The organism is Bacillus sp. NMCN1 (genome assembly GCF_002998085.1).
Classification (GTDB): Bacteria; Bacillota; Bacilli; order Bacillales; family Bacillaceae; genus Bacillus.
Genome location: NZ_PVQL01000001.1, coordinates 1554951 through 1612621 on the forward strand (window position 1 = coordinate 1554951; position 57671 = coordinate 1612621).

57 protein-coding genes, 1 riboswitch and 2 other annotated features (2 of these 60 cut by a window edge) are annotated in these 57671 nt (G+C 42.7%); of the genes, 6 read left to right on the forward strand and 51 right to left on the reverse strand.

Annotated elements, in window-relative coordinates; genetic code table 11:
• The 3 genes from ruvB to C6W21_RS08275 form a co-directional block, all read right to left on the reverse strand.
• Window positions 1-864, reverse strand: partial view of a Holliday junction branch migration DNA helicase RuvB gene (ruvB, locus tag C6W21_RS08265; RefSeq protein ID WP_106049956.1) — the 5' portion only. 141 nt of this gene lie to the left of the window's left edge; the window shows 864 of its 1005 coding nt (coding positions 1-864); its start codon is at window positions 862-864; its stop codon lies off the left edge, out of view.
• Window positions 865-875: 11 nt separating this feature from the next.
• Complete coding sequence (gene ruvA, locus C6W21_RS08270) at window positions 876-1481, reverse strand: Holliday junction branch migration protein RuvA (protein WP_106049957.1); 606 nt, start codon at window positions 1479-1481, stop codon at window positions 876-878.
• A 148-nt stretch (window positions 1482-1629) separates the two neighbouring features.
• Window positions 1630-2130, reverse strand: coding sequence for an intercompartmental signaling factor BofC (locus C6W21_RS08275; RefSeq protein WP_189318173.1), 501 nt, complete (start codon window positions 2128-2130; stop codon window positions 1630-1632).
• A gap of 239 nt (window positions 2131-2369) precedes the next feature.
• Between C6W21_RS08275 and C6W21_RS08280 the strand changes: the two genes are divergently transcribed.
• Window positions 2370-3014: a serine/threonine protein kinase gene (locus C6W21_RS08280; protein ID WP_106049959.1), complete on the forward strand. Its 645-nt coding sequence runs from the start codon at window positions 2370-2372 to the stop codon at window positions 3012-3014.
• 32 nt (window positions 3015-3046) lie between these two features.
• Here the strand turns inward: C6W21_RS08280 and C6W21_RS08285 are convergent, their stop codons facing one another.
• Window positions 3047-3229: a hypothetical protein gene (locus tag C6W21_RS08285; RefSeq protein WP_003216799.1), complete on the reverse strand. Its 183-nt coding sequence runs from the start codon at window positions 3227-3229 to the stop codon at window positions 3047-3049.
• A 191-nt stretch (window positions 3230-3420) separates the two neighbouring features.
• Between C6W21_RS08285 and C6W21_RS19015 the strand changes: the two genes are divergently transcribed.
• Window positions 3421-3567, forward strand: coding sequence for a hypothetical protein (locus tag C6W21_RS19015; RefSeq protein WP_189318156.1), 147 nt, complete (start codon window positions 3421-3423; stop codon window positions 3565-3567).
• Between the two features lie 35 nt (window positions 3568-3602).
• On the opposite strand, the gene thiC is transcribed toward C6W21_RS19015, so the two are convergent.
• The 6 genes from thiC to nadB form a co-directional block, all read right to left on the reverse strand.
• On the reverse strand, window positions 3603-5363 hold the full coding sequence (thiC, locus tag C6W21_RS08290; RefSeq protein WP_106049960.1) for a phosphomethylpyrimidine synthase ThiC: 1761 nt from the start codon (window positions 5361-5363) through the stop codon (window positions 3603-3605).
• 120 nt (window positions 5364-5483) lie between these two features.
• A riboswitch (TPP riboswitch) is annotated at window positions 5484-5592 on the reverse strand.
• Between the two features lie 362 nt (window positions 5593-5954).
• On the reverse strand, window positions 5955-6572 hold the full coding sequence (locus C6W21_RS08295; RefSeq protein WP_060596878.1) for a YhcN/YlaJ family sporulation lipoprotein: 618 nt from the start codon (window positions 6570-6572) through the stop codon (window positions 5955-5957).
• A 323-nt stretch (window positions 6573-6895) separates the two neighbouring features.
• On the reverse strand, window positions 6896-8137 hold the full coding sequence (gene safA, locus C6W21_RS08300; protein ID WP_106049961.1) for a SafA/ExsA family spore coat assembly protein: 1242 nt from the start codon (window positions 8135-8137) through the stop codon (window positions 6896-6898).
• 131 nt (window positions 8138-8268) lie between these two features.
• The gene (gene nadA, locus C6W21_RS08305) at window positions 8269-9378 is read right to left on the reverse strand and encodes a quinolinate synthase NadA (protein ID WP_106049962.1); all 1110 of its coding nucleotides are present in this window, start codon (window positions 9376-9378) and stop codon (window positions 8269-8271) included.
• Window positions 9365-10228 carry a carboxylating nicotinate-nucleotide diphosphorylase gene (gene nadC / locus C6W21_RS08310; protein ID WP_106049963.1) on the reverse strand — a complete coding sequence of 288 codons (864 nt, stop codon included), beginning with the start codon at window positions 10226-10228 and terminating at the stop codon, window positions 9365-9367. Before nadC ends, nadA begins: the two co-directional genes overlap by 14 nt.
• Window positions 10210-11781 (reverse strand): L-aspartate oxidase, encoded by a 1572-nt coding sequence (gene nadB / locus C6W21_RS08315; protein WP_106049964.1) that lies wholly within the window; start codon window positions 11779-11781, stop codon window positions 10210-10212. Before nadB ends, nadC begins: the two co-directional genes overlap by 19 nt.
• Window positions 11782-11878: 97 nt before the next feature.
• Between nadB and C6W21_RS08320 the strand changes: the two genes are divergently transcribed.
• Together C6W21_RS08320 and C6W21_RS08325 are read left to right on the forward strand one after the other, a co-directional pair.
• A complete protein-coding gene (locus C6W21_RS08320) occupies window positions 11879-13021 on the forward strand; it encodes an IscS subfamily cysteine desulfurase (RefSeq protein WP_189318157.1) in 1143 nt (380 codons plus the stop codon).
• A gap of 3 nt (window positions 13022-13024) precedes the next feature.
• Window positions 13025-13564 (forward strand): transcription repressor NadR, encoded by a 540-nt coding sequence (locus C6W21_RS08325; RefSeq protein WP_106049966.1) that lies wholly within the window; start codon window positions 13025-13027, stop codon window positions 13562-13564.
• A 24-nt stretch (window positions 13565-13588) separates the two neighbouring features.
• Here the strand turns inward: C6W21_RS08325 and pheA are convergent, their stop codons facing one another.
• From pheA to C6W21_RS08425, 20 genes are all read right to left on the reverse strand, one after another.
• On the reverse strand, window positions 13589-14467 hold the full coding sequence (pheA, locus tag C6W21_RS08330) for a prephenate dehydratase (RefSeq protein WP_034661622.1): 879 nt from the start codon (window positions 14465-14467) through the stop codon (window positions 13589-13591).
• Window positions 14468-14485: 18 nt separating this feature from the next.
• Window positions 14486-14929, reverse strand: coding sequence for an ACT domain-containing protein (locus tag C6W21_RS08335; protein WP_003216269.1), 444 nt, complete (start codon window positions 14927-14929; stop codon window positions 14486-14488).
• 55 nt (window positions 14930-14984) lie between these two features.
• The gene (obgE, locus tag C6W21_RS08340) at window positions 14985-16271 is read right to left on the reverse strand and encodes a GTPase ObgE (protein WP_106049967.1); all 1287 of its coding nucleotides are present in this window, start codon (window positions 16269-16271) and stop codon (window positions 14985-14987) included.
• 21 nt (window positions 16272-16292) lie between these two features.
• Entirely contained in the window at window positions 16293-16886 is a 594-nt protein-coding gene (locus tag C6W21_RS08345) for a sporulation initiation phosphotransferase B (protein WP_106049968.1), read from the reverse strand.
• 256 nt (window positions 16887-17142) lie between these two features.
• The gene (rpmA, locus tag C6W21_RS08350; RefSeq protein WP_003152662.1) at window positions 17143-17427 is read right to left on the reverse strand and encodes a 50S ribosomal protein L27; all 285 of its coding nucleotides are present in this window, start codon (window positions 17425-17427) and stop codon (window positions 17143-17145) included.
• A gap of 12 nt (window positions 17428-17439) precedes the next feature.
• Entirely contained in the window at window positions 17440-17778 is a 339-nt protein-coding gene (locus C6W21_RS08355; RefSeq protein ID WP_106049969.1) for a ribosomal-processing cysteine protease Prp, read from the reverse strand.
• A 14-nt stretch (window positions 17779-17792) separates the two neighbouring features.
• The gene (gene rplU / locus C6W21_RS08360; RefSeq protein ID WP_003216781.1) at window positions 17793-18101 is read right to left on the reverse strand and encodes a 50S ribosomal protein L21; all 309 of its coding nucleotides are present in this window, start codon (window positions 18099-18101) and stop codon (window positions 17793-17795) included.
• Between the two features lie 12 nt (window positions 18102-18113).
• Window positions 18114-18186, reverse strand: a sequence feature (ribosomal protein L21 leader region).
• Window positions 18187-18252: 66 nt separating this feature from the next.
• Window positions 18253-19122 carry a M50 family metallopeptidase gene (locus C6W21_RS08365; protein WP_106049970.1) on the reverse strand — a complete coding sequence of 290 codons (870 nt, stop codon included), beginning with the start codon at window positions 19120-19122 and terminating at the stop codon, window positions 18253-18255.
• The gene (locus C6W21_RS08370; RefSeq protein WP_106049971.1) at window positions 19115-19906 is read right to left on the reverse strand and encodes a M23 family metallopeptidase; all 792 of its coding nucleotides are present in this window, start codon (window positions 19904-19906) and stop codon (window positions 19115-19117) included. The genes C6W21_RS08365 and C6W21_RS08370 overlap by 8 nt, the downstream gene beginning before the upstream one ends.
• A 113-nt stretch (window positions 19907-20019) precedes the next feature.
• Entirely contained in the window at window positions 20020-20823 is an 804-nt protein-coding gene (gene minD / locus C6W21_RS08375; RefSeq protein WP_003216504.1) for a septum site-determining protein MinD, read from the reverse strand.
• Window positions 20824-20825: 2 nt separating this feature from the next.
• Window positions 20826-21509: a septum site-determining protein MinC gene (gene minC / locus C6W21_RS08380; RefSeq protein ID WP_034661644.1), complete on the reverse strand. Its 684-nt coding sequence runs from the start codon at window positions 21507-21509 to the stop codon at window positions 20826-20828.
• Between the two features lie 54 nt (window positions 21510-21563).
• Window positions 21564-22082 carry a rod shape-determining protein MreD gene (mreD, locus tag C6W21_RS08385; RefSeq protein WP_034661648.1) on the reverse strand — a complete coding sequence of 173 codons (519 nt, stop codon included), beginning with the start codon at window positions 22080-22082 and terminating at the stop codon, window positions 21564-21566.
• A complete protein-coding gene (gene mreC / locus C6W21_RS08390; RefSeq protein ID WP_003216396.1) occupies window positions 22079-22978 on the reverse strand; it encodes a rod shape-determining protein MreC in 900 nt (299 codons plus the stop codon). Before mreC ends, mreD begins: the two co-directional genes overlap by 4 nt.
• 27 nt (window positions 22979-23005) lie before the next feature.
• Window positions 23006-24025: a rod shape-determining protein gene (locus tag C6W21_RS08395; RefSeq protein ID WP_106049972.1), complete on the reverse strand. Its 1020-nt coding sequence runs from the start codon at window positions 24023-24025 to the stop codon at window positions 23006-23008.
• A 90-nt stretch (window positions 24026-24115) separates the two neighbouring features.
• Window positions 24116-24790 carry a RadC family protein gene (gene radC / locus C6W21_RS08400; RefSeq protein ID WP_034620589.1) on the reverse strand — a complete coding sequence of 225 codons (675 nt, stop codon included), beginning with the start codon at window positions 24788-24790 and terminating at the stop codon, window positions 24116-24118.
• Window positions 24791-24838: 48 nt separating this feature from the next.
• A complete protein-coding gene (locus C6W21_RS08405; protein WP_106049973.1) occupies window positions 24839-25408 on the reverse strand; it encodes a Maf family protein in 570 nt (189 codons plus the stop codon).
• Between the two features lie 177 nt (window positions 25409-25585).
• On the reverse strand, window positions 25586-26605 hold the full coding sequence (locus C6W21_RS08410) for an SPOR domain-containing protein (protein ID WP_106049974.1): 1020 nt from the start codon (window positions 26603-26605) through the stop codon (window positions 25586-25588).
• Between the two features lie 168 nt (window positions 26606-26773).
• Complete coding sequence (locus tag C6W21_RS08415; RefSeq protein WP_106049975.1) at window positions 26774-27493, reverse strand: prepilin peptidase; 720 nt, start codon at window positions 27491-27493, stop codon at window positions 26774-26776.
• Window positions 27494-27640: 147 nt separating this feature from the next.
• Window positions 27641-28939 carry a bifunctional folylpolyglutamate synthase/dihydrofolate synthase gene (locus tag C6W21_RS08420; protein ID WP_317615077.1) on the reverse strand — a complete coding sequence of 433 codons (1299 nt, stop codon included), beginning with the start codon at window positions 28937-28939 and terminating at the stop codon, window positions 27641-27643.
• A gap of 71 nt (window positions 28940-29010) precedes the next feature.
• Entirely contained in the window at window positions 29011-31653 is a 2643-nt protein-coding gene (locus C6W21_RS08425; protein ID WP_106049977.1) for a valine--tRNA ligase, read from the reverse strand.
• Between the two features lie 59 nt (window positions 31654-31712).
• Window positions 31713-31942 (reverse strand) — a binding site (T-box leader).
• Between the two features lie 168 nt (window positions 31943-32110).
• Between C6W21_RS08425 and C6W21_RS08430 the strand changes: the two genes are divergently transcribed.
• Window positions 32111-32299: a hypothetical protein gene (locus tag C6W21_RS08430; protein ID WP_003216497.1), complete on the forward strand. Its 189-nt coding sequence runs from the start codon at window positions 32111-32113 to the stop codon at window positions 32297-32299.
• Between the two features lie 46 nt (window positions 32300-32345).
• Here C6W21_RS08430 and ysxE read toward each other — a convergent pair whose 3' ends face one another.
• The 8 genes from ysxE to hemA all read right to left on the reverse strand — a co-directional run bounded on the left by ysxE (window position 32346) and on the right by hemA (window position 41116).
• On the reverse strand, window positions 32346-33377 hold the full coding sequence (gene ysxE, locus C6W21_RS08435) for a spore coat protein YsxE (RefSeq protein WP_106049978.1): 1032 nt from the start codon (window positions 33375-33377) through the stop codon (window positions 32346-32348).
• 37 nt (window positions 33378-33414) lie between these two features.
• On the reverse strand, window positions 33415-34704 hold the full coding sequence (locus C6W21_RS08440; RefSeq protein ID WP_106049979.1) for a LysM peptidoglycan-binding domain-containing protein: 1290 nt from the start codon (window positions 34702-34704) through the stop codon (window positions 33415-33417).
• Between the two features lie 153 nt (window positions 34705-34857).
• The gene (gene hemL, locus C6W21_RS08445) at window positions 34858-36150 is read right to left on the reverse strand and encodes a glutamate-1-semialdehyde 2,1-aminomutase (RefSeq protein WP_106049980.1); all 1293 of its coding nucleotides are present in this window, start codon (window positions 36148-36150) and stop codon (window positions 34858-34860) included.
• Window positions 36151-36177: 27 nt separating this feature from the next.
• Window positions 36178-37149 (reverse strand): porphobilinogen synthase, encoded by a 972-nt coding sequence (gene hemB, locus C6W21_RS08450; protein ID WP_106049981.1) that lies wholly within the window; start codon window positions 37147-37149, stop codon window positions 36178-36180.
• On the reverse strand, window positions 37146-37937 hold the full coding sequence (locus tag C6W21_RS08455; RefSeq protein WP_106049982.1) for a uroporphyrinogen-III synthase: 792 nt from the start codon (window positions 37935-37937) through the stop codon (window positions 37146-37148). Before C6W21_RS08455 ends, hemB begins: the two co-directional genes overlap by 4 nt.
• Entirely contained in the window at window positions 37934-38869 is a 936-nt protein-coding gene (gene hemC, locus C6W21_RS08460; RefSeq protein ID WP_106049983.1) for a hydroxymethylbilane synthase, read from the reverse strand. Before hemC ends, C6W21_RS08455 begins: the two co-directional genes overlap by 4 nt.
• A gap of 41 nt (window positions 38870-38910) precedes the next feature.
• Window positions 38911-39741: a cytochrome c biogenesis protein gene (locus tag C6W21_RS08465; RefSeq protein ID WP_106049984.1), complete on the reverse strand. Its 831-nt coding sequence runs from the start codon at window positions 39739-39741 to the stop codon at window positions 38911-38913.
• Between the two features lie 7 nt (window positions 39742-39748).
• Complete coding sequence (hemA, locus tag C6W21_RS08470) at window positions 39749-41116, reverse strand: glutamyl-tRNA reductase (RefSeq protein WP_106049985.1); 1368 nt, start codon at window positions 41114-41116, stop codon at window positions 39749-39751.
• A 242-nt stretch (window positions 41117-41358) separates the two neighbouring features.
• Here hemA and C6W21_RS08475 point away from each other — a divergent pair, with 242 nt between their 5' ends.
• Window positions 41359-41844 carry a hypothetical protein gene (locus C6W21_RS08475; RefSeq protein WP_106049986.1) on the forward strand — a complete coding sequence of 162 codons (486 nt, stop codon included), beginning with the start codon at window positions 41359-41361 and terminating at the stop codon, window positions 41842-41844.
• A 59-nt stretch (window positions 41845-41903) separates the two neighbouring features.
• Here C6W21_RS08475 and yihA read toward each other — a convergent pair whose 3' ends face one another.
• From yihA to ilvB, 13 genes are all read right to left on the reverse strand, one after another.
• Window positions 41904-42491, reverse strand: coding sequence for a ribosome biogenesis GTP-binding protein YihA/YsxC (gene yihA / locus C6W21_RS08480; protein WP_106049987.1), 588 nt, complete (start codon window positions 42489-42491; stop codon window positions 41904-41906).
• Entirely contained in the window at window positions 42488-44812 is a 2325-nt protein-coding gene (lon, locus tag C6W21_RS08485; protein ID WP_106049988.1) for an endopeptidase La, read from the reverse strand. The genes yihA and lon overlap by 4 nt, the downstream gene beginning before the upstream one ends.
• A gap of 171 nt (window positions 44813-44983) precedes the next feature.
• On the reverse strand, window positions 44984-46645 hold the full coding sequence (gene lonB, locus C6W21_RS08490) for an ATP-dependent protease LonB (RefSeq protein ID WP_106056118.1): 1662 nt from the start codon (window positions 46643-46645) through the stop codon (window positions 44984-44986).
• Window positions 46646-46781: 136 nt separating this feature from the next.
• Entirely contained in the window at window positions 46782-48047 is a 1266-nt protein-coding gene (gene clpX, locus C6W21_RS08495) for an ATP-dependent protease ATP-binding subunit ClpX (RefSeq protein ID WP_012010785.1), read from the reverse strand.
• A 251-nt stretch (window positions 48048-48298) separates the two neighbouring features.
• On the reverse strand, window positions 48299-49573 hold the full coding sequence (tig, locus tag C6W21_RS08500; protein ID WP_106049989.1) for a trigger factor: 1275 nt from the start codon (window positions 49571-49573) through the stop codon (window positions 48299-48301).
• Window positions 49574-49812: 239 nt separating this feature from the next.
• A complete protein-coding gene (ddcA, locus tag C6W21_RS08505; protein WP_106049990.1) occupies window positions 49813-50820 on the reverse strand; it encodes a DNA damage checkpoint antagonist DdcA in 1008 nt (335 codons plus the stop codon).
• 125 nt (window positions 50821-50945) lie between these two features.
• On the reverse strand, window positions 50946-51545 hold the full coding sequence (gene leuD / locus C6W21_RS08510) for a 3-isopropylmalate dehydratase small subunit (protein ID WP_060596899.1): 600 nt from the start codon (window positions 51543-51545) through the stop codon (window positions 50946-50948).
• 13 nt (window positions 51546-51558) lie between these two features.
• Window positions 51559-52974, reverse strand: a complete 1416-nt coding sequence (gene leuC / locus C6W21_RS08515) for a 3-isopropylmalate dehydratase large subunit (RefSeq protein ID WP_106049991.1) — start codon at window positions 52972-52974, stop codon at window positions 51559-51561.
• Between the two features lie 40 nt (window positions 52975-53014).
• Window positions 53015-54112, reverse strand: coding sequence for a 3-isopropylmalate dehydrogenase (gene leuB, locus C6W21_RS08520; protein WP_106049992.1), 1098 nt, complete (start codon window positions 54110-54112; stop codon window positions 53015-53017).
• A gap of 18 nt (window positions 54113-54130) precedes the next feature.
• A complete protein-coding gene (locus C6W21_RS08525; protein ID WP_106049993.1) occupies window positions 54131-55684 on the reverse strand; it encodes a 2-isopropylmalate synthase in 1554 nt (517 codons plus the stop codon).
• Window positions 55671-56699, reverse strand: a complete 1029-nt coding sequence (gene ilvC / locus C6W21_RS08530) for a ketol-acid reductoisomerase (RefSeq protein ID WP_034661704.1) — start codon at window positions 56697-56699, stop codon at window positions 55671-55673. The genes C6W21_RS08525 and ilvC overlap by 14 nt, the downstream gene beginning before the upstream one ends.
• Window positions 56700-56717: 18 nt before the next feature.
• Entirely contained in the window at window positions 56718-57236 is a 519-nt protein-coding gene (gene ilvN / locus C6W21_RS08535) for an acetolactate synthase small subunit (RefSeq protein WP_034661705.1), read from the reverse strand.
• Window positions 57233-57671 carry the end of an acetolactate synthase large subunit gene (ilvB, locus tag C6W21_RS08540; RefSeq protein WP_106049994.1) on the reverse strand. It continues 1286 nt past the right edge of the window, so the window shows 439 of its 1725 coding nt (coding positions 1287-1725); its start codon lies beyond the right edge, outside the window; it ends in the stop codon at window positions 57233-57235. The genes ilvN and ilvB overlap by 4 nt, the downstream gene beginning before the upstream one ends.

Below are 57671 nucleotides of genomic sequence, written 5' to 3' on the forward strand. Positions count from 1 at the left end.
AATTGTCGCTGAGATTGTATCAAGCCCTACAGGACCGCCTCTAAATTTTTCGATCATACTTAAAAGCAGCTTATGATCGATATGATCAAGGCCAAGCCTGTCGACTTGAAGGCGCTCAAGAGCATCTTCCGCAATGTCCTCGGTAATCGCTTGATTCCCAAGCACCTGCGCAAAATCTCTTACTCTTCTGAGCAGACGATTGGCAACCCTTGGCGTGCCCCGAGAACGTCTTGCAATCTCTTCGGCTGAGCGAAGATCGATCCCAATCTCGAACAGCTCGGCTGTTCTTGCCACAATGTGAGCCAAATCTCTTTGCTCATAGTATTCCAATCTTGCATGTACCCCAAACCTGTCACGAAGCGGTGCTGTTAAAAGCCCTACACGGGTCGTGGCACCTACAAGTGTAAATGGCGGTAAATCAAGCCGTACAGAGCGTGCTGTATCTCCTTTGCCAATGACGATATCTAAACAAAAATCCTCCATTGCCGGATAAAGCACTTCCTCAATTGAACGCTGCAAGCGATGAATTTCATCTATAAACAACACATCACCTGGCTCAAGAGAAGTTAAAATCGCCGCCAAATCGCCAGGACGTTCAATCGCTGGTCCAGACGTTGTCCGTAGCTGAACATTCATTTCATTGGCAATAATTGACGCGAGCGTTGTTTTCCCGAGTCCAGGCGGTCCGTATAAAAGGACATGATCGAGTGTTTCCTGCCTCATCCGGGCAGCTTCAATAAACACGCTGAGGTTATCCTTTACTTTTTGCTGACCGATATATTGGCTAAGTGTCTGTGGCCGCAGACTTTGCTCAATGGCTGATTCATGGTTGTCTGCTTCAGTTGAGACGAGCCGTTCATCCATGAGACATCACCCTATTTCAACATTTTTTGTAAAGCTTTTTTCACATATTGATCGGTTGTGAGATTCTTTTCTTCTTTTAATAATGGAAGAATCTTTTTAATTTCACGATCACCGTATCCAAGAACATTTAAGGCTTCAAGCGCTTCGTCTAATGCCGTTTGCTGCGTTTCGACCTGAATATGGTCCTCGTGATTAAATAAGTTGCCAATCATTTCCGGTACGACATCGGCTAGCTTTCCTTTTAGATCGAGAATGATTTGGCGAGCTGTCTTTTTGCCAACACCAGGGAACTTAATCAGGAACGCTTCATCTTCACGTTCTATCGCTGAAATGACAGCGCCAGGATCACCGGAAGCAAGAATCGCTAGAGCCCCCTTCGGTCCAATCCCCGTGACATTTAACAGTTTTGTGAACAGCGCTTTTTCTTCTCGCGTTTGAAATCCATATAACGAAAAAGCGTCTTCCTTTATGTAATGATACGTATAAATCGTTTCTTGTTTGTTTACTTGATAGATAAACGGGTTTGGGCTATAGACTTGATATCCCACTCCGCCGTTTTCTATGACAACATATTGCGGGCACACATAATCAATGGTCCCTTTTACAAACTCTATCACCGTTTTCACCTCTTTGACTGTTCTTCATTGTAACATAAATCGAGAAGAAAACCGCAATAAAAGTTAACATACGTTCGCTCAATACATTTTTACGATGAGACCACGAAAAACAGCTTGCGGACTTCACACCAGCAAGCTGTTATACGCTTTAAAACGATATTTCATTTCGGTAAGGCTTCATGACTTCAAGCACATGCTCAAATTCATCCTTTGTTCGAAAAGGAATGCCTTGCTCAAGCTGCTCTTCCACATGACTTTCTAAACGGGACGTATCAATTTGAAAAAAGAGATGAATGGGCTCCGCCCAGCCGTCAGGCCTTCCATGAAACGTAGAAATCACACCGTCCTCTGATAATCCGATATATCCATTTGCTTTACTTAATGGAGAGATATCATCAATTTGCTTTCTAAAAAGTGCAAAATCCTCTTTCTGTTCTACTAGCGTCCAGCCTTTATACTGCGACCAGAATGTGTCTTTGTCTTCTAATGATGCCCGGTGTCTTTCAATACTCACATCTCCGTCTAGATAGACTTTTTCCAGCTGCACGATGATAGAGTTTGACTGCTTTTGCAAGTGTTCTTTTCCTTCCATATCCGCAGCGAAAAAAAGCACACTTGTCATGATAAGTCCTGTAACGAAACATTTCATCTTCACTTTCACTATTTACACCTCTTTAGAACATGAGATCGATGCACGACATATGTAGTTTGACCCATTTTTCTAAACATTAACCAAATCGATAACATGAATATATGGGAAGAGTCTTTCGTTGTATCCTTCATTCGTAAATGGTATGTTTTATACAATCCATTGCTTTATCGAATGACACGGTTTTTTCATCATTCGTTTTTCAGCCGCATAAACTGAAACCAAAGAAGGTGAAGTCAATGTCAGATGTTAAAAGATTAGCCGAATCGATTCAGTATCATGAAGATAAACGTCTTCATAAGCTTGCCTTTAAACCGGCAGAGCTTGAGCTGTGCGGCAAAGGAAGAAGTGCTTATGTCTTTTCATACAAAAAAGACGGCAAGAAAATGGCGCTAAAAGTCTTTTTCCCTTCTCATCAGCATATTGCCCGCAAAGAAGCCGCCATTTATGAAAAACTTTCTGGTTCGTCTTACTACCCTGAGATTTATGAATCTGGGGATCAGTATATTTTAATGGAATATATTAAAGGTTATACATTCTATGAATGCCTCACAAAGGGGATTCCTATTAAAAAACAAATGATTGAACAAGTCGATGATGCGCTAGAAGAAGCACGCGAGAAAGGATTGAATCCTTCTGATATCCATCTGCGGAATCTGATCTTAACAAAGGAAGGACAGGTCAGGGTCATCGATGTTGCCCGTTTCACACAAACAAAAGTATGCCATCAGTGGGATGATTTAAAAGCCGCTTACGCTTATTATCAAAAACCTTTTTTCCCGAAAAAAGCACCGCGTCTATGGCTTGAAGTGATTGCCTATTTGTATAAAAAGAACTGGCTGTCCCGCGGTCAACTTAATAATCGGAATGATTTTTCTGCATAATGAAAGCCGCTCTCTTTGAGCGGCTTTCTGTTTTAATCTGTTTCAACATGGATGCTATTCACGTTTAATAAATTAATGATTTCATTATTCAGCTTAAACCAATGATTAGCTTCTTCAATTTTCTTATACACATCATAGGTAGCTGGGCGTTTCAGCTCGAAATCAAGCACTTCCCCATTGTTCATATGAAATGTTACCTTAAATACTTTCATCATAAGATCACCTTCCACTCTTTCTTGTTCGCTGGTCAAATAGATCAGCTCTTTTCATTCATTCTCTATTCAACTCGTTTCCCCTCCTTCTTTCCATTCAAACACAAGAAGTTTAAATTTTGTTTAAATTCAAATAACATCTCTATCCCTCTGCTTTGCAAAGAAGTATATTATTTAAAAAGGAGGCTGTCTTCATGAAACGGAAAAAGAAACGTACATCTCCAGAAAGACAAACCGTCTTGTTTCATTTAACAGATGCGCTCATTCCGAGTCTGGACATGATGGGGCTTGCATTAAAGGCATTTTTCCACCTCTTAAGAAAAGCCTTTTCTGCGATCTGATAAAACCCCGCACAACATACGTGCGAGGTTCTTTTTTAGGACGAATATATTTGACTTCCTTGGCTGATAAACTCCTTCGCCTTCTTCTCCATCTCTCTTTTCACTTCTTCTGATTGATTGCGAATATCATGAGAAATTTTCATACTGCAAAACTTCGGTCCACACATCGAACAAAAATGGGCAGTCTTAGCGCCTTCAGCAGGCAGTGTTTCATCATGGAACGCCATCGCTCTTTCTGGATCAAGTGACAGGTTGAATTGGTCCCGCCATCTAAATTCAAACCTTGCTTTTGATAAAGCATCATCGCGCTTTTGAGCAGCAGGATGTCCTTTTGCTAGATCAGCGGCATGTGCGGCAATTTTATAGGCAATCACACCTTCTCTCACATCTTCTTTGTTCGGCAGACCTAAATGCTCTTTTGGCGTCACATAGCATAGCATTGCTGTTCCATACCAGCCGATCATAGCCGCGCCGATAGCAGATGTAATATGATCATATCCTGGGGCAATATCTGTTGTAAGAGGTCCTAGCGTATAAAATGGTGCCTCTTTGCAAATCTCCATTTGCTTGTCCACATTCTCTTTGATTTTATCCATTGGAACATGTCCAGGCCCTTCAATCATCACTTGTACATCATGTTTCCAAGCGATCTCTGTCAATTCACCTAACGTTTCCAGCTCTGCAAACTGCGCTTCATCATTGGCATCAGCTATTGAGCCTGGTCTGAGTCCGTCTCCAAGTGAAAAAGCAATATCATATGTTTTCATAATCTCACAAATGTCTTCGAAGTGAGTATAGAGGAAATTTTCTTGATGATGGGCAAGACACCACCTTGCCATTATGGCACCGCCTCTTGAAACAATTCCGGTCACCCGATCGACTGTCATCGGAATATACCTTAACCTCACGCCCGCATGAATCGTGAAGTAGTCTACTCCTTGCTCTGCTTGTTCTATTAATGTGTCCCTGTACACGTCCCACGTCAAATCTTCTGCCACTCCATTTACTTTTTCAAGCGCCTGATAAATGGGAACGGTGCCTACTGGGACTGGGCAATTCCGTATGATCCATTCTCTCGTTGTATGAATGTCCTTCCCTGTAGACAGATCCATCATGGTGTCTGCACCCCATCTGATTGCCCACGTCATCTTTTCTACCTCTTCATCAATGGATGATGTCACAGCTGAATTGCCAATATTCGCATTGATTTTGACGTGAAAATGCCTTCCAATAATCATCGGTTCACTTTCAGGATGGTTAATATTCGCTGGAATGACTGCTCTTCCGCTGGCTACTTCCTTTCTCACGAACTCAGGGCTTAGTTCTTCTCTTAACGCAATAAACTCCATTTCAGGTGTCACAATACCTTTTTTTGCATAATGCATTTGCGTCACACAGGCACCTTGTTTTGCGCGGAGCGGCTCATGACGAAAATCAGTATGAACATGATGAAAGGACTCTTTTCCCTTGGAACGATATCCATTATCTTCTGGTTTCACATGACGCCCTTCATAGCTTTCTGTATCTCCTCTTTCTTCGATCCATGCTGTCCTAAGGCGATTTAACCCCTTAGTGACATCAATATGGGCTCTCTCATCAGTGTACGGTCCACTCGTATCGTACACACGAATCGGTTCATTTTGAATGTTCCCCGCCTGTGTCACAGTTTGTGAGAGGGCAATCTCTCTTTTTGGCACTAAAATGTCAGGTCTTGATCCTTTCTCATACACCTTTCGGCTGCCGTCAAAGCTTGATAATAAAGATTGAGTTGTTGGGGTATTTTTCTTTTCTTTCATTTGCTGTTCTCTCCTTCTCTTCTTGTCACCGGACAGGATGGAATCAGCACCAGCAAAAAACCAGGATCTATGAAAAGAACCTGGTTTCGTCGTTAGAAATAAACATGAATGTTATGACTCATGTATCATCTTCAACTTCCCCACGCTGGTACGAGCCAGATCAGGTCCAAAGGGTTAAGAAGCATACACTTCTCTCTCAGCCCAGCCGCGGGCACCCCTAGTCACATTTATTGATTTCCACAACAGTTTAGCATAGAGATGCCATGAAAAAAAGAAGTTTTAGGAAAATAGTTCCTTTCCACTATAAAAAATAACAGCTCTCCTTATTTGCACCTTTCTATACATCATCTATCCCAATCATTTCGATAAAATCTGAAATAATCGTTGATCCTTTTCTCCTAATATGTATAATTAATCTAAACTCAGAATTTTTACACAAACTTTTCCCAAAGGAAGTTCTAGTCTATTGCAAACATTTCTCACATTTATCGTCATAGGATTCTTTTACGTTAATTTTATATAGGCATCAAGGGTTATTTTTAAGAAAAGGCTAAAGTTCTTGAGGAACTTTAGCCTTTTTTATTCTCCAACCTATCGAGTCATGCCTGTTTGACCTGTTTCAAATTGTGTTCTTCTCATATCTCTAAAGCGTGTGAAAGCACCCTCGTCTTTAATGACTTGGACAGCTCTTCCGTCCGCATAACGAGTCGCTGCTTCTTCAACTTGTGATACGCCCTCTGACGTCAGACGTCCATCTGATTTAATGGCAATATACACATTTTCATCTGTCACCATCACTTGTGAGTCTGCAACGTGGTTCATTTTATTGACGCGGTTGGCAATTTTTCTTGAACGCTGGACGTTCTCTTGTTTATCGTAGCCAGAGAACGACATTTGGTTATGATAGTTCATATCTCCATGACTGTAGCGTCCATCTCCACCCGCGAGAGGCATTCGATCATCGGCTTGAGGACGGGTGCGATAATCAACATTCGTTGTGTTCCCACCGTTCATCCCCTCCATGAGTTCAGAAACTGGCCCTTGATGATCTTGGTTATTGTCAGCCGCACGGTTATTCGAATGATATCCAACTGGCTGACCAGATTGATTATGACGTGTATCTACACCTGCATTGTCATTTGTACCACATGCCGTTAACCCAATAGGAAGAAGCACTAATGCGATCGTTTTTTGCCATTTTTGTCTCAAACGAAAAACCCCCTGTACAAATTCAATCTCATGAGCGCGAAACAGGCTCTGTTTTAGCATGTACAGTTTAGGAAAAAATCAAGCTGTCAGTTATAAACAAAAAAAGGAACGATTGAGATCGTTCCTTCCAGATTGTTAAAATGATCTTTATTTTAGCCCTTTGTCTTCTTTTCAGCGTGATAGAAAACCTTTGCAGTCTAGGAAGGGCGAGCACCGGAGCGGAGCGAATTTGACATTCGTGAGCACCGTAGCACAGCCCTGACAACGAATGCGAGGGTTTGTCTACACGCTGAAAGGAACGATTGAGATCGTTCCTTCTGTCATTACACTTCTTCGTCTTCTTCTGGCCTTGCAAAAACAGATTGACCTGGATATGGCTGCATATAAGGCTGAGCTGGATAAGCCCCCATTTGTCCATAAGGAACAGGATTCGGATAATGTCCTGGCCACGGCTGATGCTGCTTCATGCCATCATCACATCCGCAGTCTTCCTTGCCATAAGCTTCATTTGAAACGTTTGGATAAAAGCCTTGATTCACGTTCGCATTAGCGTTGGCATTTGGATGCATATGGTGGTGCCAGTGATGCCCGTCGTTTGAATGATGTTCATAATGTTCCCCGTAATAGGCCGGCGCTTGATACGCAGGATAATACGGTTGAGCTGGGTATGGATATGGCATCATGTGATGGTGATAATATGGCTGGACAGGATAACAAAGACCTGAACCTGGTAAAATTGGCGATGCTGGCATCATTTGCTGCGGATATGGATACATTGCCGGCATGTAATGACCATGACCATAACCATAATAAGGATCATATGAGTCATGATGCTGGTGATGGTGATGATGCTCTTTATTCTCAGCCATTCCCCCTACCGCTGCGCCTCCTACATTCGGCATTTGCGGGAAATTAGGAAGGTTTGGGTAATTGGTGTGCTCCATATCTTTTCCCTCCTCCTTTTGATGCGGAATATGAATAAACGGATCATACCCCTTTGCCACTTCATCTTTTAAATGACCTTTATTTTCATCATAAAAATGGTCTTTGTTATCTTTATGCTCCTTATTTTCATGATGGAAATGGTCCTTGTTATCTTTATGCTCCTTATTTTCATAATGAACATGATCTTTCTTTTCATGAACGTGATCTTTTTTCTCATGATGTTCTTTTTTGGGAGGAGGCGTGAATGGCTGGTAGAGATTGGTCTGATAATAGTTCACATCGACTTGTGGAAAAACTGGCTGCTCGATCTTTGGCACTGGCGGTACATAAGGTACCGGTTCGTTTGGCTTTTCTTTCGGCTTCGTATCTTGCACTTGCACGACATCTTTTGGCTTTTCTTTCACATACGGATGCTCTTTCGGCTTCGGCATTTCTTTTGCTTTGTGATGATCTGTTTTTACAGGAACACCACTAGATGGAATCTTGATCTTCATACCCGGCATGATCAAATCTGGGTTACTGAGCTGTGAATTTAGTTTTTTCAATTCTTGAAAGTCGACTCCGTATTTCTTTGAAATTTTCCAAAGGGAGTCTCCTTTTTGCACAATATGAATTTTCAACGTTTTCCCCTCCTATGCAAAACGTGAACGTAACGGTTATGTCAGAAGTACAATATGTTTCACCATAAATTTATGCCTATTTACAAGCCGATATGATAAAAACTTGTTTTCTGATAGGAGGGGCTGATTCATTATTTAATGGCGAGCATTTTATTCAGTGCAAGTAAAGCCTCTTTTGTAATGTCCTCATTGACCTGAATCAAACCGACCGGATCACCTTTCTCAATGCTTTCTAGTGACCATAACAAATGAGGAAGATCGATCCGATTCATGGTCAAACATGGACACATATCCGGATTGAGGGATTCAATTTGTTTATCTGGATGCTGATCGATTATCCGCTTGACTAAATTCATCTCTGTTCCAATCGCCCACTTGCTTCCTGCTGGTGCTTCCTTGATCGTATCAATAATGAATTTTGTTGAACCGGCTAAATCAGAAGCCCTGACGACTTCATGCGTGCATTCTGGATGGACAAGGATTTGAATGTCACGGTCACTTTTTCTCGTTTCTTCAATATTCCTCACCGTAAATTTCTCATGGACAGAGCAATGGCCTTTCCATAAAATCATCCTGATGCGGGAAAGCGGCTGATCGGTGATGAGCTTTTCTTCTATTTGATCCCAGACAGCCATTTCTTCTAGTGAAATGCCTAAATCGAATGCCGTATTACGTCCTAAATGCTGGTCAGGGAGAAACAGAATCCGCTCTTTTTGTGTGAGCGCCCACTCCAGCACTTTTTTAGCGTTTGACGATGTCACAGTCGCCCCGCCATGCTTGCCGACAAATGCTTTAATATCCGCTGTTGAGTTGACATACGTGAGCGGTAGGATCGTATCCCCAAACAGATCAGTGAGCTGCTCCCATGCTCTGTCCGTTTGTTTCATGTTCGCCATATCTGCCATTGAACAGCCTGCTCTCATATCTGGCAATAGGACCTTTTGATTCTTGTTTGACAGCATATCTGCCGTTTCAGCCATGAAGTGAACACCGCAGAATACAATGTACTCAGCCTCCTGATTGTCCGCGGCTATTTGTGCGAGCTGCAATGAATCTCCTGTTGCATCTGCAAATTGGATGACTTCATCCTTTTGATAATGATGCCCAGGTATAAAAAGCTTTGATCCAAAGGCTCGTTTAATGTCTAATACACGCTGCTTCATCTCATCATTAGAGCGGTGCTTATATTCTTCTGGCATCATGGCTGCATGTTGATTTGTGAGTACATCAAGCATGGACATGAGTTGTTCCCCCTTTATGACTGAATTCCATATTCATACTAAAATCAAATGCTGGAGCAGAATGTGTCAGAAAACCAAGTGAAATAAGGTCGACACCTGTCCCCCTGTAACTTGGCAATGTCTCTAACGTGATGCCTCCTGAAGCCTCCGTCAGAATTGTCTCCGGCGTCATTTGTTTAAAACGTTTTACTTCGTCCGGAGAGCAGTTGTCAAACATGATGACATCGGCTTTTGCATCAATGGCTTCCATTAGCTGCGTTTCTGATTCAATTTCCACTTCAATTTTCACCATATGACCGGCAAATGCTCTTGCTTTCTCTACTGCTTCACGAATAGAGCCGCATGCAGCAATATGATTATCTTTAATCATCACTCCATCTGATAAACCGAAGCGGTGATTCTTTCCGCCTCCTGTCTTCACAGCGTATTTCTCTAACATGCGCAAGCCAGGAGTCGTTTTTCTCGTATCACAAATCGTAATCGACGGGTCCGCTAATCGCTGCACCGCTTCATGGGTTATTGTGGCGATGCCTGTCATGCGCTGCAAGACATTCAAAATGACCCGTTCTCCTTTTAATAAGTCACTGACCGGCCCCTCTATTTTCGCTAGCACAGCGCCTGAATGAATCCAATCACCTTCTTCAAAAAACAATTCAGCCTGAATCTGTTCATTCAGCAGGCGGTACCCTATGTCAATGACTTGAGAACCTGCCAATACACCCGATTGTTTTGCGATGATGTATGCTGTTCCTTTCTTTTCTTCAAAAATGGCATCAGCTGATACATCTCCAAAGCCAATATCTTCTGTGAAAAAATGAGTCAGCATTTGTTTTAACTGTAAACGTTCCATTTGGCACCGATCCTTTCATTTTTCATCATGTAAACGCGGCCTTTTTCATGGACAATCTGCATGCCCCTCCACAAAGTATCATTCCGCTTTGGATAATCCATTCGATAATGGCCGCCTCTGCTTTCTGTACGAAGTAATGCAGACTTCACAAGGCAAATCGCTAATCCCCATTGATTGCTTAATTCGATCTGTTCACTTGTGATATTCTTCACATTCATTTGCTGATACGAGACTTGCTGTAATGTTTGAAGCAAGGTCTTTAGCCCTTTTTCGTCTCTTACAATTGCGGCATATGTCGTCATCCATTTTCTCAACTGATGCTCTGAAATCTCTGGGACGGACCATATTTCTTGACTAGAAAAAGATGGGACTGTTTTTTTCTGTTTAGGTACCTGTTCAATTCTTCGTGCCGCTTTGTTTCCTAAAACGAGACCTTCCAAGAGAGAATTACTCGCCAATCGGTTCGCTCCGTGTAAGCCTGTACAGGCCGCTTCTCCGATAGCAAAAAGAGATGGGACAGTCGTTTCTCCATATTCATTCACGCAGATTCCGCCCATTAAAAAATGCATACCAGGGGAAACTGGGAGCCTGCCGCTTGCCATATCGACACCTGCCCGCTGACACATCGCATTAATTGCTGGAAAACGAGCTGAGAAATGTGGAATCTCGCGGATATTGAGATACAGATCATGACCTAATTGCTGCTCATGAAAAATAGCTCTAGCGACCACATCTCTAGGCGCTAAATCAGCTTGTGGGTGAATGCCTTTCATCATCCTTCTGCCTGTTTCATCTTCTAAATAGGCTCCCTCTCCCCGGACTGCCTCTGAAACGAGACCGACTGCTTTTCCAGCGATCGTCAAGAGGGTGGGGTGGAATTGAACAAATTCAAGATCTGCTAATTGTGCCCCGGCTCGATAGGCCATCATCAGTCCGTCTCCTGTTACAGAAGGGTCATTTGTGTTTGTTTCATATAGGGAGCCGCAGCCGCCCGTGGATAAAACAACGGCATCTGCGGTCATGGTATGTACGTGTCCTTTCTCATCTTTCCATACCACACCCATGCAGGTTCCTTCATGGACCAATAGATCAATGACATGGTGATATTCGTATAAATGAATATGTGAGGCAAGCTGACTTTTTAAATACTGCACGAGGGTTTTGCCTGTTTGGTCTCCTCCTGCATGCAAAATGCGATGAGTCGTATGTGCTCCCTCTTTACCTAATTGCGGCACGCCCGTCTCCGTTTGATCAAATGGACAGCCTTCTTCTACGAGCTGCTCCACCAAATGCTTTCCAAGACTTACGATCTCTTGTACCGCCCTCTCATCATTGTGATCACAGCCGGCAGTTAATGTGTCTTGTACATGCTGATGAACAGAATCCTGTGCTGAAAAGGCAGCAGCGATTCCTCCTTGTGCAAGCATGGAATTACTAGAGGAAAATTGTTTTTTTGTCATCATAATAACTTGGCAGCTTTCTGAAATGGTTTTTGCAAAGGAAAGCGCTGCAATGCCTGATCCCACCACAATGACTTTTTTGATTGATGACACCCTCGCCCCTCCTGTCATTTACACCTGTCTTGACACATATCATTACACAACACTACAATAAATACAAGAAAAAATTTTCACATAGGAGATGGATGAGTTGGTTTATTTAGATTACGCAGCTTCTACACCTGTTTCAGAGGAAGCGCTGCATGTTTTTCAGCAGCTAAGTCAAGATTGCTACGGGAATGCAAGCAGTCTTCATGATGCAGGTGGAAGAGCAAATGACATACTGACTTACAGTAGACAATCAATCGCTACCATTCTTGAGGGCGAACCAGACGGCATCTACTTTACAAGCGGCGGAACGGAATCCAATCTTCTTGCGATTCAATCGATTGCAAATGGTTTGCCAGCACACAGGCAACATGTCATCACAACTTCTGTAGAGCACCCTTCTGTTCATCACGCGGTTAGTCACTTAGAGCGTCTTGGCGTGAAGGTCACGATCATTGAACCGAATCAAGATGGGATCATCACTCAGGACATTCTCAAAGAAGCATTATTGCCTGAAACAGGACTAGTATCTATTCAACATGCTAATTCAGAAACAGGGATTATCCAGCCGCTCGCTGAATTAGCGCCCCTTTTAAAAGAAAGACACATTGTTTTTCATACAGATGCCGTGCAAACATTCGGAAAGATTCGTGTGTCCATCAAGGAGCTTGGGGTTGATGCCATATCCATCTCTAGCCATAAAGTGTATGCACCTAAGGGCGCTGGTGCTGTCTATATGAGCGCACATGTTCCTTGGAAGCCTTTATATTCAGGTGCAGTTCAGGAAAATGGCTTCCGCCTTGGAACAGTAAACGTTCCATGCATCGGTGCTTTTGCTGCTGCGAGCGAACAATTGATGCTTAAGCTAGATGAGCAGCAACGACAAAATGAGCAGCTTCGTGATTATTTTCTTCAGCAGCTGAAAGTGAGGCCGCTTCCTGTTCGTACACTTCAGAACAATGGCAATCGCCGTATGCTGCCTCATATTATTGGTTGTTTTTTTGAAGGGTTTGAAGGACAATATGTAATGTTAGCATGTAACCGGCATGGGATTTGTATATCGACTGGAAGCGCATGTGCTTCTGGTTATCATCATCCTTCCCCCGCTGTGAAGGCATTGCACATATCAGATCGTGATGCCCTTCAATTCATTCGACTATCATTTGGATCGAAGTCATCAAAAGAGGACATCGATCAACTTTTGCATACATTTGAACAATTGCAAAAGGAGAAGAAAGGAGCATAGGACGTGGAGCAAGAGAGGAAACTCATTGGCGAAGAGAGAAGAAACGCCATTTTAGAGTGGCTGAAAGAAACAGATACACCGCTAACCGGAAGCTTTTTGGCTAAAAAGGCAACTGTCTCTCGACAAGTCATTGTACAAGATATTTCACTATTAAAAGCAAAAAACGAACCCATTATTGCTACAAGTCAAGGCTATGTGTATATGGCGCCGCATGCGCCAGAAAGAGAAATGGAACAAATCATCGCCTGCAAGCATGATCCTGTTCGTACAGAAGAGGAACTGACCTTGATTGTAGACTTTGGTGTGACAGTGAAAGATGTGATCATAGAGCACCCTGTTTACGGTGAACTAACGGCCTCTATTCGCGTCAGTACTCGCAAGCAAGTAGCTGATTTCGTGCATCACATTTCTAACACGGGCGCCTCCTACTTGTCAGAACTAACAGACGGCGTGCATTTACATACACTTACTTCTTACAGTCAAAAGCAGCTTGACCAAGCCATTCAAGCGCTCGATGACGCTGGTTTTTTAATTAAAGACTAAAAAAATAGTGTCCCCCACAGGACACTATTTTTCATTCGTTAGTTCATATGTTTGGTAGCTGCCAAGCAGTTTGACCTCACAGCCAATCGCTTCTAACTCCTGAATCGCGCCAGGCACAAGGACATCATCCATTTCCTTTTCAATATCGATAATAAATAAATAGTGTCCAAGACCCGTTTTTGTCGGACGAGATTCAATTTTTGACAAGTTGAGATTCCGCCAAGAAAAGGCAGATAACACGCGATGCAATGCACCTGATTGGTCATCCTTTGGCAGACTGACGACAATGGTCGTTTTTGGCTTCGATGAGAACCCAGCATTCATTGGGAACGATGCTTTAGGATCTTTATGTAAAATAACAAAGCGTGTATGATTGTGCGGATAATCATGAATGTCTTTTTTAGCAATCGTTAAACCATACGTTTGTGCGGCAATTTCATTGGCAATGGCCCCAGCAGCCTCATCCGGATGCTCACTGATATATTTCGCTGCATAGCCTGTTGATTCTACTGGACGGTGCGGAATATCTGGGTACTGTTTTTTCAGAAATTGATGACACTGAGCAATTGCGTGAGGATGTGATTGGATCACATCTAATGTCTCCCAGCTTTCCGCTCTTGATGGGTGGACAAGCAAATGCTGTCGAATCGGTGCTGTCATTTCACCAACAATGGACAGCGCTTCTTCATGAATTAAATAATCAATCGTTAAGTTCACAGATCCTTCGAGTGCATTTTCAAGTGGAACGACCGCCAAATCTACTTCGCCTTTTGACACAGCATCCATACATTGTGGAATCGTTGCATAGGCACGCTGCACTGCATCTGCTGGAAAGCAAGAGCATACGGCCAAATGAGTAAATGTTGCCTCTGGTCCAAAATAACCTACAGTTAATTGCTTCATCTGCTATGATCTCTCCTTTTACGCCCCAGAACCTAGAATTTCGACTTTTTCGACAAATTCAAGTTTTCTTAATTGATTCATGACTGTATTGATATCATCTGCCATACCAGCCGTGCTAATGGATAGGGTGACATTCGCTCTTCCCTGCAGCGGAATCGTTTGGTGAATGGATAATACATTACAGCCAGAGTCAGCCACAATTTGAAGCAGCCTTGACAGAGCCCCAGACCGATCCTCAAGGTGGAAAAACAATGTGATGATCTGCTCTTTCACCATCGTATAAAATGGAAAAACAGCATCTCTGTATTTATAAAAAGCACTGCGGCTTAAATCCGCTTGTTGAACAGCATCGGCAACTGAATCCGCTTTTTTGCGATCTAGAAGCTTTTTGACTTCAAGCGTTTTTCGCATCGCATCTGGAAGGACATCCTCTCTTACTAAATAGAACGTTTCTTCTTTCACCTGTTTTCTCCCCTTTTAAAAACGGGAGAGCCCATGGACTGGACCCTCCTTTTGATCAATCAATAAATTCAAATTCAAATTCAAGCAGACGAATGATGTCGCCGTCTTTTGCACCACGCTCACGCAAGGCATCATCGACACCCATTCCGCGCAGTTGTCTAGAGAATCGTTTCACGGACTCATCTCTTGAGAAATCTGTCATCTTAAACAGTCGCTCAAGTGCTTTACCCGTTATGACAAACGTACCGTCAGGATCTCTTGAGATCTCAAATGGTGCATCTCCCTCATCAAACCTGTACATCACGCGGTTATCAGATAGTTCCTCTTCATTATAGAGCGGGAATTCCGGTGTTGTTTCAAGCTGATTGGCGATTTCAAATAAAAGCTCACGAAGCCCTTCTCTTGTGATCGCACTAATTGGGAACACTTTATAGTCATCCGTTAATTTTTCTTTAAATGCCGCTAGATTGTCAGCTGCATCTGGCATGTCCATTTTGTTCGCTACAATGATTTGTGGACGCTCAGTCAATCTCATATTGTATTGCTCAAGCTCTTCATTAATGGTCACATAATCCTCGTACGGGTCACGACCTTCAAGTGCTGACATATCAATGACATGGACAATGACACGTGTCCGCTCAATGTGACGTAAAAATTGATGACCTAAGCCAACGCCTTCGTGCGCTCCTTCGATCAGTCCTGGCAGGTCCGCCATGACAAAGCTTCGGTTATCATCTGTTTCGACAACTCCTAGGTTCGGTACAAGCGTTGTGAAATGATAATCCGCAATCTTCGGCTTCGCAGAAGAGACAATTGAAAGCAGTGTCGACTTCCCGACACTTGGGAAACCAACAAGTCCAACATCTGCAAGTACTTTTAATTCTAAGATGACGTCACGTTCTTTTCCTGGCTCACCATTTTCAGAAAGCTGCGGTGCAGGGTTTGCCGGTGTTGCGAAACGTGAATTTCCACGTCCGCCTCGGCCGCCTTTTGCAATGACTGCCCGCTGTCCATGCTCTGTTAAGTCAGCGAGTACCTGTTTCGTCTCTGCATCCGTCACAACCGTACCGGGCGGAACTTTGACAATCATTTCTTCCGCATTTCGGCCATGCTGGTTTTTACTCATTCCGTGCTCGCCGCGATCCGCCTTAAAATGGCGCTTATAACGAAAGTCCATCAATGTTCTGAGTCCTTCGTCTACTTCAAATACAACATCTGCACCATTTCCGCCGTCGCCACCAGCCGGCCCGCCTTTAGGCACATATTTTTCACGACGGAACGCCACCATACCGTTTCCGCCGTCACCGCCTTTAACATACACTTTAACCTGATCTACAAACATAACTTCCTCCGTTTCTCTGCATCACATATCTCGTTCTTGCCTCAAACAAAGCTCGATCATGGACTCATGACTTGTCACATGAAATTGAACTACACTCATACATGGATAGTTTGCGTTATGAAACGCATTTAACGCATCCAAACTTGTTAATTTTCCTTTGAAATCAAAATATAAGACCACATCATTATCTTCATGATCTGTTTGGAACGTGACCGTTAAATGATTTTCAGTTTTTTGGCAAACTGATTGGTCGAATATCGAAAACAACTCCTGTGATACCGTTAGCAGCTGCGATTCATATGCTGATAAGTCTCGGGTTTCACCAAGCACTTCATATTCTAGGGTGATAAAATGCGACTCCCAATTAAATGTTAGAAAGTAATAGGCTAATTGGGGAATTTTTAAATTTGAGAGTTTGGATTCATGCTGTGCTTCAATGACCATTTCTTCTATAATTTCAAACACTCGGTCATATTTTTCTAATGTCAAGTTGCCCTTGATCAGCTGCAATTTATTCATCCAGTCGTGTCTTGAACGACTGAGCAGATAGATCAATTCATTTGTTAATGCAACGTGAGTTAATTTTTCATTTTGTTTACTTGATATCTCTTCCATTATCGCACTCCCAATCGTTTGGTCTCTCTTTTAGGAGTCTTATCATCACTATGTCTCCCTGAATTATAACAGAGAAGACAGCATAGAAAAACACTAGTTATGTGAGGAAAGGTTGTTTTTTCTGATCTATAGGAGAAAATGAGGCAAAGTCAGCAAACGTTCTTTGATATTTATGGAGTGCATCTTCTTTTTTCATCTTCGATACTACTTGTAAAAAGTGAAAAAAACTCCAGTCAATGACCGGAGTTTTTAGCAATTATTGTGCCACAGGATATACGCTCACTTTTTTACGGTCACGACCGAAACGTTCGAATTTAACCGTTCCGTCGATTTTAGCGAAAAGAGTGTCGTCGCCTCCGCGTCCAACGTTTTCACCTGGATAGATTTTCGTTCCACGTTGACGATAAAGGATAGAACCACCAGTTACGAATTGACCATCAGCACGTTTAGCGCCTAAACGTTTAGACTCAGAGTCACGTCCGTTCTTTGTAGAACCTACCCCTTTTTTAGATGCGAAAAATTGAAGATCTAATCTAAGCATGAAGTTCACCTCCTATTTTTTTGTAGATATTCTCACATAATCGTGATAATCTCGTTCGATTGTCTCTAAGGAAACGACCATGCCTTCTAAAAGCAGTTGCGCTTTTTCAAAGGATACTGGATCTGTATCAGCTGGCAATTCAAAAGAGAAATAGCCGCCTTCCCCGCCAATATCGAGCAGTGGATCCAATCCTGTCAGTGCAATAATTGAATTGACTGAGCCGAAAACAACAGCAGATACTCCTGCACAAACGAGATCCTGACCTTTTTCAGCAAACTCGGCATGTCCAGTCATCTGAAAAGACGTAATGCTTTCATCTGCTACTGACCGAGTAATGGTTGCTTTGATCATATCACTCACACGCCTTAAGCGTTGATTTTTTCGATAACAACTTTAGTGTAAGGTTGACGATGACCTTGTTTCTTGTGGTTGTTTTTCTTCGGTTTGTACTTGAACACAGTAATTTTCTTACCGCGACCTTGTTTTTCAACTTTAGCCGTTACTGTTGCTCCAGCAACTGAAGGGTTACCCACTTTGACAGTGTCTCCGCCGACAAACAATACGTTTTCAAAAGTTACTGTTTCACCTGCTTCAGCAGCTAGTTTTTCAACATAAACAGTTTGACCTTCTTCAACTTTTACTTGTTTACCACCAGTTTCGATAATTGCGTACATCTCTGCACCTCCTAATAAACTCAGACTCGCCGAATACAGGGGGCCTTAGGCTCTTTACACCTGCTTCGCGCGGTTGTAGCACGGGTGCTACATATCCATAACATTAAAAAATATATCAAATTAGACACAGAATGTCAACGTATTTTCATCACTAGTACGGCAAAAGCAGCTCTTCCATTGAGGAGGTGGTTCTTCGATCTGAAAAATACGCATGGAGCAGTTCATTTTCGTCAAGCTGGCTCATTTTCACGCCATCTCTTTCAATAATAATCGGATGCTTACAGCCTCTTTGGAATCGCGCCATGACTTCATATACTTTTTCCTCAGCACTCGCTCTCAGCGGAATAAGCTTTTCTACCTTTTGCTCTTTTTTACCGTAATAGCGTTCTAGTAAAAAGCGGACCCTGACATAATGCCGCTGCCGGTGCTCCACCGCGAGTGAATAGGCTAAAAAAGTGAGCAGCATCCAGCCATTGAATTGCAGCGGCGCAAACAAAAGCAGTCCTGCTGTCAATAGACCAAAAAAGACAAGGGAGCCTTTTATGGCAAGGGCATGTGCACGTTGGAAAGGGTAATATGCTGATAAGAGCAAAAAGAATAATTTCCCGCCATCAAGCGGCCAAATAGGCAAAAGATTCACAAGAAAAATCGCCATATTATAAAAGGTGAACATCGTAAAAATGTCGTGCGAAATAAGAGAAGTTTCCATGAAAATCCATGCCATAAGCTGAAGCGGTACATGCTGAAGCGGCCCGCATAAAATGACCGCCAGCTCTTCCTTAAGCGGACGGTTCCCATGCTCTTCTACTTCTACCGCTCCGCCAAATGGCAGTAAAAAAATCCGCCGAATGCGCCAATGATAATAGCAGGCAGCCGCTGAATGTCCAAGCTCATGGACAAAGACGATGATAAGCAGACAAAGCAGCGGCTTGATTTGACCAGAGAGAATCGCAAACGCCATCACAATCCACAGCAGCGGATGAATGTGAATTTTCGTCAGCATGAGCAGCCATCTATTCAAAGGTCATCACCTGAATAGGATCGATAAACTGTTCATTTTGCTTAATGGCAAAATAATATGTGCCCTTTCCTTGATCATCAAGTGAGATCTGGCCAATCTTCTCACCCTTATCGACAAAATCGTATAAGGCCACATCGGCTTTCTTTAACTGGCCATACCAGCTATAGCTGTTATCCGCATGCTGCACGACCACTGTAAGCCCTGTGTCACTTTTCTTTTTCACTTCTACTACATAGCCTTCCTTCATACTATCAATCGCTTCAGCCGATGTTTCGATTTTGACACCTGCTCCATTTTGCGTAAAGGATTCCTGCACCTTTCCAGAAGCAGGTACGGCCAGTTCTTGGTTCGCTTGTACATCTTTTTGACCTTCCTTTTTGTCGGTTAAAAAGGCAAGGGGGTTCCCCACTGTCTTCTCAAACCAGCGATTGGCAGCAGCAAATTGAAAATCTTGCTCAAAAGTCTGCGTAATGATCGGCTTAAGCTGCTGAAACGGGCCTGCCTGACCTTTAAATGAAATGGCTGCAATCAACACTAGGGACGCAGATAATAAACATTTAAGCACAAAGGCATTGGGGTTAAATAACGGATGCCGATATTTCTTCGGCTGATGAGACGACGACTCAAAGGAAGACGACCCTGAATGCTTTTCTTCCTCTGTCAGCATGACCCATGGAGGGATATCTTCTTTTTTCTTGAAAGTCGTCTTCTTAGATGAAGCAGCTGGCTGCTTCGTTTTGCGGCGCTGCGCGATGTTCTTTCGGTACTCGTCCACTCTTTTCATGAGATCACCCTTTACATACAAACAGTTTGTACATTTTATGTGACGACCTCATCTGATATGCAACAAAAAAGACCGATTCTCATCGAATCGGTCTCATTTTACCTGAATGGTTATTATGCTCTTACACCAAAAAATGCTTTCAGCTTCGCAAACATTCCTTTGTTTTCATCTTCAAAAGATTGAAGTGGAACAGATTCGCCTAGTACACGGCGGGCGATATTACGATACGCAATCGATACTTTGTTTTTAGCATCCATGACAATCGGTTCACCATTGTTTGAAGCCTTAATCACGTCATCATCATCTGCGACAATGCCAAGAAGATCAATCGATAAGTGATGTACAACTTCATCCACATCCATTGAATCGCCACTTTTCGCCATGTGTGTACGAATACGGTTGACAATCAAACGAGGTGGTTCGATATCTTCTTGTTCTAACAAGCCGATGATACGGTCAGCATCTCTCACAGCTGAGATCTCAGGCGTCGTCACGACAATTGCCTTATCTGCACCTGATACAGCATTTTTAAAGCCTTGCTCAATTCCAGCAGGGCAATCAATAACGACATAATCAAAGTCTTGTTTCAATGATTGAATTAATTCTTTGATCTGCTCCGGTTCTACAGCGGTTTTATCGCTTGTTTGAGCAGCGGGTAAAAGATACAAAAGATCCTCGAAACGCTTATCTTTTACAAGCGCTTGGTGAATTTTACATCTTCCTTCTACTACATCGACTAGATCATAAATAATGCGGTTCTCAAGCCCCATCACGACATCTAGATTACGAAGGCCAATATCGGTATCAACTAGACACACTTTTTTCCCTTGAATTGCTAGTGCTGTGCCTAAGTTTGCAGATGTTGTTGTTTTGCCAACGCCGCCTTTTCCTGAGGTAATCACAATAGCCTCGCCCAATTTCACATTCCTCCCTCAAGCCTTGTCAGATTAGGTCTTATATGAGCCAATTGCTGCAGGCGTTCAATGATCATGTTGCCATCTATATCTAAATAAGCACATTCCATTTCGTTTCCATCTTCTTTTTGATCTGGTGCACGGTTAAACACTTGTGCGATGCGAAGCTGTGTTGGAATCATACGAGATGCCGCAATGACAGCTTGTTTATTCCCATTACATCCGGCATGTGCCACGCCTTTTAAAGCGCCGAGCACAAAAATATTCCCCCCTGCACGAATCGTTCCGCCAGGATTGACATCCCCTATTAATAAGAGATCTCCTTCGACATACAGCACCTGTCCAGAGCGCACAATTTTGGCTACAGAGGTGATTTCGGCCTCTGCTTTTAATCGTCTCGCCTCTTCAGTTGACATGACGTCACTTTCAATGGAGTGAATGACGAGATGTTCATTTTCAGAGACTGCTTCAGTCAAACGCATTTCCTGATCCTCTGTTAAATACCGAAAACCAAGTTTAATATGCACATTAACCTTATGTCCTTCTCTTCCATCTGTATATTGCTCAAGTAAAAGAACCTCTCGCAAGCCAGAAAGAAGGTCATCAAACGAACAGTCATCATTTAACTGTAATGTTAATCCGTTTTTTGTACCTTTTATCGTCACATATTGCTGTTTTTGAGTTTTCAAGATGCTCACCTCAACAACATACTCATTTCGCCGTAATTGGACAAACTCCTGCTTTTATTCGTCGATCAGTCCTTGTTTCATATTGATGAAAAAGAGCCTAAGCGGCACAACAAGTATGAGAGACGCAGCAGTATTTAAAAGAATCGTTGGAATAAAGCGTTCGATGACATACGTATTAAACGGCATAATCCCTGGTTGAATTGTCGCTTGAACGCCGTATACATAAAACTCCATCACGGAAACAGCAATAATCGACAGAAAGACGACCACTAACATATTCGTTTGCAGAACTTTAAACGCTTTCGCTAGCAAATAGCAGAGCGCTCCAAAGCCAAACATATGAACACCAAGTATGCCTGTATACGAAATATCATATAAAAGTCCAAAGATAAAACCGAAAATCACACCATATTTTTGATTCACAAAAGCAGTCATAAATACAAGTGCGAGTAAGATGAAATGAGGAGCTAAAATTTGATTGTCTGAAACAAATGGGAGCTTCACTAGATCGACAAAAATACTGTCAAATACGAAGATAAACAACATGACGAAAGCAAGAAGGACACGTCTCACGAGCCTTCCTCCTTCGTCAATTCAGATGCATCTGCCGTACTTGAGCTGCGATTCACCACAATCACGCGGTCTAAATTGTTGAGTTCAGCCGCTGGTTCTACATAAATGATTTTTGTCAGGCCGTAATGATCTGGCTCGATTTCACTCACCTTACCAATCGTCAAGCCTTGAGGGAATACGCCCCCAGCTCCAGATGTTTCAACAAGATCTCCTTTTTTGACATCTCCATCTGCATCAGATTTCAGAATATTCATTGTCAGCATTTTTTTCTTACTGTCATAACCGTTAATAATTCCGTTGAGTTCTTCTTTGCCCTTTTTCGCAAAAATTTTCGTTGAAATTCTATTATTTTGGTCAGTAGAGCTTAGCAACCTTACAGTTGAAGTAAAATTGTTGAGCTTATCACTTTCAATTTTCCCAATTAACGCACCACTCTCATTTGTGACCGCCATATCTTTGTCAACGCCTTGTTTTTTCCCTTTATCAATCATCACAAAGCTATCCCAAAGGGACGGGTTTCTCGCGATAACCGTTGATAGAATTGGCGTGTAATCACGAATAGAGTTCACATATCCGAGCTGCTTGCGAAGCTTTTTGTTCTCATCTTCTAGCTCTTGAAGTTTCGCCTCATATTGAGTTTGTCCATCAAGTTTTTTTCGAAGACGCTCGTTTTCATCGTATGTGTTCTTTAAATCTTGTACGTTCCCATAAATACCGGCAATAAATTGTGATGGTTTATGAAAGACACCTTGAAAAAAGCCTGTCGTATCCCCCACTAATTTTTCCGGCCATGAAGCACCTCTGCCGCTTTTCACTGAAAAACCAATCATGGCCACCAGTACGATGACACAGACAAGGAGCAACATTAATCTTTTATTCATAAAAAACTGCGGCATGTCTTACACCTCTTTATTTACGCCCGATTATCGATTATCTTTTGATTTTCCTTTGAACAAATGAATATGCTCTAGTGCTTTTCCTGTTCCAATCGCCACACAGTCAAGCGGGTCTTCAGCAATAATGACTGGCATCTTCGTTTCATCACTAATGACTTTGTCAAGATTACGAAGCAATGCACCGCCGCCAGTTAAAACGATTCCACGGTCCATAATATCTGCTGCCAGCTCAGGCGGGGTTTTTTCAAGTGTCATTTTCACCGCATCGACAATTGTTTCCACCGTATCGCGAAGCGCTTTTGCAATCTCATCTGCTGTAATAGAAATCGTTTTTGGCAGACCTGTTAAAAGGTCACGGCCGCGAATATCCATCTCATCATGTACATCAGGCTGTGCAGATCCGATTTCCATTTTAATAGCTTCTGACGTACGGTCACCGATCATTAGGTTATACGTTTTACGGATGTAGCTGCTGATCGCATCATCCATTTCATCTCCTGCCACGCGGATTGATTGTGATGTCACAATGCCGCCAAGAGAAATAATGGCTACCTCTGTTGTACCGCCGCCAATGTCTACAACCATACTTCCTGTTGGCTCCCAAACAGGCAGGTTAGCACCAATTGCCGCAGCAAATGGCTCTTCAATCGGGTATGCGTCACGTGCACCGGCTTGTCTTGTTGCATCAATGACTGCACGCTCTTCTACAGCTGTAATACCAGATGGTACACATACCATCACGTAAGGTTTACGAGCAAAAAGCCCTTTGCCTTTTAATGCTTGATTAATGTAATATTTCATCATTGTTGCTGTCGTCTCGTAATCTGCAATGACTCCGTCTTTCATCGGGCGTAGTGCCACAATATTACCAGGTGTACGGCCAATCATATTTCTAGCGTCATTTCCGACCGCCACTATAGACTTCGTATCAGTTTCCAAAGCTACGACCGAAGGTTCTCTTACAATAATGCCTTTTCCTTTAATAAAAACAAGCGTATTCGCTGTTCCAAGATCTATTCCAAGGTCTTTTGTCCCAATTCCAAACATATGTATGTATCTTCCTTTCTTAAACCAAAATTCCCTTTAGGGAAAAACTCATAAACTCTATTATATCGTAAAACATTGAAAAAAAAAGTGTTACAAATACCCTTTTTCCTTCAAACTCACAAATTTTTGATCACCTATGACAAGATGATCGAGCAGCTGTATTCCAATCAGCTTTCCACATTCAAAAAGTCGCTGTGTAACTTCAATATCTTCCCTGCTGGGCGTCGGATCTCCAGATGGGTGGTTGTGCACACATATAAATGAAGCCGCCGATCGTTTAAAGGCCTCTTTGAAAATTTCGCGCGGGTGAACGATCGATGAATTCAGGCTTCCAATAAACACGGTATGTTTATGAAGAACTTGATTTTTTGTATTGAGATAAAGACAAACAAAATTCTCCTGTGTCAAAAATCTCATATCTTCCATCACAAAGTTCGCTCCGTCTTCTGGTGTGCGGATCACATAGCGGTTGTCCGTTGTTTGATGGTGTAATCTAGTGCCGAGTTCTAAAGCAGCTAAAAGAGAAATCGCCTTTGCCTTTCCAACTCCTCGGATCTTCGACATTTCTTCAATTGAGGCTTCTTTTACAGAGCGAAGACCGCCAAAAGTTTGCAGAAGTCTTGCCGAAATTTGGAGAACTGACTCTTTTTTTGTGCCTGTTCTTAGAAGGATCGCAACAAGTTCATGGTTTGACAAACTGCTGGGCCCGTATTTGATAAATCGTTCTCTCGGTTTTTCATCATGAGGGAGATGCTTTAGCAGCATAGGGAAATCGTTCAGGATGACCACTCCTTTTAGAATTCCTTCCTGTCTTCAAAAAGGGGTGATTCCAAAGGTTTCAAGCACTCTAACTGTTTTCGCAATAGGGAGACCTACAACGGAAAAATAATCACCATCTATTTTTTGAACAAACAGTGCGCCTTTCCCTTGAATGCCATAGCTTCCCGCTTTATCAAGGGGTTCGCCCGTATCGATATAGCGGTCTATTTCACTTTGAGTCAGCGTCCAAAATGTCACTTCTGTCTGTTCATAAAATGTTTCTTTTCTATTCTCTGACTGAACCGTGACACCCGTCAAGACTTGATGTGTCTTTCCTGATAATAATTGAAGCATGAAAGCCGCTTCTTTCTTGTCTTTTGGTTTCCCAAGACATTTGCCGTCAATTGCAACAATTGTATCTGCACCAATGATCACAGCTTTGGGATATAATCTTTGAATATCATTTGCTTTTTGTTCTGCCAACCATTGGACGTTCTCGGCAGGGGAAAGGTTTCGATTTATTTCTTCTTTTAAATGACTTGCTTGAATGTCATAAGAAAACCCTGCTAGATCAAGCAATTCTTTTCTTCTAGGTGATTGAGATGCGAGAATCAATCGGTTCATGTTTGTTCATCCTTTCAGGGTTTAGCCTAAGAAGTAAGATACCCATCCATCCTAGCAAATGTACATCTTACCGACAATTTACGAAAATTCATTTTTCATGTACCTTCATCATTATGTTGGATGCAAAAGAAAAAAACTAGTCATTTTTTGACTAGTTTCGTTTCTTAAAAAATGATTTTACGTATTTAATTGATCAAGCAGTGCCTGCTGAGATTTCCATCCGTTTTCAGAAGTTGGGTCATTTAATAGCTGCACAGCTTTTAGCAAGCTGCTCTTAGCCGATGCGTCCACTGTTTTGGCACTTTCAAGCTCAGAAATTAGCTGCGTGACTTCCTTTTGATCCACTTCATCGCCCGCAATCACTTTAGAGGATAATACAGATGCCTTTTCTATTAAACTAGTCAGCTCATCCGGTACTTGAAAAGATAGCTCCTTTCCTCCCCACGCCTCAAAGTGCTGGTCGATCAGTTTTTTCCCAACAGCGCTTGTCATCCCCTGCTCTGTCGCAAGCCCAGCAATGACATAATATCCATCATCCATGGAAACCTTTTTCCCTGCATACCCAGCATCTTTTAAACTGCCAACTAAGTCATCTGCTCCTTTTTCAGAAGAAAATTTCCCAGCCTGTACAACAAAGGTTGATAAACTGCCAGAGGCACTTTTTTCACCTTTGTTCTCTTTGGATTCATCTGTAGTACCAGCTTTCGGTGCATCCCCGCCGGCTTTCATCGATGATTGATCTCCAGATCCAGATGCCGAGACACTGATATCTCCACCTGATGGATTTGGTGTACCATCTTGACTTAAACTAAGTGCAAACACCCCAAGGCCTGTCCCAAGAACCACCGCAAACACAATCGTTGTCATTACTCTCTTAAAGGGACCACGGTTTTTACCGAACTTCTGATCAAAGGAACCTTTTTTCTTTTGATAAGGGGTGACGACTTTTGGATCAGAATGATAAATATGATCAGCAGCATCATCCCACTGGAAATCTTCTTCCTTCGGTTTAGACGAATCTTCCTGAGAAGCCGCTGTCTCTTGTTCCGAATGTCTCTTTTCCTCCCAATTCGAAAACGTCACTTGATCTTCTTGCTGTTTTGGCGGCTGATGATCATCTTCATGCACCATTTCTTCCTTGCCATTAATATTGACCTTGAGCCCTTGTTTTTTTGCCTGCCTCTTTTTCACTGTCATTCCCCGCTTTCTGACATGTTTGTAAGAAAGACCTTTCTGTCCAATGAATCAGCGCGAATTTAACCCGTCCTTCTTTCTGTTTCACACTTTAACATAGCAGAAAAAAAAAAGAACAAGACTTTTGTCGGCAGGGCAAAAAAGTGTTCGCCAATTTTTTCATCCCTTCGACTAGCCAAATAGAAACAAGACATGAGCCCCAAATAGATACAGCCAAAAAGAGAAGGCGATCGCAGGAACAAAAGGAAATGGCTTGTCTAATCGAAAGGAAAAGACCTTTGCATAAGCCATTCCAGCGATACAAGAGAGAAAAAGCATGAGAAGGAATGGCTTGAAGCCAAAGCAAAACGCAAGCACACTGAACAGCTTCATATCAGCTCCTCCCATGCTATTTGGCTTAAAATAATCTAGACTAGAAAACAAAAGAATGCAAAAAATCAAAGAGGCCGCCCCTTCCCACCAGATAAGAAGCGGTTCCAGCGTGCGGTATATGACGAAAAGAGGGAAAAAGAAGAGAAACAGCTCGTTCGGCACCCTCATATAGAGAAGATCACTCACGACAGCAATCACGAATAAACTACAAAGAATCACAAGGAAAAGACTTTCAAACGAAAAACCAGCGACCTTATAAATGAACAAAAAAAGACCGCCTGTCAGCAGCTCAACCATTGGATATAGCCTAGACAGCCGAATGCCGCAATGTTTACAAGACCCCCTCCATACAGCATAAGAAACGAGCGGAACCATCTCGTGCAGGGATAGCGGCTGTTTACAGGCTGTGCAGTGAGATCGAGGGAAGAGAATAGATCGCTTCACTGGCAGTCTTTCACCAACGAGATGAAAGAACGACCCCATCGTGATGCCTGCAAGAAACAAAAAAATCTCAATCATATATGGTGCTCCTTCCGGGAATAAGATAGACCGAATTTTACCATGACCCTATCCACTAAAGCATCTAGTGAAAATGTGATTTTCCCCCTCTTCTACATATAAAAAGAAAAAGACGCAGGAGGCATCAAAGCCATTTGCGTCTTTTCGTTACCTGATCATACGATTTCGTATATCTGAAATAAAATAAAGAGAGCCTGTCACAAGGATCACCGCTGAAGGATCATCACTCTTTTTCTGAATCCATTCAAGCACTGCACGAGGGTCATCATCATACGTTTTTGCCTCTAACTGACTGCACGCATAAAGCTTTTCCGCTGATTCAGCTCTTGGAAAATCAAATGAAACAAAATGGATAGAGGAACTAACGGCTTCAAGCTTTTGAATCATTTGCTTATACGGCTTATCTTTTAAAGCACTAAAACAGACGTGCACTTGTTTTCTAGAAAAATGAGCTTGTACGGTTTCAATTAAACGGTCGATCCCTTCTTCATTATGAGCGCCGTCTATATACACTGGTGGATGATCTTTGACTTTTTCAAATCGCCCAGCCCAAACTGCCTGCCGAACGCCCTCATATATTTGCCCTTCTGTCACGCTCATATAGCCTTCTTGCTCCAGCCATTCAATGAGTAGAACTGCAAGGGAAGCATTTTGCCGTTGATGCGTGCCGATCAACCCTGTTTCAAGCTGTGGATACTGCCTTTTTGATGTGCTTAACGTAAACCGCTCTCCTGTTTCTGTCGGCTGCTGATGACTGAAGGTACAAGTATCCTCTAATGAGATGCATTCGGCATTTTTTTCTTTTGCGATGTTTTGAATGACCGCAAGTGCTTCCGGTTGATGAACCGCCGTTATCATCGGAATACCCTCTTTGATAATGCCCGCTTTTTCAGATGCAATCTGTTCAAGGGTGTCACCTAAAATCGCCATATGATCATGACCAATCGACGTAATCGCTGTTAAGATAGGTACGGCAACATTTGTTGAATCAAGTCTTCCGCCAAGCCCTGTCTCTAGTAGGACAAAGTCTACTTGTTGCACATCGGCGAAATAAGCAAATGCACATGCGGTAATGATTTCAAACTCTGTTGCTGCACCAAGCTCTGTTTGATCTAACTCATCAACAAAAGGCTTGATTTTATTCACCAAACTCAGCCATTCTTCATCCTGTATAGGTGCTCCGTTCACGCTGATTCGTTCATTGAACGTTAAAATAAATGGGGAGGTGAAGGTTCCGACCGAATAGCCTGCTGCCTGTAAAACGGAACGAGTAAACGCAATCGTTGAACCTTTTCCATTTGTACCTGCAACATGTACCGCTTTTATGCGTTGTTCCGGATGGCTAAGTCTGTTCATCAGCCACTTCATTCTTTCAAGACCTGGTTTTACACCAAAGGCCAATTTACTGTGAATCCACTCAATGGCTTCATGATAGGTTGTAAACAATGTCATCTCTCATTTCATCCGAAATTTTCAAAAAAGACGACTCCATTTTGTTAGGAGCCGTCTTTTCAACCTTATGCTTTCAGCTCTTCAATGCGCTTTTGAACAGCTTCGCGTTTTGCGACATAGTCACGTTCTTTCGCACGCTCTTCTTCTACGACACTTTCAGGCGCTTTTTTCATAAAGCCTTCGTTGCCAAGCTTTTTCTGGACACGTTCTACTTCTTTTGTCAGCTTATCAAGCTCTTTTTGCAGACGAGCGATTTCCTCATCTAAGTTGATTAAGCCTTCAAGCGGCAGAATGAGCTCTGCTCCAGAAATAACAGCCGTCATCGCTTTATCACTAGCTGGGACATCTGTGCCAATTTCAAGTACACTTGGATTTGTGAAGCGCTCAATATATGAACGATTTTTCTCTAAACGTTCCTGAACATCAGATGTAGAAGCTTTAATGTAAAGTTCAACCTGTTTGCTCATTGGCGTATTCACTTCACTGCGGATGTTACGAACAGAACGGATGAGTTCCACAAGCAGTTTCATATCAGCAGAAGCTTGTTCGTTTGAAAGCTCCGGCTTCACCTCAGGCCAAGCCGCTACAGTAATCGATTCACCTTCGTGCGGAAGATGCTGCCAGATTTCTTCTGTTAAGAATGGCATGAACGGATGAAGAAGTCTCATCGTCTGATCTAATACGTACGCAAGGATCGAACGAGTCGTTTTCTTCGCCGCTTCATCTTCTCCATAAAGCGGAAGCTTCGCCATTTCAATGTACCAATCACAGAAATCATCCCAAATGAAGTTGTATAAATGTCTGCCCACTTCACCAAATTCATACTTGTCAGCAAGCTGTGTGACACTTTCAATCGTTTCATTTAAGCGGGTTAAAATCCATTGGTCAGCAACTGATTTTTCTCCAGTTAAATCAAGCTCATCATACGTTAAGCCATCCATGTTCATTAAAGCAAAACGTGATGCGTTCCAAATTTTGTTTGCAAAGTTCCAAGTGGATTCAACCTTTTCAAAGCTAAAGCGAAGATCCTGACCTGGTGAGCTTCCAGTTGCTAAGAAATATCTTAATGAATCTGCACCGTACTTGTCGATGACCTCCATTGGATCAATTCCGTTACCTAGCGACTTACTCATTTTACGTCCTTGCTCGTCACGGATCAGCCCATGAATAAGGACGTCTTTGAACGGTTTTTCTCCTGTGAATTCAAGACCTTGGAAGATCATGCGAGAGACCCAGAAGAAAATGATGTCATAGCCTGTAACAAGCAGGTTTGTTGGATAGTAGCGCTTGAAGTCTTCACTATCTGCATCCGGCCAGCCCATTGTAGAGAAAGGCCAAAGCGCTGAACTAAACCATGTATCAAGCACATCGTTATCCTGTTCCCAGTTTTCTATATCTTCTGGTGCTTCCAGTCCAACGTATACCTCTTTCGTTTCTTTATGATACCAAGCTGGAATGCGGTGTCCCCACCATAGCTGACGAGAAATACACCAGTCACGGATATTTTCCATCCAGTGTAAATACGTCTTTTCAAAGCGGTCTGGAACAAATTGAACTTGATCGTCCCCATTTTGAAGGTTAATGGCTTCGTCTGCCAGCGGCTGCATTTTTACAAACCATTGAGTAGATAAATAAGGTTCAACGACAGCTCCGCTTCGCTCACTATGTCCAACTGAATGCATGTGGTCCTCAATTTTGAACAAAATACCTTCTTCTTGCAAATCTTTTACAAGCTGTTTACGGCATTCAAAGCGATCCATTCCTTTGTATTGCAATGCATTTGCATTCATTGTGCCATCTTCATTCATGACAAGGATACGCTCTAGCTTATGGCGGTTTCCAAGCTCAAAGTCATTCGGGTCATGAGCAGGTGTAATTTTCACAGCTCCTGAACCAAACTCCATATCGACATAGTCATCAGCAACGATTGGAATCTCGCGGCCTGTAATTGGTAATACCACTGTTTTTCCAATCAAATGCTGATAGCGTTCGTCATCAGGGTGCACGGCTACTGCTGTATCTCCAAGCATTGTTTCAGGTCTTGTTGTCGCAATTTCAATTGATCCTGTGCCATCTGAAAGCGGATATCTCAAGTGATAAAACGCGCCTTGAACATCTTTATAAATGACTTCAATATCAGAAAGTGCCGTTTTCGTCGCTGGATCCCAGTTAATGATGTACTCTCCGCGATAGATAAGCCCTTTTTCATACAATTGGACAAACACTTGGCGTACGGCTTTATTCAGACCTTCATCTAATGTAAAACGTTCACGCGAATAATCGAGGCCAAGTCCCATTTTCGCCCACTGGCTGCGAATAAAGTCCGCATATTCTTCTTTCCATTTCCACGTTTCTTCCACAAATTTCTCCCGGCCAAGGTCATAACGGCTTACGCCTTCTTCGCGAAGCTTTGCCTCTACCTTTGCTTGGGTAGCAATACCGGCATGATCCATTCCTGGAAGCCATAGAACGTCATAGCCCTGCATCCGTTTCATACGTGTCACGATGTCTTGAAGTGTAGAATCCCATGCATGCCCAAGGTGCAGTTTTCCTGTCACGTTTGGTGGAGGAATGACGACTGTATATGGATCTTTCGTTTTGTCATTTTGTGCTTCGAAGAATTTCCCTTCAAGCCAGTACGTATAGCGGTCTTTTTCAATCGCATTTGGATCGTACTTTGTTGGCATTTCTTGATTATTTGTTCCCATTTGTGTAACCTCCACATTTTTTCGGCTGATGAAACATAAAAAAAGCCTTTCCATCCTTATAAAAGGACGAAAAAGCTTTTTCGCGGTACCACCTTTTTTCATGGAACACATAGACGTGTCCCATACACTCTAAAGGATAACGGGGTTCTCCCGAATTTCTCTACTTGTTCATTCAAGAAATTAAGCTCACAGGCGACCTTCCAAACAAGTACATCCTAGGAAACCTTTCAGCTCATGGTCTCCCTCTCTTTAGGGTCTTGCTCGTACTCTTCCTGATCCACGCTTACGATATATCACGTTCATCAGCACATACTCATCTTTTATTTATATTACTAAATGCTTTTTGTTTTCGTCAATCATCTTTTCCGCTTTTCTTCTTCTTTATACAAATTGGGCAGGCACCCTTCCTACCTTTGCCCATATGATAATAACAAAATGAAGAAGGAGGGCGTTTGCTTTGAAGAAGATCAATCCTTACACACTTCCCCCCTGGCTGAGACAAATTCGGGCAGTTGCCTCCCAAGTCGTTCTACCGATTGCGATATTTCAAGGGTTTCGTACGATCATTTTCCCCACAACATTTGACGTCCTCATCCTAGGTATTCTGATTTTTCTCGCCTGCGCCTTTCACCTTGATTGGTTTTAAACACTCGCGCTTATGTACCGGCCAATGTGAACACAAAACAACCTCGTCATTCCGCTGATGACGAGGCACTTTGTTCTTCTTCAAGCCGTCTAGCCTGCTCAATCTCGTGAATCTTCATGACGGTCGGCTCTGAATTTTTCATCTGCCAATACGCTCTTAACAGCTGCTGACAGCTTTCCATTTCATCCTGTCCGCCTGCTACATAGGCTTTTACTGTATCAAACAGACCTTGCGGATAAGCAAGGTAACTAAGAAACAAATGCAGCTCTTCCTCCCGAAGAGGATTTCCTTTTTGGTACGTATAAAACAAGGAAGTGCATTCAGGACAAGACGTGGGATAGGTTTTGAAAGTCCGAAAGTAAAAAGTCAGAAGGTCATAAATGGGGGCGGCTTTTTTAGACCGCTCAAAATTGGTGAAATGTCCTGTGCCCACATCATTATACAAAAAGTGATGAATCGACAGCTGCCCATGGTTTAACACAACACGAGTTGTCTCTTGATCTTTCATTTCTTCATGCCAATCTTCTAATCGTTCAAGCGCAAATTCGCTGGCTGACATCGCCTCTGAAAAATACATAGCAGCAGCCAGTTCAAATGGGGACATATACCAAGTCTGCTCTGCCCGCTCTATGAATCGTTCATACATATCTTTCTCTGTTTCCCATTTGGTCTTGATTTGTGTGTAGTGCGCTTCTATCTCTTGCTCTGTGATATCCATCATCACTTCAGTCCGCTTATGAAGTCTTGCAATCTCTTGAAATAAATATTCATGTTTATCGTCCTGCTCTTCTCTCTTTTCATTCGTCAGCCAAGGCATGAGATAGTATGCGTACTGGCTTTCACGATGACTTGAGAAAAAAGAACCGCTCTTCGTCCGATAAATCGGCACAAAAGAGCGATAGCCCTTTGATTCTAGTTCAAGCATTTGCTCTGTAAACTGCATATGTCGGTTGGCTTTTACTCGCTTTAGGGCAAATACGCCCTGCTTTGTATATACCTTGACGACAGCAGGACTGACAGGTTCAACGTATTCCGCCTCAAGCCCGTATTCGTATAGGACAGATTGGATTTCATCCACGTTCACTCACCACATTTTCTCGGTCGGTCATCGCTTGTTATGCATTGCTTTTTTGATATTCAGGTATATAAAGAATCTGCCCTTCTTCAAGCTCCGCATCCACCGATAATGAGTTTGTGCGAAGGAGCTGCTGCACACTCAACTGATATCGCTCACAAATGCGATCGACCGTATCTTCTTGCTGAACTATACATATTTTCATGCGAGAAAAATCTTCCTCCTCCTGCTTAGCAAACAGCTTTGTTAAATAAAGAGAATTCTCACTGCCAGACGTTTCTCTCTCGTCATATTCAGGCTCCTCTTCTTCTTGAGCTGACTCATATACTTTAGGTGCTTCTCGTTCATATAACCGCCCGAGCTGGTACGTATCCTCCTGCGCCTTTCGCTCCTCTTCCTCTTCTACGTGGTAAGCGGGTGATTCAAATATTGGATACGGCTGAACCGTTTCTTCCTCCTCTTCGGCTGCTTCCGGATCCTTTCTCACTTCCACCTCAAAGAACGTATCTTCCCGTTTCTCTTCTTCTAAGAGCTTAGGCGGTTCAAAAAATGCTGGTTCTTGCACCTGAGCTTCAGGTAAGGAGCGATAACCAAGTGCCACTTCTTCTTGGCTCTCCGGTTCTTCCGTTTCCTCCGGTTCTTCCAATTCTTCCAATTCTTCGGTTTCTCCCTCTTCTTCCCTACTCACCAGCTCTATCTCAATTTCTTCTTCCTGTTCTTCTTGCTCGGCGCGTGTTTCATGCTGTAATACAGCCTGATCATCATAGATCTCACGTTCATTGTCTTGCAGGTCTTCTTGTTCCTCATGCTCTGGCTGCAGCTGATAATCGTAGGTCACATCGCCATATTCTTCTTCAGGACGATGGACAAATTCATATGGCTCCTCTACAGGCGCTTGAGGCAATTCCTCGTCTAATAGACCCTCAATTGCCAGATCAGCCTGAATGGTAAGCAAACGATTTTCTGTCAGCTGGTAATCAAACGCATCAATAAACACAAACACATCATTTAAATGACTGATTTTGTTTTTAGGGATGGTGATATCGACTGGAAATTGATGCAGAAGCTCCGCCGTTCCGTCTTCTCTTACCTTCACCTCATCAGCTTCCCTGTATGATGCATAGGAACTCAATTCACCCAATAGCTCCTCTTGATTTATGTTGTATTCTCCTGTTAGCTCGAGTGAACCTCTAATCGAAACATAATCATTCACTTCTTGAACGAGAATGTCAGGATCGAGAGAAATAGACAGCAGCTCACTGACTTCCTGTCCGCTTTTGAAATAGATGGATTCTTCTACCGAAAACTGTAATCGATTGTTTTGAGACAAGTCGGTGTCCTCCTTTCATCTAATCCTTCAAAATAAAATTAGATGTCAATACAGATGTATGTGAGAGGCAGTGAAAATATGATTGGTTTTCAGCAACACAAAAAAGCCTTGTGTCATGATAAAAAGCCGATATGTCCCCATATCGGCTTTCGTTTATCGACGCAGTTTTTGAAATACTTTTTCCACTGTCTCAATCGTATATTCGATGTCTTCATCTGTATGAGCTGTTGACAGGAACAGTCCTTCGAATTGAGAAGGTGGAAGGAAGATGCCGTGGTCGGCCATTTCCTTGTAAAATTCAGCAAATAAAGCGAGATCAGCAGTTTTTGCTTTGTCATAATTGACCACTTCTTCATCTGTAAAGAAGAATCCAATCATCGAACCAGCACGGTTAAACGTTAATGGAATTCCGTGTGCTTTCGCCGCTTTTGAAATGCCTTCTTCCAGCCGGTCTCCTTTTCGTCTAAACTCTTCATAAGACGCAGGTGTCAGCTGTTTTAAGGTTTCTAAACCTGCTGTCATCGCAAGTGGGTTACCAGATAACGTTCCTGCTTGGTAAATTGGGCCGCTTGGTGCAATTTGTCTCATAATATCCGCTCTTCCGCCATAAGCGCCTACAGGGAGACCGCCTCCGATCACTTTACCAAGGCACGTCAGATCAGGTGTGATGCCAAAATAGCCTTGCGCGCAGTGATAATCCACACGGAAGCCAGTCATGACCTCATCAAAAATGAGTAAAGCTCCGTATTGCTCCGTGATGTCTCTCAGCCCTTGTAAGAAACCTTCTTGCGGAGGAACAACTCCCATATTTCCTGCAACCGGCTCGACAATGACACCTGCAATATCGTCTCCAAATTCCTGAAAAGCAACTTGAATGCTTTCTAAATCATTGTACGGCACTGTGATCGTGTTGCTTGCAGTCCCTTCAGGTACACCTGGGCTATCTGGAAGCCCTAGCGTTGCGACACCTGAACCAGCTTTAATGAGCAAAGAATCACCGTGGCCATGATAGCAACCTTCAAATTTCACAATTTTATTTCTGCCTGTAAAGCCGCGAGCTAGACGAAGTGCACTCATGGTCGCCTCTGTACCTGAGCTGACCATACGAATGACTTCAATGGAAGGAACCCTCTCTGATACAAGCTTAGCTAATTCATTTTCAACTAACGTGGAAGCTCCAAAGCTTGTCCCCTGTTCCGCCACTCGCTGAATACTTTCAACCACACGGTCATTCGTATGCCCTAAAATTAGCGGTCCCCATGATAAGACATAATCGATGTATTCATTTCCATCTATATCATAGATCTTGGCGCCTTTGCCTCGTTCCATAAAAATCGGGTCTGTGTTGACTGATTTAAATGCACGCACAGGGCTGTTGACACCACCAGGCATTAAATGCTGCGCTTCCTCAAATGCTTGCTTTGATTTTTCATAGCTACGTCCCATTTCAACGTCCTCCTGTCTATCCGTTCTTTATTCTGAGAGCCATTTTGCTGCATCTTTTGCATGATACGTAATGATGAGCTCTGCTCCTGCACGTTTCATGCTTGTCAGCATTTCAAGAACAAGCTCTTTTTCAGAAATCCAGCCATTTTGAGCAGCGGCTTTGACCATTGCATATTCTCCGCTCACATTGTAAGCAACAACAGGGAGTGTAAATTCATTTTTCACATCACGCATAATATCTAAATAAGAAAGGGATGGTTTCACAATGAGGAAGTCAGCTCCCTCTTCTACGTCAGACTGCGCTTCTCTTAGTGCCTCTAAACGGTTTGCAGGGTCCATTTGGTATGTTTTACGATCTCCAAACTGCGGTGTGCTATGCGCTGCGTCACGAAACGGGCCGTAAAAAGCACTTGCATATTTCACAGCATATGACATGACAGGTACATGAATAAAGCCTGCTTCATCGAGTGCCTCACGAATGGCAATAACAAATCCATCCATCATATTGGAAGGAGCAATGATATCTGCACCTGCACGCGCTTGGCTAACAGCAGTTTTCGCTAAAAGCTGAAGAGATTCATCATTTAAAATTTCACCATCTTCAACGATGCCGCAGTGTCCATGATCTGTATATTGGCATAAGCAAGTGTCTGCAATGACCACAAGCTCTGGGAAATGCTTTTTGATCTCAAGCGTCGCTCTTTGAACAATGCCATGATCGTGATACGCCTCACTGCCCACATGATCTTTATGATCTGGAACACCAAATACAATGATCGATTTGATGCCAAGGTCGGCAAGCTCTTGGACTTCTTCTTTTATAAGGTCCACTGAAATATGATAAACACCCGGCATTGAAGGGACTTCTTTACGGACATTTTCTCCCTCTACAAAAAAGATCGGATAAATGAAATCAGATGGTCTTAAAAAGGTTTCTCTGACTAATTCTCTCATTCCTGCGCTTGTCCGCAGTCTGCGGTGTCTGTTAAAATTCATCATTGGTTCAACTTCCTTTCAGATAAACGGCACATCAATTCAAGCATTCCGTTTATCGTATAAGTATCTGGGGTTTCAGAAGAAATCCCGTATTGAAGCAGTGCCTCTTTTGTCAGAGGACCGATCGTCACAAAACAGGTGTCAGAAGCAGCCAGCTTCGCTGCATCTGCCTCCATGGCATGCATAAATGAATGGACAGTGGATGAGCTCGTAAATGTAATAAAATCAAATGATTGCTTCGTCATTGCCGTTTTGAGAGCGGCAATTCCTTCCTCATCCTTGACGGTTTCATATAAAATCCATTCCTTTACTTCTATGCCAAGCGGAGTGAGGGTTTTCTTCACGACATCTCGAGACAGGTGTCCTTTTGCTACAAACACACGCTCTCCCGGACGCACATGATCGAGTAACGCATCTGCGAGCTCTTCCGCTATGAATCGTTCTGGTACCACATCCACCTTCAAGCCGTGCTGCTCAAGATAGGCAGAGGTTTTCTCACCTACAGCAGCCACTTTCAAATGGGATAAACTCTTATGTAAATGATGGTCCTCTATGTAGCTCAGAAAAAAAGACGCACCATTTACACTTGTGAAAACAAGCCAGTGGCTAATTTCTAAGTCCTTTAAAAAGGCCTGCGCTTTTTCATTTGTGAGCGTAGGCTCAAACCTAATAAGAGAGGTTAAAACAGCATGGCCGTTCAGCTCTTCAATCTTCTGCTGAAACACACCCGCTTGACGTTCATTTCGAGTGACAAGCACCGTCTGTCCGTGAAGCGATTTGCCTATGGTCATTGGGAGGACAGATCCTTTTTCACCTTGTCGATTAAATCCTTTGCTCCCTTATCAGCCATCTGCTTCGCACATGCTGTTCCAATTGTCTCAGGGTCAGTGCCTGTTACGGTTTCTCGAATAATCGTGTGTCCGTCAGCAGATGCCACAAGACCTGTCAGTTCAATTTCATCACGCTCATTCATCGTTGCATAGCCAGCGATCGGCACCTGACAGCTGCCATCCATTTGTTTGAGGAAGGCTCGTTCAGCGAGAACCGTTTTCTTCGTATATTCATTCGTAAATTGTGCAAGAAGCTCCAATAGCTCTTCATCATCGCCGCGGCACTCAATCGACAAAGCGCCTTGGCCAACGGCGGGCAGGCAAGTCTCAGGAGATAAAAATTCCGACACGACCTCTTTGCTCCATCCCATTCTGGACAGACCGGCAGCCGCTAGAATAATGGCATCATATTCTTCATTTTTCAGCTTTTCCAAACGTGTATCAATGTTTCCTCGAATCCACTTAATGTCAAGATCTGGTCTTTCCTGAAGAAGCTGGGCACTGCGCCGTAAGCTGCTCGTTCCCACAATAGCACCCTTTGGCAGTTCATGAAGACGCAGATGATCCTTCGAAATAAGAGCGTCCCTTACATCTTCACGCTCAGGAATACAGCCAATGACTAACCCTTCAGGAAGAGCAGCCGGCATATCCTTCATACTGTGAACCGCCATATCGATGTCATGATTCAGCATCGCCTGTTCAATTTCTTTAACAAACAGTCCTTTTCCGCCAACCTTCGATAAGGTCACATCTAAAATTTGATCACCCTTTGTCACAATCTCTTTTATTTCAAAAGAATAAGAAGGGTTTAGTTCAGACAGCTTTTGAATGACCCATTTTGTTTGTGTAATTGCAAGCTTACTTCTTCTAGAACCTACTTTAATTGTACGCAATACGTCTTCCTCCCGACAATGCCCTTAAGACTCATCATTATTTATTGAAACCAATGAAAGGTTGATAAGCTACCAAGCAGAAAATAATTGATCATCAGCACAAGGAATGAACCGACATTCCACAGTGCCACGATTTTGCCCTGCATATTTCTCACCAATCTGATATATAAGTAAAGGCCGTATAAAAACAGCATAATAAACGAACCAAGCACCTTTGCATCTGTCCAGTACAACGTATCATACGAAATATATGCCCAAATGATGCCAAGAATCAAACTAAGCAAGAGCATTGGCACACCAATAATGTTTAATACGTATGCCATATGATCAAGCTTCGATAAATCTTCAATTCTCAGAAGCCATTTTCCCCATTTTTTCTTTTTCAGCAAGCGATATTGAAAGAGATAGAGAAGAGAGAAAGCAAATGAAAGTGAAAAGGCGCCGTATGATAAAATCGCCATCGTAATATGAATCACAAGCAATTCACTCGTCAACTTCCCCGTTAGTTCTGCAGAGTGGAGATCAGATGGTGTAAAGGTGTGAATCGCCATCAAGGAAAAACCGATGACATTTGTAAAAAAGACGATAAATTCAACACGCAATACTTTTGTGAGAACAAGTGAAAGGGTCACAAGCACCCACGTATAAAAATATAACCCCTCTGCTACATTCAACACAGGGAATCGGTCTGTTTCCATCATAATATAGAACATGTAGACTGTTTGCAGCAGCCAGACAATAGAAAGCAACCAGAAAGCCATTTTTCCAGCCTTCCGGTTGTGTTGAAGAAAATCTATGAAATAGAACAAGACACTTAGTGCATAGATCAAGGTCGTCGCTTCGCCTAGTCTCGCTACAATGGATTCCATCATCGCTTAATCACTCACTGGCAACTGTAGCAAAGCCTTGTGCCATATTTGGTTTGAACAGCTGAAATGACCCTTGCTCCACCTGTACAGGCTCCACCTTTTGCTCTTCATCTTCAACCTGTAAATCAAAGATTTCTTTGAAGAGTAAAAGTTTTTCCTCTGCATTCGGCTCCGCAGCAATTTCTTTTGCCTTTAAGATAGGATCTTTCAGCATCTGATTGATAATACTTTTCGTATGTTTATTTAATAGCTTCATTTCACGGTGTGTGAGGTTCGGAAGCTTTCGTTCAATACTCTGCATCGTATCCGCTTGAATCGTCAGCGCCTTTTCTCTAAGTGCAGAAATGACAGGAACCACACCAAGCGTATTCAGCCATTGCTTAAATTCCACAATTTCTGCTTCAATGAGGAGCTCAACCTGCTCAGCCACCGCACGGCGCTCTTTTAAGTTGGCTGCCACGATGCCCTCAAGGTCATCAATGTCATACAAAAAAGCACCTTCTACTTCAGAAATGGCTGGATCTAAATCACGGGGCACAGCAATATCCACCATAAATAGTGGTCTGCCCTTCCGCTTTTTATTCGCACTTTCGACCATTTCTTTTGTAATGACAAATTGTTTCGCACCAGTGGAGCTAATTAAAATGTCTGCTTCGGATAATGTTTTTTCCAATTGGTTTAAGCTTTTAGGCTCTCCTGAAAAACGGCCCGCCAATTCTTTTGCTTTCTCATACGTGCGATTGATAACCGTTACTTGACCAATCCCTTGACCTTGAAGGTTTTGAGTCGCTAGTTCGCCCATTTTACCCGCACCAAGAATCAGGACATGCTTATCAGAAAGACGTCCAAAGATTTTTTTCGCAAGCTCAACAGCTGCATAGCTGACAGACACGGCATTAGATGCAATGTCTGTTTCCGCATGAGAGCGTTTTGCAACGGTGACCGCCTGTTTGCATAAATAATTAAAAACGGTACCAATGGTCTTCTCCTCTTGAGCTACTTTAAAGCTAGAGCGCACTTGACCAAGTATTTGTGTTTCGCCAATCACCATGGAATCAAGTCCACAGGCCACACGGAATAAATGCTCGACCGCTCCATCATTTTCATAGAACTTCAAATATGGAGAGACATCTTCCTTTTCTAAACCGAACCAATCAGCTAAAAATCTTTTTATATAAAACCGTCCAGTATGAAGCTGATCTACCACTGCGTAGATCTCTGTTCGATTACATGTTGAGATGACGATATTCTCTAGAATGCTTTTTTCTTCTTTAAGCTTGGACATCGCTGTTCCGAGCTCGCTCGGTTCAAAGCTCAGCTGTTCCCGTATCTCAACAGGGGCTGTTTTATAATCTAAACCCACAACAAGAATATGCATAACTTCAGCTTGCACCCCCAACGCCCTGTATAATTTATAATAATTACAATATAGAATTTATTATTTATAATGATTATAACATATATTCATTTTTAACTGGATGAAAATTGTGAACAGATTTCAAAAATGTTGTGATATAGTAGAAAAATGTTCGACACCGATTATGCCATATCATCACTTCAAGCAATTTACCAGATTTGGCGCGTGCGGACAAATGATCTGCTTAAAAGAAGGTGACATCTTTGAAGAAGAAATCCATTTTGCTGCCGCTCACTTTGCTGGCTGTAGCGCTATATGCCATTCTCTCAGGAGGTCAATTTGACATTTGGAAGGATCAAGAGAAATGGTATACACTTGTACTGCTTTTTGGCCTGGCTTTCTTATATCAAGGAAAGAAGGAGCAAGAAAGCGCTCATGTGTTTATCGGTATGCTTATGACGGGCCTTTCGCTACACTTTATTCTTCAGCCAAAATTGGACCACTGGCCAGACACATTTACGATGATCGTATTCATCGTTGGACTTGCACTCTTTGTGAAATCATCTCAGAAAAAAGAATATCGTATTGAAAGTGTTGTACTAATTGCACTCGGTCTGTTCCTTTATTTCTTTCAGCAAATTACAAAACAGCTAAGTTCCCTTTCGATCCCTACTTCCGATTTTGAATTGTACTGGCCTTATGTACTGATTGCTGTCAGTCTCCTCTTATTATTTTTAAAAAGGAAATAACTTATACAACAAAAAAACAAAGATAAAAAGGCACCTGTCCATGACAGATGCCTTTTCTTTTAGCTGTTAACCTTCGCAAGGATGGCATTCCAGGCTTCGTCTTTTCCCTTTTTTGTTTCAGAAGAGAACAAGACCAGTTCATCTGATGGGTCAATGTCAAGCGTCTGTTTGACGACTTTCGCATGTTTTTCCCATTTGCCTTTTGGAATTTTATCCGCCTTTGTTGCGATGACGATCACGGGAACTCCGTAATATTTAAGGAATTCATACATGTTCACATCATCTACTGATGGCTTATGACGCAGATCCACAATTTGGACGACTGCTTTTAATTCTTCACGCATTGTAATATACGTTTCGATCATTCTACCCCAGGCTTCGCGCTCTGTTTTTGATACTTTAGCAAAGCCGTAGCCTGGAACGTCCACAAAATGGAGCATATCATTAATAATGTAGAAATTAAGCGTTTGGGTCTTACCTGGTTTAGAAGACGTACGCGCTAAATTTTTACGATTAATCAATGAGTTGATGAACGAGGACTTCCCAACATTTGATCGTCCAGCAAGCGCGATTTCAGGCAGTCCCCCGCTCGGGTACTGCTCTGGTTTTACCGCACTAATGACGATATCTGATTTTGTTACTTTCATCTTCCCTCTCCTACCAACGCTTTCTCAAGCACTTCATCTAAATGCGAGACCGGAATAAAGGTTAGTCCTTCTCTCACACTTTCAGGAATATCATCAATATCCTTCTCATTGTCCTTTGGAAGAATAATGGTTTTCAGTCCTGCGCGATGTGCGCCTAATGCTTTTTCTTTTAGTCCGCCAATTGGAAGCACTCTTCCTCTTAACGTAATCTCTCCTGTCATACCAACCTCTTTTGACACAGGTCGTCCTGTGAGGGCTGATACAAGAGCCGTCGCAATGGTGATACCAGCTGATGGCCCGTCCTTTGGAACCGCACCCTCTGGAACATGGATATGAATATCATGCTTTTCATTAAAATTAGGATCAATGTTCAGTTCATCTGCTTTCGAACGAATATAACTGAATGCCGCCTGTGCAGATTCTCTCATGACATCACCAAGCTTACCTGTTAACAACAGCTTGCCTTTACCCGGAGAAAGTGATACCTCAATCGACAAGGTATCTCCGCCAACAGTGGTATACGCAAGTCCTGTGACAACCCCCACTTGGTCTGTCGTTTCAGCCTGGCCATAACGGTAAAGTCTTTTTCCGAGAAATTCAGATAAGTTCTTTTCCGTCACCGTGATGCGTTTGCGGTCTTCAGCCACAATCGCTCTTGCCGCTTTACGGCATATCGCCGCAAGCTGACGCTCTAATCCACGAACACCAGCTTCTCTTGTGTAATAGCGAATCGTATCATAAATCGCTGCTTCACGAAGCTGCAAGTTCCCTTTCTTTAATCCGTGCTCCTTTAGCTGCTTCGGCAGAAGGTGATCTTTCACAATTTCTGCTTTTTCAACCTCTGTATACCCTGCAATCGTGATAATCTCCATTCTATCACGAAGTGGACCTGGAATGGTTGCTAAATTGTTGGCAGTGGCAATAAATAGCACCTGAGACAAATCAAATGTTTCTTCAATATAGTGATCGCTAAAGTTATGATTTTGCTCTGGGTCTAAGACTTCGAGCATCGCAGAAGATGGATCGCCTCTAAAATCAGAGGACATCTTATCGATTTCATCTAAAAGGAACACCGGATTCATCGTTCCTGCTTTGCTCATCCCGCGAATGATACGGCCTGGCATCGCACCTACATACGTTCTTCTATGTCCACGGATCTCAGACTCATCACGCACACCGCCAAGGGAGATACGGATAAACTTTCGGTCAAGTGATTTGGCAATAGATTTAGCAAGTGACGTTTTCCCTACCCCAGGAGGTCCTGCTAAGCAAAGAATCGGTCCTTTTAATGAATTGGTCAGCTTCTGTACAGCAAGATATTCAAGCACCCGTTCTTTGACCTTTTCCAGCCCGTGATGCTCATCATCTAAAATTTCACTTGCAAGCTTTAAATCTAGACGATCTTCTGTATAGATGCCCCATGGAAGATTGATCAGCCAATCAATATAATTTCGAATCACAGAGCTCTCAGCAGAGCTTGCAGGAATTTTTTCATAACGATTCAATTCTTTGATCGCCGTTTCACGAACAGAATCCGGCATGCTCGACTCTTCGATTTTAGACATTAAAGAACTGACTTCGCCCGTTTTCCCTTCTTTGTCTCCAAGCTCCTTTTGGATGGCTTTCATTTGTTCACGCAAATAATATTCTTTTTGCGTACGTTCCATTGAGCGTTTCACGCGCTGCCCGATTTTCTTTTCAATCTCCAGTACTTCTTTTTCATTGTGTATTAAGCTGATGACCCGGTTCAGCCGTTTTTTGACATCCACTGTTTCCAGTACTTCTTGTTTGTCCTTTAATTTGAGCGGCAGGTGAGAAGCAACGATATCTGCCATTCTCCCCGGTTCCTCAATATCCGTCACTGTTGCATATGTTTCAGCTGAGATTTTTTTTGAAATTTTTATGTATTGATCAAAGTGATCTAACAATGTGCGCATGAGTGCTTCTGCTTCTGCGTCCTTTAATTCTTCTTCTGCCAATTCTTTAATGTCGACGGACGTATAGTCCTCCAGCTCGACGTATGATTCGATCTGCGCTCGATTTAAGCCTTCAACGAGTACACGAATCGTTCCATTTGGCAGCTTCAGCATTTGTTTAATCTTTGTGTAGGTGCCGACTTTGAAAATTTCTTCTTCACCTGGTTCATCTATTGAAATTTCCCGCTGTGTTGCTAGAAAAATCATATGATCGTTCATCATCGCCTGTTCTAATGCTTGAACAGACTTCTCGCGTCCAACGTCCAAATGCAAGACCATTGTTGGATAAACAAGCAAACCTCGCAATGGAAGGAGCGGAACATTCTTTTTGATTTCATCTGCCATGTTGATTGACACCTCCGTCACTAGTATGAATCATTATAATATACCTGTTTCAGTCTTGTACAATGTAAAAGACTTGAGAAATGTTGATCTTACCGTAGTATACCCTTTCTTTTTATCTTGAAAAAGAAAAAAAGATCTATTTCACTAAAAAATCCCCATATGTGATGGGGATTAAACAGATTTTCTTTTCATTTCGTCTTCTAGTCCATCTTTCTTCTCGTCTGGCGGGTTGACCAAACACTGATCCAGCACTTCTTGGAAGTGCTTCACAGGCACAATGGTGACCCCTTCAATTTCTTTTAAGATCGACTGCTGGTTGTCATAAGGAATAATGACGGTTGTGGCACCAGCTTGTTTCGCTGCCTTAATCTTCGGTATTACACCACCGATCGGCTTCACCTGACCCTGCAATCCGATTTCACCCGTCATGGCTGTCAGATGATCAATCGGGATTTGATGTATGGCTGAGAAGATTGCGGTCGCCATGGCAATCCCAGCAGACGGTCCATCAATAGGGGCACCGCCTGGAAAATTAATATGGATGTCATATTCATTTGTCCGAATGCCTAAATTTCGAAGCACCGTTAATACATTTTCAACTGACCCTTTGGCCATACTTTTCCGTCTAATGGATTTCGACTGATTGCCAATGCTTTCTTCTTCTGCAATGCCTGTAATATTGATACTGCCTTTTTCAAGCGCCTTACAGATGTTCACTTCAATCTCAAGCAGGGCACCGCTGTTTGGTCCATAAACGGCCAGTCCATTGACTACCCCCACTTTTGGCTTTTCCGGTACTTTTTGTTCATATCTTGGTGTCAGCTGGCTTGAATGAATGACCCATTCTACATCTTCGATTGTGATGTCTTTTCGGTTTTCCGTGACCGCCATCCCAGCAGCAATCTGCACCATGTTGACCGCTTCACGTCCATTTTTCACATAGGAGGTTAACAGGTTCAGACCTTCATCACTTAATTCCTTTTGAATTTTTTTGACAGCCTTGGCAGCGACGATTTTCAGTTCATGCTGGTCAAGGTCCTTAAAGAAAATTTCGAGACACCTTGACCGGATCGCTGGTGGAATTTCGTCAGGTGTTCTTGTCGTGGCACCAATCAATCGAAAATCGGCTGGAAGTCCATTTTGGAAAATATCATGAATGTGATTCGGAATTTGTGTGTTTTCTTCACTGTAGTATGCACTGTCTAAAAAGACTTTCCGATCTTCAAGCACTTTGAGCATTTTGTTCATTTGGATCGGATGCAGCTCGCCAATTTCATCTATAAACAGAACCCCGCCATGAGCATGTGTGACGGCTCCTTGTTTTGGCTGCGGAATGCCCGCCTGTCCCATAGCGCCTGCCCCTTGATAAATCGGGTCATGCACAGAACCAATGAGCGGGTCTGCGATGCCTCGTTCATCGAATCTCGCAGTTGTGGCATCGAGCTCTACAAAGACAGCATCTTTTTTAAATGGTGAATCAGCGTGACGCTTCGCTTCTTCCATCACAAGACGGGCAGCGGCTGTTTTACCGACTCCCGGTGGTCCGTAGACGATGACATGCTGAGGATTCGGCCCGCATAGTGCCGCTTTTAGTGCGCGAATGCCGTCTTCCTGCCCTACAATATCTTGAAACCCCTTTGGCCGGACTCTCTCTGATAAAGGTTCACTCAGCTTGATTGACCGCATCTTTCTGAGTGCTTCCATTTCTTTCTTGGACTCTTTGTCTATCGTCACCTTTTGTGTGCGCTGATTTCGCAGTAAGTTCCAAAAGTACAGCCCGATGACGATACCAAAGAACAGTTGTATGAATAAAACGATTCCTGTCCAGCTCAATCGGTGCTCCCTCCTTCATCTATCGTATGTATTGGTTTCTGTCTGCTAGTATTTCCTAGAGCTGGACGGAATAAACACATCTTCCACGATAAATAAAAAACTCCTGAATCAAAAAGATTCAGGAGTGAGACTACTCTTATGCAGATGTTTTCGTATCTTTATTGACGACTGTGCCGTCCTTTAACACAAGACGCGGCGATTCGCCATCAGCAACCGTTGCACCAGTGATCACACATTTTTCAATATCATCACGTGATGGAAGGTCAAACATCACATCAAGCATAATGCCTTCAATGATTGAACGTAGACCACGAGCCCCTGTTTTACGCTCAATTGCTTTTTTCGCAATTTCGCTTAGAGCATCTTCTTCAAACTCAAGCTCTACATCATCAAGCTCAAGCATTTTTGTATACTGCTTCACGAGTGCATTTTTAGGCTTCGTCAAGATCTCTACAAGTGCTTTTTCATCTAACGGCTCTAGGCTTGCAATAACCGGTAGACGGCCGATGAATTCTGGGATTAAACCGAAGCGAAGCAAGTCTTCTGGGAGTACTTTTGATAGAAGAACTTCTTTTTCAAGATCTTCGATTTTATTTTCCGCACCGAATCCAATGACTTTTTGACCTAAGCGGCGTTTGATGATTTGCTCAATGCCGTCAAAGGCTCCACCACAAATAAAGAGGATATTTGTTGTATCAATTTGAATGAATTCTTGATGAGGATGCTTACGTCCACCTTGAGGCGGTACACTAGCGACAGTTCCTTCAAGAATTTTCAATAGTGCTTGCTGAACACCTTCCCCAGATACATCACGAGTGATAGAAGGGTTTTCTGATTTTCTTGCTACTTTATCGATTTCATCGATGTAGATAATGCCTTTTTCCGCTTTTTCTACATCATAATCTGCTGCTTGGATCAGCTTTAGTAAAATATTCTCTACGTCTTCACCAACATAACCAGCTTCAGTTAAAGATGTTGCATCTGCAATCGCAAATGGGACATTTAAAATACGAGCAAGCGTTTGAGCAAGTAATGTTTTACCGCTTCCTGTTGGCCCAATCATAGAGATATTACTTTTCGAAAGCTCAACATCATCAATCTTGCTGTTAGAATTGATCCGTTTGTAGTGGTTATACACCGCTACAGCTAAGGATTTCTTCGCATTTTCTTGTCCGATGACATATTCATCAAGAATCTCCCGAATTTCATGAGGCTTCGGAACATCCTTGAATTCAACTTCTTCCTCAGTGCCGAGCTCTTCTTCAACTATTTCCGTGCAAAGCTCGATACATTCATCACATATATATACGCCAGGTCCTGCGACCAGTTTACGCACTTGATCTTGCGTTTTTCCGCAAAACGAGCATTTTAATTGACCTTTTTCCTCGTTGAATTTAAACATTCTTTCACCCCTTATTCTTCTTCACTTGCCTGTAGCTAACAGTCAGCTACCTTTCTGGGTCCAGTATGTATGCATTTTACCATACTTTCCTAAAAGACGGTAATGATGTGTTTTTAACACTGTACATTGAGATATGTATAACAGAAAGATGCGACTTACACTATCGTTTCCAAAAGAAGCGATGATAAGTCAAAAATTGTACAAAACAAGGCACGAGTCACTCGCGCCCTGTTTTATTATTATGCACCATATTAACGGTTTTCTACAAGAAAATCAATTGCTTTGCGAACTTTTAGATCTTCTTTCATTGCGTCAGTAGATCCGATCGCTTGTTTGATATTTTCAATTGGCATGTTGTATGCTTCAGCCATTTTTGAAAGTTCTTCTTCTACTTCTTCATCAGACACTTGTAAGTTTTCTGTAGCAGCAATTGCTTCAAGCGTTAGGTTAGATTTCACGCGTTTAGCAGCATCTTCTTTCATTTGCTCTTTCAGCGCATCTTCATCTTGACCAGAGAATTGGAAGTAAAGCTCAAGGTTCATCCCTTGCATTTGAAGACGTTGTTCGAATTCTTTCATCATGCGGTCTAGCTCAGTGTCAACCATCGCTTGTGGGATGTCAACTTCCGCATTTTCAGAAGCTTTCTCCACTAGCTCTTCACGAAGTTTACCTTCTGCTTCGTTTTCTTTAGCTTCTTCAAGACGTTTCTTCGTTTTTTCAGTTAGTTCAGCAAGAGTTTCTACTTCTTCATCAACATCTTTCGCGAACTCATCGTCAAGTGCTGGAAGTTCTTTTGCTTTGATTTCGTGAATTTTCACTTTGAATACAGCTGGTTTACCTGCAAGGTCTTCAGCATGGTATTCTTCTGGGAAAGTGACTTCTACCTCTTTTTCAGCGCCAGCTTCAAGACCAACTAACTGTTCTTCGAAACCAGGGATGAATGAACCAGAACCTACTTCAAGAGAGTAGTTCTCAGCTTTTCCGCCTTCGAATGCTTCTCCATCAACGAATCCTTCGAAATCAAGAACAACTGTATCGCCGTTTTCGATTACGCCTTCTTCTTTGACAACAAGCTCAGCTTGACGGTTTTGCATGCCTTTTAACTCTTCTTGTACATCTTCATCAGTGACAGTTGCGTCGTCTTTTTCTACGTTAAGACCTTTGTAGTCACCAAGTTTCACTTCAGGCTTCACTGTTACTTTTGCAGTGAAGATTAAGCTTTCGCCTTTTTCGATTTTCTCAACATCGATTTCAGGGCGGTCAACTGGCTCGATACCAGCTTCGTCGATTGCTTTTGGATATTCAACTGGAAGAAGAATATCTAATGCATCTTGATAAAGAGACTCTACACCAAAACGCTGTTCGAAAAGACCACGTGGTACTTTCCCTTTACGGAATCCAGGGATCGATACTTGCTTGACAACTTTCTTAAACGCATCATCAAGTGCTTTGTTAAATGTTTCAGCATCAACTTCTACAGTTAAGACGCCTTCGTTACCTTCTTGTTTTTCCCATTTTACTGACATGTGTGTTTCCCTCCAAAAATCTATTCAGATTGTGCGTTGTTACATTCTAAAGCATCATAAAGACTTCGTCCAATCAAAAACCACGCACGCCGCTAAAGAAGCGGTATTATGTATACAATATTTGACTTGATTATACATATCGCCTTTCAACCGTTGGAATCTACAACTGCACTATATATGCACAAATACAACCATTATATTATAACATAACAAGTCCGTCTTTCAACTAAATCGACAAATTACAAATAAGAAATTTCTTCAATATCTTTCAGCATTGTGCAAGCTTCTCTCAGCTCTCGTTCATTAAATTCATACAATAGATGCAATTCTTCGAGGTCAATCTCGATCCCATGCATTTCATAGCCGACTTTATGAAGTGCTGCTGCCCAAAGATTCGGATCTGTGTATTTAGGAAGAAATGGATAAAGCACAAATAAGTGCCGGCGCCATAACTCTTCCACGCCTTGGTAAAGGGTTGGGTTCTCATTGCCAAGTGTGTCATCGAGCTTACGAAGGACTTGCTGAAGTAGCGGCATCTGCTCTGGCTTTACAGCCTCAGAGGGAACAAGTGTTAAAGAATCACCGAATTTCGTCACATGAACCGGCTTTGCCACAGCATGATCTGACAGAAGCTGCAGGATCAATGATTTGACCACAGGGTTACCATCAGGCTTTTGTAGGATCGTATTTAATAGACCCATATGCGGTGTGACGTTCCGGTCTTTCAGCGAATGGATGAACTGCACCTGCTCTTCTGGCCGCTCGAGCATATCATCTATATTGATTTCACCGCCGTCTTCCTCATCTTCATCTAAAATCTGTTCAGGTGATTCGATCATTTTTCTGCTAAATTCGAGCAGCTTGTAAAAATGCTCCGCACTTTCTGCTGGAAGGTGATTTTCTTCAAGTACTGCCTCAATTGTCTGCTTCACTTCTTCATATTCTTTCAGCTGAATTAAGATCGTCATATACACTTGAAGCACGGTGAAATAGTGTCCATACCCCTCATTCAGCATCTTTTCACAAACACGCTTTGCATCCTGCAGCTCACCCAGCTCCAGAAAACAAATCGCCATGCCGAGGTGAATATCAGATTCTTCATCGTCATCATAAGATTTTGCTTCTGAAAACAAGTGAAGCGCCTCTTGATACTGTTTATCTTTTAATGCTGCCATTCCTTTTTCAATCAGTCTTTCTTTCAGACCAGGAAACAAAATGACATTATCTTTCTTCTTGTCATGTTTCATGCTTACGTTCCTTTCGGGCGCATATTTTTTATCAGTTTACCAACGTAGGTTAGTAAACACAAGTAACGAGAGGTTTTCATGCAAAAAAGAAGCCGTCACACCTCGGGCGGACGGCTTCTTTTTGTTTACGCACGCAGCCAGCTGCTGCGCTTATCTTCAAATGCTTGAATGTCATCTTCTAGTAGTAAAGTTAATGAGATCTCATCATAGCCATTCAGGAGCATTTCTCTCCAGTGTGGGTCCACATCAAAAGGAGTGATATTCCCTTCGTGATCTTCTATTTGCTGTTTTTCAAGATCAACCGTCATCTCATACCCTTTGTTCTCATATGACGCAGCGAATGTTTTCCACACATCATAATCAAGACGAATTGGAAGCATCCCATTTTTAAAGCAGTTTTGGTGAAAAATATCTGCGAATGATGGTGCGATGACAATTTTGAAACCATAATCATCAAGTGCCCAAGGGGCATGTTCCCTTGATGATCCGCAGCCAAAGTTTTCTCCTGCGATTAAAATAGATGCTCCTTCATAAATCGGCTGATTCAGCTCGAAATCAGGATTTGGGCTGCCATCAGCTAAATACCGCCAGTCGAAAAAGGCAAATCTGCCATATCCTGTTCGTTCAATTCTCTTCAAAAATTGCTTCGGAATAATTTGATCTGTATCTACATTGATACGGTTAAGTACAGCGGCTTTCCCTTTGTGTGTAACTAAAGGCTCCATCTATGTCAACTCCTTACACGACTGTTTTCTCTTGATTGAACTTCCTGACATCCACAAATCGGCCATGTATTGCAGCCATTGCAGCCATTGCCGGGCTGACAAGATGCGTTCTCGCACCTTTTCCTTGACGTCCCTCAAAGTTACGGTTTGATGTAGATGCGCAGCGTTCGCCTTCTGGTACCACATCGTTATTCATGCTTAGACACATACTGCAGCCAGATTCTCTCCATTCAAATCCTGCTTCAAGGAAGATTTCATGAAGACCTTCTTCTTCTGCTTGCAATTTGACGCTTTGAGAGCCAGGCACGACAATCGCTCTGACATGATCAGCTACCTTTTGTCCTTCTATCATAGAAGCTGCTTGGCGTAAATCAGTCATTCTTGAGTTCGTACATGAGCCGATAAACACATGTTCAATCGTAATATCTTCAATACGCTGATGCGGATGAACACCCATGTATTCGTATGCACGAATCGCTTCTTTTTGATCATCCTCTTGTGCAAAATCCTCAGGCCCTGGAATGGACGCATCCACAGGCAGCACCATTCCTGGGTTAATTCCCCATGTGACCATTGGTGAAATCTCATTCCCATCTAAAACTATCGTTTTATCATAGGTTGCACCCGGATCTGTTTTAAGTTCTTCCCATTCTTTAATCGCTGCTTCGAAGTCTTCTCCCTGCGGTGCATATTTGCGGCCGCGGCAATATTCAAAGGTGACTTCATCAGGTGCAATCAATCCTGCTCTTGCGCCTGCTTCAATCGACATATTACAAACCGTCATGCGTTCATCCATCGTCATGTTTCTGAATACTTCCCCAGTGTATTCAATCACATAACCTGATCCGAACTTCACGCCATGCGCACCAATGACTGCTAAAATGACATCTTTAGCTGTTACCCCTTTTTGAAGCTTTCCGTCTACTCTAATTTCTAATGTTTTCGGACGCTGCTGCCAAAGTGTTTGTGTGGACAGTACATGTTCAACCTCACTTGTACCGATGCCAAAAGCAAGTGCGCCAAACGCGCCATGAGTTGATGTATGACTATCTCCACAAACGATTGTTTTCCCAGGAAGTGTCAACCCAAGCTCTGGTCCAACAACATGGACAATCCCTTGGTCTACACTATGAAGGTCAGCTAGACGGACGCCAAATTCAGCACAGTTGCGCTCTAGAGCACTCACTTGCTTCTTCGCAATCTCATCTTTGATCACAAATCGATTGACAGTCGGGATGTTGTGATCCATGGTCGCAAACGTGTTTTGAGGTCTCCTCACCTTGCGCCCTTTTTGTCTTAATCCTTCAAATGCTTGAGGTGATGTGACTTCATGCACCAAGTGCAGATCAATATATAAAAGGTCTGGTTTCCCCTCGCCGTTTTTGACAACGTGCTGATCCCATATTTTTTCGATGATTGTTCGAGGCATAACCCTTTTCCTCCCTCTACCTAATTCCACAAGATTCTATTTATACAATTGTTTTCGCGCGCTGCTTGAGTGCGTCTACAACTGCATGAGTGATTTCTTCAGTTGTTTGATACGTTCCCTCTTTTGCCGATAAGTCCTTTGTTCGTTTGCCAGAGGTAAGAACAGCTTCCACAGCTTCTTCTATGGCAGCCGCTTCTTCTTCTAATGCAAAGGATGTTCTAAGCAAGCTTGCTGCTGACAAAATGGTTGCCAGAGGGTTTGCGACGTTTTGCCCCGCAATATCGGGTGCTGATCCATGTATCGGCTCATATAAATGGAGGCCAGTGCTTGATAGACTGGCAGATGGCAGCATACCGAGTGACCCAGTAATCATAGAAGCCTCGTCACTTAAAATGTCACCAAACATATTTTCTGTCACAATGACATCAAATTGAGCGGGCTTATAAATCAGCTGCATGGCGGCATTATCAACGAGCATGTGCTCATATGCAACTTCTGGATATTGAGAAGCCACTTCTTCTACAGCATCCCGCCATAGTTTACTAGAAGCCAGAACATTCGCTTTATCCACAGACGTTACTTTTTTCCGTCTCGTTAAGGCCATGTCGAATGCTTCTTTTAATACACGGACAATCTCTTCCTTTGTATAAAGAAGCGTATCAACCGCAGCTTCTTTTCCTTCTTCATCCATGTAGCGCTCGCTTGGTTCACCAAAATAGAGACCCCCTGTTAATTCACGAACGATGACAAAATCGACTCCGCTAATGTGATCCTGTTTTAACGGTGACGCCTCGCTTAAGCTATCGAACACTTTGACAGGACGGATATTTGCAAATAAGTCCAGCTGTTTACGAATGGCGAGCAAGCCTTTTTCCGGACGAAGCTCTGGCTGGTTTTGATCCCACTTTGGTCCGCCGACTGCTCCTAATAAAATCGCATCAGCGCTCTTGCATACATCAACCGTTTCTTTTGGGAGCGGATTGTTTTTTTCATCTATGGCGATACCGCCAATGAGCGCCGTTTCGAATTCGAATTCGTGTTGAAATTGAGCCGCTGTCTCTTTCAGGACAGCGACTGCAGATGTCACAACTTCCGGTCCGATTCCATCGCCGGGCAAAAGTGCAATTTTCTTTTTCATGAGAACCTACCTCCTTTCCTATGAGATCGCGTGATGTTTCTCAATTTCAATCAGATTTGATTTAAAGATTAAATGCCTGTTTACTGCATTGACGTAGGCTTTCGCCGATGCTTCCAACACATCTTGCGCCACACCGCGTCCAGCTGTTTCTTTTCCTTCTATTGAAACAGTGACATATACTTCCGCTAGTGCATCTCTGCCTTTTCCATTTGATTGAATACGGTAGTCTAGCAAATGAATTCTTTCCTCCATACAGCGCTCCAGCGTGTTGTACACAGCTTCTACACTGCCTGCGCCTGTAGCTGCTTCTTGAATGACTTCCTGCGTTTCTTGATTTTTCAGAGAGACCGTTGCTGTTGGCATCTGTTCTGTTCCATAGTGCACTTGAAGACTTTCAAATTCGTAGCCAATTTTTCGGTCTGCTACTTTTTCTTCTAATATAATAGAGATCAAATCATCATCTGTAATTTCTTTTTTCTTCTCCGTCAAATTCTTGAAGGTTTCGAAGAACTTATTGATTTCTTCTTCTGTTAGTTTAAAGCCTAGCGTTTTCATACGGTCTTTAAACGCATGTCGTCCGGAGTGTTTCCCAAGGACAAGTACATCTGTTGTCACACCGACAAGCTCTGGAGATATGATTTCATAGGTTGTTTTTTCTTTGAGGAAACCATCTTGGTGAATACCTGATTCATGTGCAAAAGCGTTGTTGCCAACGACCGCTTTATTGCGCGGTACAATCATTCCTGAGTATTTGCTCACTACATCACTTGTACGCTTAATTTCATTCAATTGAATCGTTGATTCGACTTGGTAGAAGTCTTTTCGAATATGAAGAGCGACTGCAATTTCTTCTAAAGCGGCATTCCCTGCGCGTTCTCCAATTCCGTTGACAGCTGTTTCAATTTGATTTGCTCCATTTTCAATGGCAGCAAGTGAGTTTGCTACAGCCATTCCCAGGTCATCATGACAGTGAGCAGACAAGTTGACGCGGTCGATATTTGGAACGTGTTCCTTCATATATTTAAAGATATTGCCGTACTCTTTTGGCGCTAAGTATCCAACTGTATCTGGCAAGTTAATGACACTTGCCCCAGCGTCAATGACCTTCTCTACAATTTCTGCTAAGAAAGCAAGATCTGTACGGCACGCATCTTCTGCTGACCACTGGACAACTGGAAAACGTTCTTTCGCGTATTTCACCATTGAGACAGCCTGTTCTACGACTTCTTCACGTGTTTTCTTTAGTTTATGCTTCAGATGAATATCAGAAGTAGCGATAAAGATATGAATTCTTGGTTCCACTCCATCTTTTAACGCTTCCCATGCAGCATCAATGTCACCTTTCACACATCTCGCAAGACCAGCAACTGAACAGTTTTTAATCGATCTGGCAATTTCTTGTACGCCTAAGAAATCCCCTCGGGATGAAGCGGGAAAACCCGCTTCAATGATATTAACCCCAAGGCGCTCAAGCTGCTTTGCAATGATTAGCTTTTCTTGTGCATTTAAGTTCACTCCTGGTGATTGCTCTCCATCTCGAAGTGTTGTGTCAAAAAAATTAATTTTCCGCACCGACGCTCACCGCTTCCTTTTTCTTTCCTTGTTTGACGAAAGGCATCATTTCACGAAGCTTTCTTCCGACGATTTCAATTTGGTGCTCATTTTCATTTGCATTGATCGCATTGAAACGTGGACGATTCACTTGGTTTTCAACAATCCATTCTTTTGCGAATGTTCCGTTTTGGATATCAGTCAAGACGGCTTTCATAGATTCTTTTACGTTTGCATCCACAACGCGTGGTCCTGATACGAAATCACCCCATTGTGCCGTATCAGAGATTGAATATCTCATACCTTCTAATCCTTCTTCGTACATAAGGTCAACGATCAGTTTCAGTTCATGCAGACACTCGAAGTATGCAAGCTCTGGCTGATAACCTGCTTCTGTTAATGTTTCAAATCCTGCTTTCACAAGTGAAGTAAGACCCCCGCAAAGGACCGCTTGCTCACCGAATAGATCCGTTTCCGTTTCTTCTTTAAATGTTGTTTCAAGGACGCCCGCTCTTGCTCCGCCGATTGCTTTTGCATAAGCAAGTGCTTTATCTTTCGCTTGACCAGATACATCTTGATAGATGGCAAATAGTGCAGGTACACCAGCGCCTTGCTCATATGTTCTTCTCACAAGATGTCCTGGACCTTTTGGAGCCACAAGATACACATCTACGTCACTTGGAGGAACGATTTGATGGAAATGAACGTTGAATCCGTGTGCGAATACAAGTGAGTTGCCTGCTTCTAATTGATCTTTGATTTCTTCGTCATATACTTTCTTTTGCTGCTCATCTGGAAGTAGTACCATGACGACGTCTGCTTGTGCTGCCGCTTCTTTTACTGTGAATACTTGATGGCCGTCTTCTTGTGCTTTTGTATAAGATCCACCTTTTCTCACGCCGACAATCACATCTACGCCGCTTTCTTTTAAGTTCAATGCATGTGCATGACCTTGTGATCCATACCCAATGATGGCAACCTTTTGACCATTTAATACGTTTTCTTGAATATCACCGTTATAATATACTTTTACCATTTGACTCTCTCCTTTTGTTTAGACAATTGAAATTGTTTTATTTGATTGCGGCTTTTGCTGATTATCTCTCGCAAAGGCCGTGGTGCCAGTTCTGGCGACTTCTTTAATACCGTATGGCTTAAGTAATTCAATGAGTGCTTCAATTTTTGAAGACTCACCTGTCACCTGAATGACGACACTCTCTCTGCTTACATCTACAATAGAGGCTCTAAATGGTTCAATGACCCCTGTGATCTCCATTCTAGATGCTGGTGCAGAAACGACTTTTATCAAAGCCAGCTCTCGCTGGACGATTGATTGGTTTGTAATGTCTGTTACTTTGAGAACATCAATTTGTTTGTTCAGCTGTTTTGTCAGCTGTTCAATGTCTTTCTCTTGGTCTACATGGACGACGAACGTGATGCGTGATACATCTTGAATCTCAGAATGGCCGACCGTAATGCTTTCAATGTTGTAGTGTCGTTTGGTAAAAAGGCCAGTGATTCGGTTCAATACGCCTGATCGATTTAATACAGTCAACACAATAATTCTTTTCAAGGTTTCACCCCCACCATCTCATGAAGTCCTTTCCCCGGTGCAACCATCGGGAATACTTTTTCATCTCTCGCTACATTGACATCGATGAAAACAGGCTCTCTTGACGTTAACGCTTCTTCAAGCTTTTCTTTCGCCTCTTCGTCTGATGAGATTCTAATTCCTTTAATGCCATAAGCTTCAGATAATTTTACGAAGTCTGGCTGCTCTGAAAATTTAGAATATGAGTAGCGTTCTTCGTAGAAAATTTCTTGCCATTGTCTTACCATTCCAAGGCTGTGATTATTCAGAACAATCACTTTCACTGGAAGGTTCAGCTCACGGATAACGGCAAGTTCTTGCAGGGTCATTTGGAAACCTCCGTCTCCTAAAATCGCCACAACCGTTGCCTCCTGATCAGCCAGCTGAGCGCCAATAGCTGCCGGTAAACCGAAGCCC

Excerpts from the sequence above, each read along its gene's own strand:
- C6W21_RS08410 (WP_106049974.1), bottom strand. The coding sequence starts at position 26,605 with ATGACAGTGAAAAAGAGGCAGGCAAAAAAACAAGGGCTCAAGGTCAAT.
- clpX (WP_012010785.1), bottom strand. The coding sequence starts at position 48,047 with ATGTTTAAATTCAACGAGGAAAAAGGTCAATTAAAATGCTCGTTTTGC.
- obgE (WP_106049967.1), bottom strand. The coding sequence starts at position 16,271 with ATGTTTGTAGATCAGGTTAAAGTGTATGTTAAAGGCGGTGACGGCGGA.
- leuB (WP_106049992.1), bottom strand. The coding sequence starts at position 54,112 with ATGAAAAAGAAAATTGCACTTTTGCCCGGCGATGGAATCGGACCGGAA.
- tig (WP_106049989.1), bottom strand. The coding sequence starts at position 49,573 with ATGTCAGTAAAATGGGAAAAACAAGAAGGTAACGAAGGCGTCTTAACT.
- C6W21_RS08395 (WP_106049972.1), bottom strand. The coding sequence starts at position 24,025 with ATGTTTGGAATTGGGACAAAAGACCTTGGAATAGATCTTGGAACAGCG.
- C6W21_RS08455 (WP_106049982.1), bottom strand. The coding sequence starts at position 37,937 with ATGACCATAGGCAAATCGCTTCACGGACAGACGGTGCTTGTCACTCGA.
- lon (WP_106049988.1), bottom strand. The coding sequence starts at position 44,812 with ATGGCAGATGAAATCAAAAAGAATGTTCCGCTCCTTCCATTGCGAGGT.
- leuD (WP_060596899.1), bottom strand. The coding sequence starts at position 51,545 with ATGGAGCCTTTAGTTACACACAAAGGGAAAGCCGCTGTACTTAACCGT.
- C6W21_RS08280 (WP_106049959.1), top strand. The coding sequence starts at position 2,370 with ATGTCAGATGTTAAAAGATTAGCCGAATCGATTCAGTATCATGAAGAT.
- yihA (WP_106049987.1), bottom strand. The coding sequence starts at position 42,491 with ATGAAAGTAACAAAATCAGATATCGTCATTAGTGCGGTAAAACCAGAG.
- C6W21_RS19015 (WP_189318156.1), top strand. The coding sequence starts at position 3,421 with ATGAAACGGAAAAAGAAACGTACATCTCCAGAAAGACAAACCGTCTTG.
- hemB (WP_106049981.1), bottom strand. The coding sequence starts at position 37,149 with ATGATGAATTTTAACAGACACCGCAGACTGCGGACAAGCGCAGGAATG.
- ilvC (WP_034661704.1), bottom strand. The coding sequence starts at position 56,699 with ATGGTAAAAGTATATTATAACGGTGATATTCAAGAAAACGTATTAAAT.
- mreC (WP_003216396.1), bottom strand. The coding sequence starts at position 22,978 with ATGCCGCAGTTTTTTATGAATAAAAGATTAATGTTGCTCCTTGTCTGT.
- leuC (WP_106049991.1), bottom strand. The coding sequence starts at position 52,974 with ATGCCTCGAACAATCATCGAAAAAATATGGGATCAGCACGTTGTCAAA.
- hemA (WP_106049985.1), bottom strand. The coding sequence starts at position 41,116 with ATGCATATTCTTGTTGTGGGTTTAGATTATAAAACAGCCCCTGTTGAG.
- nadC (WP_106049963.1), bottom strand. The coding sequence starts at position 10,228 with ATGGAACGTTTACAGTTAAAACAAATGCTGACTCATTTTTTCACAGAA.
- C6W21_RS08405 (WP_106049973.1), bottom strand. The coding sequence starts at position 25,408 with ATGAACCGATTGATTCTCGCATCTCAATCACCTAGAAGAAAAGAATTG.
- radC (WP_034620589.1), bottom strand. The coding sequence starts at position 24,790 with ATGCTGCTAAAGCATCTCCCTCATGATGAAAAACCGAGAGAACGATTT.
- pheA (WP_034661622.1), bottom strand. The coding sequence starts at position 14,467 with ATGAAGCAATTAACTGTAGGTTATTTTGGACCAGAGGCAACATTTACT.
- C6W21_RS08345 (WP_106049968.1), bottom strand. The coding sequence starts at position 16,886 with ATGGAAGAGATATCAAGTAAACAAAATGAAAAATTAACTCACGTTGCA.
- C6W21_RS08370 (WP_106049971.1), bottom strand. The coding sequence starts at position 19,906 with ATGAAAAGAGTGGACGAGTACCGAAAGAACATCGCGCAGCGCCGCAAA.
- ddcA (WP_106049990.1), bottom strand. The coding sequence starts at position 50,820 with ATGAAACATGACAAGAAGAAAGATAATGTCATTTTGTTTCCTGGTCTG.
- hemL (WP_106049980.1), bottom strand. The coding sequence starts at position 36,150 with ATGGGACGTAGCTATGAAAAATCAAAGCAAGCATTTGAGGAAGCGCAG.
- C6W21_RS08415 (WP_106049975.1), bottom strand. The coding sequence starts at position 27,493 with ATGATTGAGATTTTTTTGTTTCTTGCAGGCATCACGATGGGGTCGTTC.
- C6W21_RS08425 (WP_106049977.1), bottom strand. The coding sequence starts at position 31,653 with ATGGGAACAAATAATCAAGAAATGCCAACAAAGTACGATCCAAATGCG.
- C6W21_RS08355 (WP_106049969.1), bottom strand. The coding sequence starts at position 17,778 with ATGATCAAAGCAACCATTACTCGGTCAGTAGCAGATGAAAGCATTACG.
- C6W21_RS08465 (WP_106049984.1), bottom strand. The coding sequence starts at position 39,741 with ATGATGGAATCCATTGTAGCGAGACTAGGCGAAGCGACGACCTTGATC.
- C6W21_RS08275 (WP_189318173.1), bottom strand. The coding sequence starts at position 2,130 with ATGAAATGTTTCGTTACAGGACTTATCATGACAAGTGTGCTTTTTTTC.
- nadA (WP_106049962.1), bottom strand. The coding sequence starts at position 9,378 with ATGTCCATGCTTGATGTACTCACAAATCAACATGCAGCCATGATGCCA.
- rpmA (WP_003152662.1), bottom strand. The coding sequence starts at position 17,427 with ATGCTTAGATTAGATCTTCAATTTTTCGCATCTAAAAAAGGGGTAGGT.
- rplU (WP_003216781.1), bottom strand. The coding sequence starts at position 18,101 with ATGTACGCAATTATCGAAACTGGTGGTAAACAAGTAAAAGTTGAAGAA.
- thiC (WP_106049960.1), bottom strand. The coding sequence starts at position 5,363 with ATGAAAGAAAAGAAAAATACCCCAACAACTCAATCTTTATTATCAAGC.
- C6W21_RS08285 (WP_003216799.1), bottom strand. The coding sequence starts at position 3,229 with ATGATGAAAGTATTTAAGGTAACATTTCATATGAACAATGGGGAAGTG.